Annotated in this window: 50 protein-coding genes, 5 tRNA genes and 2 pseudogenes (1 of these 57 only partly in view); 31 read left to right on the top strand and 26 right to left on the bottom strand. The window is 60.0% G+C overall.

Features of this window, described 5'->3' with window-relative positions; all coding sequences use genetic code 11:
• Positions 1-153: 153 nt before the first annotated feature.
• From gluQRS to thpR, 4 genes and pseudogenes are all read right to left on the bottom strand, one after another.
• Complete coding sequence (gene gluQRS / locus ACTG2W_RS16890) at positions 154-1,062, bottom strand: tRNA glutamyl-Q(34) synthetase GluQRS (RefSeq protein ID WP_069529861.1); 909 nt, start codon at positions 1,060-1,062, stop codon at positions 154-156.
• A 111-nt stretch (positions 1,063-1,173) separates the two neighbouring features.
• A complete protein-coding gene (gene dksA / locus ACTG2W_RS16885) occupies positions 1,174-1,623 on the bottom strand; it encodes an RNA polymerase-binding protein DksA (RefSeq protein WP_005335644.1) in 450 nt (149 codons plus the stop codon).
• Between the two features lie 119 nt (positions 1,624-1,742).
• Positions 1,743-2,484, bottom strand: a pseudogene (sfsA, locus tag ACTG2W_RS16880) (DNA/RNA nuclease SfsA).
• Entirely contained in the window at positions 2,481-3,023 is a 543-nt protein-coding gene (thpR, locus tag ACTG2W_RS16875; protein WP_245148392.1) for an RNA 2',3'-cyclic phosphodiesterase, read from the bottom strand. Before thpR ends, sfsA begins: the two are co-directional and overlap by 4 nt.
• Before the next feature lie 178 nt (positions 3,024-3,201).
• Between thpR and hrpB the strand changes: the two genes are divergently transcribed.
• The 3 genes from hrpB to gloA2 all read left to right on the top strand — a co-directional run bounded on the left by hrpB (position 3,202) and on the right by gloA2 (position 8,501).
• On the top strand, positions 3,202-5,649 hold the full coding sequence (hrpB, locus tag ACTG2W_RS16870; protein WP_128834118.1) for an ATP-dependent helicase HrpB: 2,448 nt from the start codon (positions 3,202-3,204) through the stop codon (positions 5,647-5,649).
• A gap of 73 nt (positions 5,650-5,722) precedes the next feature.
• A complete protein-coding gene (gene mrcB / locus ACTG2W_RS16865; protein WP_042052390.1) occupies positions 5,723-8,041 on the top strand; it encodes a penicillin-binding protein 1B in 2,319 nt (772 codons plus the stop codon).
• 58 nt (positions 8,042-8,099) lie between these two features.
• Positions 8,100-8,501 (top strand): SMU1112c/YaeR family gloxylase I-like metalloprotein, encoded by a 402-nt coding sequence (gloA2, locus tag ACTG2W_RS16860; protein ID WP_106844388.1) that lies wholly within the window; start codon positions 8,100-8,102, stop codon positions 8,499-8,501.
• 78 nt (positions 8,502-8,579) lie between these two features.
• On the opposite strand, the gene ACTG2W_RS16855 is transcribed toward gloA2, so the two are convergent.
• On the bottom strand, positions 8,580-8,900 hold the full coding sequence (locus ACTG2W_RS16855) for an SMR family transporter (RefSeq protein WP_005335659.1): 321 nt from the start codon (positions 8,898-8,900) through the stop codon (positions 8,580-8,582).
• On the bottom strand, positions 8,897-9,283 hold the full coding sequence (locus ACTG2W_RS16850; protein WP_005335660.1) for a DMT family transporter: 387 nt from the start codon (positions 9,281-9,283) through the stop codon (positions 8,897-8,899). The genes ACTG2W_RS16855 and ACTG2W_RS16850 overlap by 4 nt, the downstream gene beginning before the upstream one ends.
• Before the next feature lie 158 nt (positions 9,284-9,441).
• Between ACTG2W_RS16850 and ACTG2W_RS16845 the strand changes: the two genes are divergently transcribed.
• The 3 genes from ACTG2W_RS16845 (at position 9,442) to ppa (ending at position 12,760) form a co-directional block, all read left to right on the top strand.
• Positions 9,442-10,323: a LysR family transcriptional regulator gene (locus ACTG2W_RS16845; RefSeq protein WP_106844389.1), complete on the top strand. Its 882-nt coding sequence runs from the start codon at positions 9,442-9,444 to the stop codon at positions 10,321-10,323.
• 109 nt (positions 10,324-10,432) lie between these two features.
• Positions 10,433-12,013, top strand: coding sequence for a DUF3369 domain-containing protein (locus ACTG2W_RS16840; protein WP_101529634.1), 1,581 nt, complete (start codon positions 10,433-10,435; stop codon positions 12,011-12,013).
• A gap of 216 nt (positions 12,014-12,229) precedes the next feature.
• On the top strand, positions 12,230-12,760 hold the full coding sequence (gene ppa / locus ACTG2W_RS16835) for an inorganic diphosphatase (protein ID WP_005335667.1): 531 nt from the start codon (positions 12,230-12,232) through the stop codon (positions 12,758-12,760).
• A gap of 28 nt (positions 12,761-12,788) precedes the next feature.
• On the opposite strand, the gene ACTG2W_RS16830 is transcribed toward ppa, so the two are convergent.
• On the bottom strand, positions 12,789-13,136 hold the full coding sequence (locus tag ACTG2W_RS16830) for a hypothetical protein (protein WP_106844390.1): 348 nt from the start codon (positions 13,134-13,136) through the stop codon (positions 12,789-12,791).
• A 139-nt stretch (positions 13,137-13,275) separates the two neighbouring features.
• On the opposite strand from ACTG2W_RS16830, the gene ACTG2W_RS16825 reads away from it, so the two are divergent.
• The 11 genes and pseudogenes from ACTG2W_RS16825 (at position 13,276) to ACTG2W_RS16775 (ending at position 23,206) form a co-directional block, all read left to right on the top strand.
• Positions 13,276-14,166, top strand: coding sequence for a hypothetical protein (locus tag ACTG2W_RS16825; RefSeq protein WP_043821720.1), 891 nt, complete (start codon positions 13,276-13,278; stop codon positions 14,164-14,166).
• 220 nt (positions 14,167-14,386) lie between these two features.
• Positions 14,387-14,929: a YtfJ family protein gene (locus ACTG2W_RS16820; RefSeq protein ID WP_005335681.1), complete on the top strand. Its 543-nt coding sequence runs from the start codon at positions 14,387-14,389 to the stop codon at positions 14,927-14,929.
• Positions 14,930-14,973: 44 nt separating this feature from the next.
• Positions 14,974-15,273, top strand: a complete 300-nt coding sequence (locus ACTG2W_RS16815; RefSeq protein ID WP_106844391.1) for a DUF2607 family protein — start codon at positions 14,974-14,976, stop codon at positions 15,271-15,273.
• A gap of 31 nt (positions 15,274-15,304) precedes the next feature.
• Positions 15,305-15,895, top strand: a complete 591-nt coding sequence (locus tag ACTG2W_RS16810) for a DUF2796 domain-containing protein (protein WP_106844392.1) — start codon at positions 15,305-15,307, stop codon at positions 15,893-15,895.
• Positions 15,896-15,899: 4 nt separating this feature from the next.
• Entirely contained in the window at positions 15,900-16,589 is a 690-nt protein-coding gene (locus ACTG2W_RS16805; protein ID WP_106844393.1) for an ABC transporter ATP-binding protein, read from the top strand.
• A complete protein-coding gene (locus ACTG2W_RS16800; protein WP_042052401.1) occupies positions 16,583-17,830 on the top strand; it encodes an ABC transporter permease in 1,248 nt (415 codons plus the stop codon). Before ACTG2W_RS16805 ends, ACTG2W_RS16800 begins: the two co-directional genes overlap by 7 nt.
• 31 nt (positions 17,831-17,861) lie before the next feature.
• Positions 17,862-18,335 carry a DUF3299 domain-containing protein gene (locus ACTG2W_RS16795; RefSeq protein WP_026034852.1) on the top strand — a complete coding sequence of 158 codons (474 nt, stop codon included), beginning with the start codon at positions 17,862-17,864 and terminating at the stop codon, positions 18,333-18,335.
• A gap of 104 nt (positions 18,336-18,439) precedes the next feature.
• Positions 18,440-19,301 (top strand): annotated as a pseudogene (locus ACTG2W_RS16790) (TIGR03899 family protein).
• A gap of 276 nt (positions 19,302-19,577) precedes the next feature.
• Positions 19,578-21,215: a methyl-accepting chemotaxis protein gene (locus ACTG2W_RS16785; RefSeq protein WP_106844394.1), complete on the top strand. Its 1,638-nt coding sequence runs from the start codon at positions 19,578-19,580 to the stop codon at positions 21,213-21,215.
• A 579-nt stretch (positions 21,216-21,794) separates the two neighbouring features.
• Positions 21,795-22,484, top strand: coding sequence for a hypothetical protein (locus tag ACTG2W_RS16780; RefSeq protein ID WP_100645128.1), 690 nt, complete (start codon positions 21,795-21,797; stop codon positions 22,482-22,484).
• An 86-nt stretch (positions 22,485-22,570) separates the two neighbouring features.
• Positions 22,571-23,206 carry a hypothetical protein gene (locus tag ACTG2W_RS16775; protein ID WP_106844395.1) on the top strand — a complete coding sequence of 212 codons (636 nt, stop codon included), beginning with the start codon at positions 22,571-22,573 and terminating at the stop codon, positions 23,204-23,206.
• 144 nt (positions 23,207-23,350) lie between these two features.
• Here ACTG2W_RS16775 and cysC read toward each other — a convergent pair whose 3' ends face one another.
• From cysC to cysG, 5 genes are all read right to left on the bottom strand, one after another.
• Complete coding sequence (gene cysC / locus ACTG2W_RS16770; protein WP_106844396.1) at positions 23,351-23,941, bottom strand: adenylyl-sulfate kinase; 591 nt, start codon at positions 23,939-23,941, stop codon at positions 23,351-23,353.
• A 248-nt stretch (positions 23,942-24,189) separates the two neighbouring features.
• A complete protein-coding gene (locus tag ACTG2W_RS16765) occupies positions 24,190-25,914 on the bottom strand; it encodes an SLC13 family permease (protein WP_439985337.1) in 1,725 nt (574 codons plus the stop codon).
• 4 nt (positions 25,915-25,918) lie between these two features.
• A complete protein-coding gene (gene cysN, locus ACTG2W_RS16760; RefSeq protein WP_440016420.1) occupies positions 25,919-27,346 on the bottom strand; it encodes a sulfate adenylyltransferase subunit CysN in 1,428 nt (475 codons plus the stop codon).
• A gap of 12 nt (positions 27,347-27,358) precedes the next feature.
• Positions 27,359-28,291 carry a sulfate adenylyltransferase subunit CysD gene (cysD, locus tag ACTG2W_RS16755; RefSeq protein ID WP_407704812.1) on the bottom strand — a complete coding sequence of 311 codons (933 nt, stop codon included), beginning with the start codon at positions 28,289-28,291 and terminating at the stop codon, positions 27,359-27,361.
• 72 nt (positions 28,292-28,363) lie between these two features.
• Positions 28,364-29,800 (bottom strand): siroheme synthase CysG, encoded by a 1,437-nt coding sequence (gene cysG, locus ACTG2W_RS16750; protein ID WP_106844400.1) that lies wholly within the window; start codon positions 29,798-29,800, stop codon positions 28,364-28,366.
• A gap of 197 nt (positions 29,801-29,997) precedes the next feature.
• Between cysG and ACTG2W_RS16745 the strand changes: the two genes are divergently transcribed.
• Positions 29,998-30,921, top strand: a complete 924-nt coding sequence (locus ACTG2W_RS16745; protein ID WP_005335703.1) for an SPFH domain-containing protein — start codon at positions 29,998-30,000, stop codon at positions 30,919-30,921.
• Positions 30,918-31,373, top strand: coding sequence for an NfeD family protein (locus ACTG2W_RS16740; protein ID WP_005335704.1), 456 nt, complete (start codon positions 30,918-30,920; stop codon positions 31,371-31,373). Before ACTG2W_RS16745 ends, ACTG2W_RS16740 begins: the two co-directional genes overlap by 4 nt.
• Positions 31,374-31,442: 69 nt before the next feature.
• Here ACTG2W_RS16740 and ACTG2W_RS16735 read toward each other — a convergent pair whose 3' ends face one another.
• Positions 31,443-33,548, bottom strand: coding sequence for a methyl-accepting chemotaxis protein (locus tag ACTG2W_RS16735; protein ID WP_106844401.1), 2,106 nt, complete (start codon positions 33,546-33,548; stop codon positions 31,443-31,445).
• A 140-nt stretch (positions 33,549-33,688) separates the two neighbouring features.
• Between ACTG2W_RS16735 and nadA the strand changes: the two genes are divergently transcribed.
• Positions 33,689-34,762, top strand: a complete 1,074-nt coding sequence (nadA, locus tag ACTG2W_RS16730) for a quinolinate synthase NadA (protein WP_005335706.1) — start codon at positions 33,689-33,691, stop codon at positions 34,760-34,762.
• Between the two features lie 70 nt (positions 34,763-34,832).
• Here the strand turns inward: nadA and ACTG2W_RS16725 are convergent, their stop codons facing one another.
• Positions 34,833-35,699, bottom strand: coding sequence for a D-hexose-6-phosphate mutarotase (locus ACTG2W_RS16725; RefSeq protein WP_106844402.1), 867 nt, complete (start codon positions 35,697-35,699; stop codon positions 34,833-34,835).
• An 86-nt stretch (positions 35,700-35,785) separates the two neighbouring features.
• Positions 35,786-36,781, bottom strand: a complete 996-nt coding sequence (gene gap, locus ACTG2W_RS16720) for a type I glyceraldehyde-3-phosphate dehydrogenase (RefSeq protein WP_005335708.1) — start codon at positions 36,779-36,781, stop codon at positions 35,786-35,788.
• A 347-nt stretch (positions 36,782-37,128) separates the two neighbouring features.
• Here gap and malQ point away from each other — a divergent pair, with 347 nt between their 5' ends.
• The 4 genes from malQ to msrB all read left to right on the top strand — a co-directional run bounded on the left by malQ (position 37,129) and on the right by msrB (position 44,189).
• Positions 37,129-39,318, top strand: a complete 2,190-nt coding sequence (gene malQ, locus ACTG2W_RS16715; RefSeq protein ID WP_162506292.1) for a 4-alpha-glucanotransferase — start codon at positions 37,129-37,131, stop codon at positions 39,316-39,318.
• Between the two features lie 82 nt (positions 39,319-39,400).
• Positions 39,401-41,578: a 1,4-alpha-glucan branching protein GlgB gene (glgB, locus tag ACTG2W_RS16710; protein ID WP_106844404.1), complete on the top strand. Its 2,178-nt coding sequence runs from the start codon at positions 39,401-39,403 to the stop codon at positions 41,576-41,578.
• A complete protein-coding gene (glgX, locus tag ACTG2W_RS16705) occupies positions 41,578-43,734 on the top strand; it encodes a glycogen debranching protein GlgX (RefSeq protein ID WP_106844405.1) in 2,157 nt (718 codons plus the stop codon). Before glgB ends, glgX begins: the two co-directional genes overlap by 1 nt.
• Positions 43,735-43,802: 68 nt before the next feature.
• Positions 43,803-44,189 (top strand): peptide-methionine (R)-S-oxide reductase MsrB, encoded by a 387-nt coding sequence (gene msrB / locus ACTG2W_RS16700; RefSeq protein ID WP_106844406.1) that lies wholly within the window; start codon positions 43,803-43,805, stop codon positions 44,187-44,189.
• 69 nt (positions 44,190-44,258) lie between these two features.
• Here msrB and chrA read toward each other — a convergent pair whose 3' ends face one another.
• Positions 44,259-45,410 carry a chromate efflux transporter gene (gene chrA / locus ACTG2W_RS16695; protein ID WP_106844416.1) on the bottom strand — a complete coding sequence of 384 codons (1,152 nt, stop codon included), beginning with the start codon at positions 45,408-45,410 and terminating at the stop codon, positions 44,259-44,261.
• 73 nt (positions 45,411-45,483) lie between these two features.
• Positions 45,484-45,939, bottom strand: a complete 456-nt coding sequence (locus tag ACTG2W_RS16690) for a nucleotide triphosphate diphosphatase NUDT15 (RefSeq protein ID WP_106844407.1) — start codon at positions 45,937-45,939, stop codon at positions 45,484-45,486.
• Between the two features lie 206 nt (positions 45,940-46,145).
• Between ACTG2W_RS16690 and ACTG2W_RS16685 the strand changes: the two genes are divergently transcribed.
• Both ACTG2W_RS16685 and ACTG2W_RS16680 read left to right on the top strand, forming a co-directional pair.
• Positions 46,146-46,373, top strand: a complete 228-nt coding sequence (locus ACTG2W_RS16685; RefSeq protein WP_005354741.1) for a hypothetical protein — start codon at positions 46,146-46,148, stop codon at positions 46,371-46,373.
• 145 nt (positions 46,374-46,518) lie between these two features.
• A complete protein-coding gene (locus ACTG2W_RS16680; protein WP_005343224.1) occupies positions 46,519-46,836 on the top strand; it encodes a hypothetical protein in 318 nt (105 codons plus the stop codon).
• Positions 46,837-46,966: 130 nt separating this feature from the next.
• On the opposite strand, the gene ACTG2W_RS16675 is transcribed toward ACTG2W_RS16680, so the two are convergent.
• Both ACTG2W_RS16675 and ACTG2W_RS16670 read right to left on the bottom strand, forming a co-directional pair.
• Entirely contained in the window at positions 46,967-47,443 is a 477-nt protein-coding gene (locus tag ACTG2W_RS16675) for an Lrp/AsnC family transcriptional regulator (RefSeq protein WP_005304871.1), read from the bottom strand.
• A gap of 311 nt (positions 47,444-47,754) precedes the next feature.
• On the bottom strand, positions 47,755-48,378 hold the full coding sequence (locus ACTG2W_RS16670) for a helix-turn-helix transcriptional regulator (protein WP_106844408.1): 624 nt from the start codon (positions 48,376-48,378) through the stop codon (positions 47,755-47,757).
• 106 nt (positions 48,379-48,484) lie between these two features.
• Here ACTG2W_RS16670 and ACTG2W_RS16665 point away from each other — a divergent pair, with 106 nt between their 5' ends.
• Both ACTG2W_RS16665 and ACTG2W_RS16660 read left to right on the top strand, forming a co-directional pair.
• On the top strand, positions 48,485-49,714 hold the full coding sequence (locus tag ACTG2W_RS16665) for an MFS transporter (RefSeq protein ID WP_106844409.1): 1,230 nt from the start codon (positions 48,485-48,487) through the stop codon (positions 49,712-49,714).
• Between the two features lie 110 nt (positions 49,715-49,824).
• Positions 49,825-50,643, top strand: a complete 819-nt coding sequence (locus tag ACTG2W_RS16660; RefSeq protein ID WP_106844410.1) for a Cof-type HAD-IIB family hydrolase — start codon at positions 49,825-49,827, stop codon at positions 50,641-50,643.
• 51 nt (positions 50,644-50,694) lie between these two features.
• Here ACTG2W_RS16660 and ACTG2W_RS16655 read toward each other — a convergent pair whose 3' ends face one another.
• Positions 50,695-51,258: a DUF2799 domain-containing protein gene (locus ACTG2W_RS16655; RefSeq protein WP_440016419.1), complete on the bottom strand. Its 564-nt coding sequence runs from the start codon at positions 51,256-51,258 to the stop codon at positions 50,695-50,697.
• A gap of 206 nt (positions 51,259-51,464) precedes the next feature.
• Between ACTG2W_RS16655 and ACTG2W_RS16650 the strand changes: the two genes are divergently transcribed.
• Complete coding sequence (locus tag ACTG2W_RS16650) at positions 51,465-52,304, top strand: isopenicillin N synthase family dioxygenase (RefSeq protein WP_106844411.1); 840 nt, start codon at positions 51,465-51,467, stop codon at positions 52,302-52,304.
• A 211-nt stretch (positions 52,305-52,515) separates the two neighbouring features.
• Positions 52,516-53,829, top strand: a complete 1,314-nt coding sequence (locus tag ACTG2W_RS16645; protein ID WP_005335722.1) for a sodium-dependent transporter — start codon at positions 52,516-52,518, stop codon at positions 53,827-53,829.
• 3 nt (positions 53,830-53,832) lie between these two features.
• Here ACTG2W_RS16645 and ACTG2W_RS16640 read toward each other — a convergent pair whose 3' ends face one another.
• Positions 53,833-54,552, bottom strand: coding sequence for a substrate-binding periplasmic protein (locus ACTG2W_RS16640; RefSeq protein WP_106844412.1), 720 nt, complete (start codon positions 54,550-54,552; stop codon positions 53,833-53,835).
• Positions 54,553-54,984: 432 nt separating this feature from the next.
• Between ACTG2W_RS16640 and ACTG2W_RS16635 the strand changes: the two genes are divergently transcribed.
• A complete protein-coding gene (locus ACTG2W_RS16635) occupies positions 54,985-56,298 on the top strand; it encodes a sodium-dependent transporter (protein WP_440016418.1) in 1,314 nt (437 codons plus the stop codon).
• Between the two features lie 308 nt (positions 56,299-56,606).
• On the opposite strand, the gene ACTG2W_RS16630 is transcribed toward ACTG2W_RS16635, so the two are convergent.
• The 5 genes from ACTG2W_RS16630 to ACTG2W_RS16610 form a co-directional block, all read right to left on the bottom strand.
• Positions 56,607-56,682 (bottom strand) — tRNA-Val (locus tag ACTG2W_RS16630).
• A gap of 17 nt (positions 56,683-56,699) precedes the next feature.
• Positions 56,700-56,775, bottom strand: a tRNA-Lys gene (locus tag ACTG2W_RS16625).
• 23 nt (positions 56,776-56,798) lie between these two features.
• Positions 56,799-56,874: transfer RNA gene (locus tag ACTG2W_RS16620), tRNA-Val, on the bottom strand.
• A 17-nt stretch (positions 56,875-56,891) separates the two neighbouring features.
• Positions 56,892-56,967, bottom strand: a tRNA-Lys gene (locus ACTG2W_RS16615).
• A 24-nt stretch (positions 56,968-56,991) separates the two neighbouring features.
• Positions 56,992-57,049, bottom strand: a tRNA-Val gene (locus tag ACTG2W_RS16610) (it continues 18 nt past the right edge of the window).

Here is a 57,049-nt window from a genome sequence, read left to right as displayed (position 1 = left end):
GCCAGCGAAAATAGCGGTCAATCTGCACATAGCTCACGCCTGACCAAATGAAAAACCGTGCTGACAATTGATCCCGCATGAAACCGTCTGCCAACGAAAATAGCGGTCTATCAGCGCCCAGCTCACGCCTTATTACACGAAAACCGGCTCTTTTTACTCAAGGTCCAGCGGGATTTTCTCGCTGGCGGGCACCCGTTCTAGCTGCCAGTTGGCGATGCCCCAGCCGATGATCTCGTCGATCCGGCTTGCCATCAGCTCGGGCGGCGGGCACTGGCCGAGGAAGTGCAGCGCCTGCCACAGTGCCGGGCGCACCTCATCAAGCGCCAGCGCAGGCGCATGGTTCTGCTTGGAGAGCTTGTTGCCATCTGCCAGCACCGCCAGCGGCAGGTGCACCCAGTCGGGCACCGGTGCCCCCAGGGTCTGGTAGAGGGCAATCTGGCGCACCGTGGGCTCCAGCAGATCGGCGCCGCGCACTATCTCGGTGATGCCGCTGTCCATATCATCCACCACCACCGCCAGGTTGTAGGCGTAGAGCCCGTCGCGGCGGCGGATAATAAAATCCTCCTCGGCGAGCGCCGTAGGGACCGCGATATGGCCCTGCAAGCGATCGTCGAAGTGGTAGACCGGATGGTGCTGGCGCAGCCGGGCAGCGCAACCTTCGGCCGCAAGCCCGAGGGTGCGGCAGTGGCCGCTGTAGAGACCGCCCGCGGCCATGATTTCGCGCCGGGTGCAACGGCACCAGTAGAGATCCCCCGCACGATAGAGCTGGTCGATGATCTCGTCATAGCGGCCGTGGCGCGCGCTCTGGAACATCACCTCCCCATCCCACTCGAGGCCATATGCCTCAAGGGTCTTGAGGATCAGGGCCGCTGCCCCCGCCATCTCCCGCGGCGGATCGATATCCTCGATGCGCACCAGCCAGCGTCCCTGCTGCGCTCTGGCCTGCAAAAAGCTGCCGAGGGCGGCGATCAGCGAACCGAAATGAAGCGGGCCTGAGGGTGAGGGGGCAAAGCGGCCGACATAGGGACGTGCAAAGGGTGAGGACGGGGGATTCACTGGCATGACTGTTCGGGTAAGCGATTCATTGAGGCTGCATTCTGGGGCGCGACCGCCAAAAGCTCAATAAAAAAGGGAGCCCGCGAGCTCCCTTTTTCATATACCAGAGGGTCGGGATCAACCGGCCATCTGTTTTTCCTTGATCTCGGCCAGCGTCTTGCAATCGACACAGAGGTCGGCAGTCGGACGGGCTTCCAGACGACGGATACCGATCTCGATACCGCAGTGTTCGCAGTAACCGAAATCATCGTCTTCAAGCAGCTGCAAGGTCTTCTCGATCTTCTTGATCAGCTTGCGTTCACGGTCGCGGGTACGCAGTTCAAGAGCGAACTCTTCTTCTTGCGCGGCACGATCCACGGGATCCGGGAAGTTGGCAGCCTCGTCTTTCATATGGTCGACGGTACGATCAACTTCCTGCATCAGTTGGTTGCGCCAGGCACCCAGGATCTTGCGAAAATGCGCCTTTTGTTGGTCATTCATGTACTCCTCACCCGGCTTTTCCTGGTAAGGCGCGACACCCGCAATGGCCAGGGGGCCCAGAGATTTCCTGTTTTCGCCTGTTGGCATGCCCTGTCTCCTAATTCAGCACGCTACCCGTGCCATCCATAAATTGAGGGCGACATCTATAGCAGAAGGGTAACGGGTAAGCAAACGAGCCGTACCAATAATGTTACCCACTCCAATATTTATGCACTCCCCTCGGGTAACAGGTGACCAGATTCAAACGGGATAAACCCTTGAGCCACCATGCCTTGCACCCCAACATGGGGCCGATAGCATAAAATTTCAACCCCCGCTGCGATTGCCTGCTCAATTAGCACTATAGTGCGGATCTATATGTGTTGCAGGGCGCATCCGGCTTATTCCGGAGTGCAACACCATAAAGAGCAGCACGGCCCTGTGGCCCGCCGCTTTCATCGCCATCAACTCGCGCAAATGCTTGGCACCACGGGCGGTGACCGCATCGGGGAAATAGCCCATACCCGGATCTTCACGTTCGTCGAGCAGGGTGACCGATTTTACCTCGATGTAACAATTGCCCTTCTCGTCATCTTCCAGCAACAGATCGATGCGACTGTTCTCTTCGCCATACTTCACCTCGGTGCGCAACCGGCTGTACCCCGCCAACGGAGCAATGGCCTCCTGCTCGATCAACTCCCGGGCGATCTGGTTGGCACGCGCCGTGTTGACGCAGATAAAGTGGCCTGCCGGGCTCTCGGCGATCTCCCAGCTGTTGGGCAGCTTGCGCTTGGGGTTATCGGAGGTGGAGTACCAGACCAGGGTGCCCGGATCGGCACAACCGGTCATGGCACCGGTGTTGGCGCAGTGGATAGTGATGACCTCGCCGTTATCGAGTTGCACATCGGTCAGAAAGCGCTTGTAGCGGGCCACCAGCTGGCCCGATTGCAGAGGGGGATCAAAGATCACGGGTTAGTCCTCCGCGCGTCTTCTTTTACCCGGGCGCGCAGCGGCCAGCAGGCAAGCGGCTCGTAGCGCACCCCGTCCGGGGTCGAGATGGATTGATAGAGGCAGAACTCATCGGCCTGCAGCAGAAAATTTGGGGCAGGCAGGATGGCAGGAGCCTCGCCCGCCTTGCGCGACAGGGTGACGTGGGGGCGATAACCCTGCTCGCCATTGCCAAGACGCAACTTCTCACCGTGGCGTCGCAGCGCCTTTGCCAGCACGGTCAGCTCGTTGGGCCACTCCTTCGGGCCAATCCAAGCAGCCTTGGCCCGGCTGAACCAGCCGGTCTCATCCAGCCTGATGGAGAGCGGCGGACAGTGCTGACGCTCCACGGCGGCGATCAGGCGGCGGGTGGTCAACTCGTCCGCCTCACCCAGAAATGCCAGGGTCAGGTGGAGGTTGGCTTGCGGCACCGGCTGACCGGGCCAGGGCAGCTGATCGCGCCAGGCGATGAGCTCGGGAGCTAGCTCCTTGACGGGCAGGGCAAAGAAGAGTTTGGCCATGTGGTGATAATGCCTTTTTCACGCTCATTGGATGGGCCCATTCTATGGCAGCTATCCGGCCATGTCTCGCCAGCCTCCCGCCCGAGTGGCCATATCCGCACATCCACTCACGGTGGCGCGGGCGGCTGTGGCAGAATAGGCGCCGTTTTACCGGTTGCCATAGAAGGTGCTCATCGCTTTGTCCCAACTCCCCATCGTTTCGGTATTGCCCGAACTCTTTGCCACCCTCGACAGCCACACCAGCGTGATCCTGCAGGCGCCACCCGGCGCGGGCAAATCGACCCTGCTGCCACTGGAGCTGGTGCGTCAGAACCGGCTGCCCGGCCGCATCATCATGCTGGAACCAAGGCGCCTTGCGGCGCGCAATATCGCCACTTTTCTGGCGCGCCAACTGGGGGAGAAGGTGGGCGAGCGCATCGGCCTGCGGGTGCGTGGCGAGAGCCGCACCAGCTCAACGACCCGGCTCGAGATCGTCACCGAAGGGGTGCTGACCCGGATGTTGCAGCAAGACCCGGAGCTGACTGGCGTCTCGCTGGTCATCTTCGATGAGTTCCACGAACGCAGTCTGCACGCCGATACCGCGCTGGCCTTCGCGATCGAGAGCCAGCAGGGATTGCGCGATGATCTCAAGCTCCTGGTGATGTCAGCTACCCTGGATGGCATGGCACTCGAGACCTTGCTGCCGGATGCCCCTGTGGTTCGCTCCGAAGGGCGCGGTTTCCCCATCGACTACCACTACCGCCCCGCCAACCGCCAGCAGTGGCTGGAGCCGCAAGTCGGCGCCGTGGTGCTCGAAGCGCTGGCCGATCAAGATGGCAGCCTGCTGGTCTTTCTGCCGGGACAGGGTGAGATCGAGCGACTGGCGCAATGGTTGGCAGACAAACTGTCGGACGACGTGACCCTCTCTCCCCTCTACGGCCGCCTCGACATGGCGGCGCAGCAGGCAGCCATCGAACCGGCGCCTGCCGGCCGCCGTAAGCTGGTGCTCACCACCAATGTGGCGGAGACCTCCCTCACTATTGAGGGGATTTCGGTGGTGATCGATAGCGGGCTGGAACGACGGGCTTCCTTTGATCTGAAAAGCGGCGTCACCCGACTGGAGACCCGCCAGATAGCCAAATCCTCCGCCACCCAGCGGGCAGGCCGCGCCGGTCGTCTCGGCCCCGGCGTCTGCTACCGGCTCTGGAGCAGCGAGGTGCAGGAGCGGCTCGCCGAGCAGAGCCCGCCAGATATCCTCACTCAGGAGCTGACCGGCCTGCTGCTGGACGCCGCCCAGTGGGGGGCAAAGGTGGAAGATCTGCCGCTTCTCGATATGCCTCCCACCGCCGCGGTGGCCAGCGCCCAGCGGCTACTGGTGGCTCTTGGCGCCATGAAGCCGGAGGGTGAGCAACAACTCACTCCCGCTGGCCGCGCCATGGCCGCTTTCGGTACTCACCCTCGCCTCGCTCGCATGCTGCTACGCGCCCGCGAGCTGGAGTCCGAGGGTCTGACAGGGATTGTCGCCGATGCTGCTTATCTGGTGGCGTTGCAGGAAGAAGATCTGCGAGGATCGGAGCGCCTCTCTGTGCTGTTCCACCGCCGTCAAAACGCCCTGCGCCAGAGCGCGGCCCGCTGGTTTGAACGGCTTGGCGCCCGCCCTGCCAGTGCGCAGGGTCAGTGGCTGGGGCTGCTCTGCGCCCTCGCCTGGCCGGATCGCATCGGCAAACTGCGTAGCGGCAGTCGCTATCAACTCAGTGGTGGGGTGAGCTGCGATCTGGTAGAAGGTCATCCCTGTCAGGGACAAGGGGCGCTGATCGCCATCGAGATGGGGCAGAACGATCGCGGCAGCCGCATCTTTATCGCCGAACCGGTCGATCTGGACGAGCTGGTACGCCTGCTGCCGGAGCTGGTGAGCGAACGGCAGTGGTTCGACTGGGATGAGCGGGAAGAGCGGGTGCGCGCCGAGCGCCAGCAGGTGATCGGCGAACTGGTGCTGAGCCAGCGACCGCTGACCGAACTCTCTGACGAGCAGAAAGGGCGCTGCCTGCTGCAAGGCATTCGCCGCAAGGGGCTGCATGTGCTGCCTTGGGACGAGAGCAGCGAAGGACTGCTGGCCCGTCTGCGCTGCGCCCGCGACTGGCTGCCCGATGAGGGGTGGCCCGCGATGGATGACGAGAGCCTGCTGGCCACACTGGAGCAGTGGCTGCTGCCAGCGGTGAGCGGTATGACCCGGCTGGAGCAGCTGAAGAGGCTCAATATGAGCGACATCCTGCGCCAATCCCTGCCCTGGCCGTTGCCCAAACGGCTGGACGAGGCGCTGCCGAGCCACTTTGCGGCGCCCACCGGCAGCCGGGTGCGGATCCGCTATCAGCCGGGGCAGGCACCGGTGATCCCGGTGCGCATTCAGGAGATGTTCGGTCAAGGTTCGACCCCCTGCGTGGCCGATGGCCGGGTGCCGCTGGTAGTGGAGCTGCTCTCCCCCGCCCAGCGACCGCTGCAGATCACTGCCGATCTGGCCGCTTTCTGGGCAGGATCCTACGAACAGGTGAAGAAAGAGATGAAGGGGCGCTATCCCCGCCACTACTGGCCGGATAATCCGCTGGAAGCGATGCCGACCAAGGTCACCAAAAAGAAGATGGGCATCTAGGTTCGGCGGGTTAATCCCGCTCGAACGTTCGCGAATGCGACATAACAAGTAGAAAGGAAAGCAAAGAGGATTTATGGCAACCCAACGACGCAAGCGTGCCCCCAAGAAGGCAGCGCCCAAACGCACCATCTGGCGCAAGCTGTTCTGGCTTGGCTTCAAGCTCTCCCTGGTGGTGGCGGCCTTTATGGTGGTGTTTGGCATCTACCTCGATACCAAGGTGCGCGAGCGCTTCGATGGCGAGAAGTGGCAGCTGCCGGTGATGGTCTACAGCCGCCCGCTGGAGCTCTATCCCAGCCAGCGCCTGTCGCGGGACCAGATGCTGCGCGAGCTCAACATGCTGAGCTACAAGCAGGTGCGCCAGCCTCACACGCCGGGTGAATACACCATCAACGGCAACCGCATCGAGCTGATTCGCCGTCCGTTCGAGTTCTATGACGGCGCCGACGGAGCCCGCGGCCTGCGCCTCACCTTCAACGGCCCGCGCCTTGAGGGGATCCAGTCGCTGGAGAACCAGCGCCAGCTCGGTTACGCCCAGATGGACCCTGTGCTGCTCGATCGCCTCAATACCGAAGATCGGGAAGATCGCCTGCTGGTGCGTATCGCCGAAGTGCCCGACAGCCTGCTGGTGACCCTGCTCACCACCGAAGATCGCGACTTCTACCAGCATGGCGGCGTCTCGCCAGTGGCCATCATGCGCGCCATGTTCGCCAACCTGATCGCGGGTCGCACCGTGCAGGGGGGCAGTACCCTGACCCAGCAGCTGGCCAAAAACTTCTTCCTGACCCGTGAACGCAGCCTGTGGCGAAAACTGCAGGAAGCCTATATGGCGGTGCTGATCGACTATCGCTACAGTAAGGACGAGATCCTGGAGTCTTACCTCAACGAGGTCTATCTGGGGCAGAACTTCTCGCAAGGGGTCTATGGTTTCGGGCTTGCCTCCTACTTCTACTTCGGCATTCCGGTCAACGAGCTGGATATCGATCAGGTCGCCCTGCTGGTCGGTCTGGTGAAAGGCCCCTCCTATTACGACCCATGGCGCTTCCCGGAGCGGGCCAAGACCCGCCGTGATCTGGTGCTGAAGCTGCTGATGGATCACGGCAGCCTGACCCAGGCCGAGTATGAGCTGGCCAGCCGCCAGCCCCTCGGCATCATCGCCCGCGGCCAGATGAGTTATGGCCGTACCCCGGCCTTTATGGGACTGCTCAAGCGGGAGATCCAGAGCCGCTTCGGCGCCGATCTGCTCAAGCAGTCTGGCCTCAAGATCTTCACCAGCCTCGACCCCATCGCCCAGCACGCGGCCGAGCGGGCGGTCGAATCGGGCCTCGCCGATATCGAGAAACTGCGCGGCAAGAAGAAGCTGGAGGCGGCCATGGTGGTCTCCGACTGGCACAAGGGCGAAGTGGTGGCACTGGTGGGTGGCCGCGATCCCCGTTACGCCGGGTTCAACCGGGCGCTGGATGCCCGCCGCCAGATCGGCTCGCTGGTGAAACCGGCGGTCTACCTGACCGGTCTCTCCAACGGCCTGACCCTGGCGACCCCGCTCAAAGATCAGCCGATCCGTATTCGCGGTCAGGATGGTCAGGTCTGGACGCCGCAAAACTACGATCGCAAGTTCCGCCAGAGCGTGCCGCTGATGGATGCGCTGGCCAGCTCCCTCAACGTGCCGACCGTCAATCTGGGTCTGCAAGTCGGGCTGGAGAAGGTAGTCGATACCCTGCACAAGCTGGGAGTCCAGCAGGAGATCCAGCCCTATCCGTCGCTGGTGCTGGGGGCGGTGGCCCTCTCCCCGCTGGAGGTGAACCAGATGTATCTGCCCATCGCCAATCAGGGGCTGACCCAGCCGCTGTCGGCCATTCGCGCCGTGGTGAACGGGGATGGCAGCCTGCTCTATCAGCATGATCAGACCGCCAAGCGGGTCACCGACCAGCAAGCAAGCTGGCTGACCCTGTTCGCCATGACCAAGACGGTGAGTCAGGGCACGGCCCGCGCCCTCAGTGCCAAGTTCCCGGGCGCCACCATGGCGGCCAAGACTGGCACCACCAACGAGCTGCGCGACTCCTGGTTTGCCGGGATGGACAACAACGAACTGGTCAGTATCTGGGTCGGTCGCGACGACAACACCCCGGCGGGCTTGACCGGTGCCAGCGGTGCCCTGCAGCTCTTTAGCGGCTACATGAGCCAGCGCGGCGTCAACAGTCTGGGGCTGAAGATGCCGGAAGGGGTCACCTGGGCCAACTTCTCCCGCGCCAGCGGCACCCGCGTCACCAGCGACTGCCCGGGCAGCCTGCAGGTACCGGCCAAAGCCTCCACCATGGGCTCCCCGGCCGGTTGCGCAAGCAGTGCGACGCCACGCAGTGCGCTGGATGACTGGTTCGGCGGTTTCTTCAACTAGATCAACAACACGGGCAGCGCAGGCTGCCCGTTCACTATGCTGCTGACAAGGAAACACCATGACCTTTCCGCTGTTTGACACCATTCACCATGTGGCCATCATCGCCAGCGATTACCCACGTTCGCGCCACTTCTACCACGAGGTGCTGGGGCTACCCATTATCGCCGAGACCCTGCGCGAGGCGCGCCAGTCGTGGAAACTGGATCTGGCCCTGCCGGACGGCAGCCAGCTGGAGCTGTTCAGCTTCCCCTCGCCTCCCGAGCGCCCCTCCCGCCCCGAGGCGTGCGGCCTGCGCCATCTCGCCTTTCGGGTCAGCGACCTTGACCGGGTCATCGCCCACCTGCTGGCCCATCGGGTCGAGGTAGAGCCGGTACGGGTGGACGAGCTGACCGGCAAGCGCTTTACCTTCTTTGCCGACCCCGACGGCCTGCCGCTGGAGCTCTACGAAGCACCGCGCTGAGCCTGAGGCGGTCAAAAAGTCGGCCAAACAAAAAGCCGCCCGGCGAAACCGGGCGGCTTTTGTTATTGCTTCAGATTCTCAGGCGGTAGTCAGCATAACGACAGCCAGCGCCATCACCATCATGCCAGCCCAGCCGATGGGCTTGAGGCGCTCACCGAAGAAGAGCAAACCGCCCAGCGCCGTACCGACGATGCCGATAGCCCCCCAGGTGGCGTAGGCAACAGCTAGGTCAATCTGGCCGCCACTTACCGCTTCCGAGAGCAGGGTAAAGGCGCCGAGTACCAGCATGATCCCCAGGAATCCCCACCCCTTGTAACGAAAACCCTTGGAGCGGTTGATGGCCATGTTGGCGCCGATATCGATCAGTGCGGCACCCAATACAATCACAAACGGACTCATGCTGTGGCCTCCGCTTCTACTGACTTGTCTGCGGGCTCATCATGGGTCTCCCCCATGGTCACCATAACAATCCCCACTATCGCGAGAGCCAAGCCAATCAGCTCCTGAACGGTCACATCGTAACCAAGGAACATGACCGACACTATGGTGATCAAGGTGATCCCGAGCCCCTCCCAGAGCGCAAACGCAATACCAATGGAGATTGTTTTGGCGGCTTTCGCCAGCAACCAGTACGAGAAGCCGATCAACAGCCACATCGGGATGTAATTCATCCAGCCAGCTCCCTGCTCGGGGATCATGGCCATGCTGGAGGTACCGGCGACCTCGGTCACGATGGCGCCGGTCAAAAACAGCCGGGCCAGAAACATACGACTTAATAACATATAAGATGCCTTTGTTGCTTCGACGGGAGAGATGGTAAACGGGGAGAAGCAACTCGCGACAATCGCTCAGCGTCGATTATTCCGACGCCACAGGTTTGCCTTGCCTTGGTTCGACACGCTAAGGTGATAGTGAAAAACTCCGCCATAGCCTGTAAAACATGAAGCTATATCAGATAGAACTCTTTGTAGAGTCCGCCAATAGTGGCTCTATTGCCAACACTGCCCGTCGCCTCGGCAAAAGCCGCAGCGCCGTCAGCACCGCCATCGCGGCGCTGGAAGTTGAGCTTGGCGTCGAACTTTTTGAACGAGGTGCCAATCAGAGTCGTCTGACCGAGATCGGCGAGCTGGTGCTGGATGATTGCACTCGCCTGCTGCAGGCAGCCAACAGCTTGCAGCAGAAGTGCAAACATTACGCCTCGGGGGCCGAAGTGGCGCTGCGGGTTGCCCGCGATGACGCCATTCCCGAGCCGGTGTGGCGCGAGATGCTGGCCAGCCTGCACAATCAGTTTCCCGGCACCAGTATCTCGCTGGTGCTCGCCTCTCCGCCCGAACTGCCAGCGCTGGTGGAAGAGGGGTTCGTCGATGCCGCTTTTGGCCTTATCACCGAGGATCAGGAGCGCAGCGGCCTCAATATCGACGTGCTCAACCCGATCCGCACCCTGATGGTGGTGGCACCCAGCCATCCGCTGGCCGGACTGAAGCGGGTCAAACAGCAGGATCTGACCGATCACACCCAGGTCACCCTCTCGTATGTAGATGAATTTTCGGTAAAAAGCCTGCTACCTGTGGGAGGCCAGCATATCGGCCTCTCCAGCTTCGAGTTGATGCGCAATGCGGTACTGGACGGGCTGGGTTGGGCAGTGCTCCCCTCGCCTCTGATCCAGAGCCAGCTGCGACAAGGCACCCTGCTGACCCTGAAACACAAGTTCAGCCTGCAGTGGCGGGATTACGGGGTCTATCTGGCGGAAAACGCCTATCACGGCAAGGTGTTGGCCTGGTTGAAGAAGTCGATCCAGGGGTATCTGGAACCTTTCGAGTAGCGATAAAGAGGCGGAGCCAGCTCACGATATCTGCTTATCCTGATGATCCGAGCGGATGTGATCGTGCATACTGTTCACATACTCATTGAGCGCCGGAGGCGTAACCGATATGAGCAGTGCCCAAGACAAGGACGATATCTTGCTGGACGACGACATCATCGAACTCGATGATGAGGAGGTCGTGGTCCCCAAGGCACTCAACCCATGGCAAGTGCTGATCGTGGATGATGAGCCGGATATCCATCATGCCACCCGCCTGGCCCTCTCCAACATTCATTACAAATCCCGTCCGCTGGAGCTGCTCAATGCCTACAGCGGCGCCGAAGCTGGCCGCATGCTGGAGGCCAATCCCAGGATTGCGCTGATCCTGCTCGATGTGGTGATGGAGACCGAAGATGCAGGTCTGCGGCTGGTGCACCGGATCCGCAACGAAATGCACAACTCGCTGGTACGGATCGTGCTGCGTACCGGCCAACCCGGCCAAGCCCCCGAGCAGCGGGTGATCCTCGATTACGACATCAATGACTACAAGACCAAGACCGAACTGACGGTACAAAAGCTCTACACCACCGTCATCGCATCCCTGCGCTCATACGAAACCCTCAGTGCCATCGACAAGAGCCGTCAGGGGCTCGGCAAAATTCTGGAAGGGGCGGGCGATCTCTACCATCTTCATTCACTCAAGGAGTTTGCCTCCGGCGTGCTGAAACAGATCAGCGCCATTCTTGATGTGGGCACCGAAGGGGCTATCTGTGCCGAGCGCCGTCCTGGCGAACAGGGGCTGGAGATCCTCGCCGCCACCGGCGACTACGAGACTCTGCTGGATGATGGCAAGATCACCGACTTCCCCACCCTCAATGACTCGGTCATGAAGGCACTGGCGGCGCGCTGCAACCGCTTTGAACACCCGCAGGACTCCCTCTATATCGCCGCCCAGAATGGTCGCGAGTTCGTGTTGAGTTTTACCCCGACCCAGCCTCTCGATCCCCTCGAGTGCGATCTGCTGGATGTCTTCTGTCAGCGCATCTCGGCAGCCTACGACAACCTCTATCTCTACAACCAGTTGCTGCGCGCGCAGGAGGCCACCGTGGTGGCGCTGGCGGCGCTGGCGGAGTTTCGCGACTCCGATACCGGCGAGCATGTCTTGCGGGTGCAGAAACTCTCGGATGCCATCGTGGCCGAATTGAAGCAGATGGCGGCCTATCCCGAGCAGCTGACCCCGGAGTTTGTCGAAATGATCGGCATGGCCTCCATCCTGCACGATGTGGGCAAGGTGGGCACCCCGGACCATATCCTGCACAAGCCCGGACGTTTCGACCCGGAAGAGCGGGCCATCATGGAGCAGCACGCCGGTATCGGCGCCAATATCCTGCACAAGGCGGGTGAAATGGTGGAGGGAACCAGCTACCTCTCTCTCGGCGCCGAAATCGCTCGGGGCCACCATGAACACTTCGATGGCAAGGGCTACCCGCAGCAGCTGGCTGGTCAGCAGATCCCGCTGTCGGCGCGGATTGTGGCGGTAGTCGATGTATTCGATGCCCTGCTCAGCAAGCGTCCCTACAAGGAGCCCTGGACGCTGGCGCAGACCATGGAGTATATCCAGTCCCGCTCCGGCACCCAGTTTGACCCTCATGTAGTGACAGCCCTGTCGCGACTGGTCAACGAGTCGAGACTCCCCTACTCGCTCTGACCACCTTTGCTCGCAACTCCACATGCCCTGCCGGTGACCAAGGTCAGCGGCAGGGCATCAAAACAGCCGTTTTGTTGCATCCCGCACACATCAAAGTGCCGCAAAGCGGAAACATCCCCCTTCTTTGTTAGCGATAGCCGCTGAAATATGGTCATTTAACATCACATCGCTATAATATCGGCCTGCAAACCTGATACTAACAACGAAGGAATTATCATGAGCCTGAACCTGGTACCGGCCGGCAAGAGCCTGCCCGACGATATCTATGTCATCATCGAAATCCCGCAGAATGCCGACCCGATCAAATACGAAGTCGACAAGGACAGCGGTGCTATTTTCGTCGATCGCTTCATGTCTACCCCGATGTTCTATCCGTGCAACTACGGCTACGTGAACGCGACTCTCTCTCTGGATGGTGACCCCGTCGACGTACTGGTTCCGACCCCCTACCCGCTGCTGGCCGGTTCCGTCATTCGCTGCCGTCCGGTTGGCGTGCTGAAGATGACCGACGAATCTGGCGAAGATGCCAAGATCGTTGCCGTACCGCACTCCAAGCTGACCAAGCAGTACGACCACATCCAGGATGTGAACGATCTGCCGGAACTACTGAAAGCCCAGATCCAGCACTTCTTCGAGCGCTACAAAGAGCTGGAAGCGGGCAAATGGGTCAAGGTGGAAGGTTGGGGCGACAAGGCCGCTGCCGAAGCCGAGATCAAAACCTCTGCCGAGCGTTACGCTGCCAAGTAAGCGTCACTTCGCTTGTAAAAAAGGCGCCTTATGGCGCCTTTTTTGTCGGTGTGTGCGGCAGCTGACCGGCCGCATCTTCGGCAGGATTGCCCTGAATGTATATTTCACGACCATCTTTCTGGTAGGGACGATAGTAATCACCGCCACAGCGATAGCCACCGCCCGGCTGGCTCATCAGCTCGCAGTTGACCGGCAACACCTCCAGCCACTTGATGGCCTGCTGGTAGCGCAACCACTCCTGCCATTCGTGTTCGCGCGCCAGCTGGTCACGCAGGGCAAAGGTATCAGCAACGGACATCCCCTTGTTGACGATCACCTGACCCGCCATGGCTGGCAGGCTGAGCAGCCCAAACAGCACTATGATCCAAGGCTTCATAACCCCTCCAGAGTGACTTAATTTCACAATTAAATTAAAAGTCACATCAATCTGTTATCCAGATCACAAAACGAAACATCACCAAAGTGGTGCCGGCTCACCTAGTTGTTAATTATCGTCCACGGCAGGAAGCACCACCATGAAGCTGACCCCCGCGCTGTTGCTCAGCCTCACTCTCTGCACCACTCTTGGTGCTACAAGCAACGCCAGCGAAATCAACATGAGCTGGCAGTGGCAATCCACCGATGGCCAGCGCAAGCACTTCCAGCTGACCACCGACGATCAGGTGATGGCCGCCAGTCGCCACGAGATGAGCCTGCTAAAGGCTTCCCTCACCAATCCGCTGGAGACCCTTTACGCCTACATCAGCCCGCGGCTCTACAACAGCATCAACCTGATCAATCAGAGCAGCCCGGAGACAGCTACCAAATTTCGCAATCTGGAGCAGGCCTTCACCCTGCGGGACGACAGCATGGAGTCGATGCTGTTCTGGCAAGCCTACCAGCAGTATCAGGAAGATGCCTTCTACCAGATGAGGGTGATCCCCTGCGTCCATCCGGCCAATCGCAAACTGCCTTGCGTGCGACCCGATTACTCCCAGCTCTTCTACCACTTCAAGGGGCATCTCAAACCGCTGGCGCAGCAGTTTGCCGCCAAGGATCTCGCCACCAGCGTCAGCCTGCTGCAGGAGTGGCTGAACGCCATCCCCACCCAGCCGGAACAGCTGGATCACTTCGCGCCACCGCTGCAGGCACTGCAGGATAACAAGGCCGATAGCGACGAGAAGGCGCTGCTGATGGCCAGTCTGCTTGCGGAGCTGGCGCCGCAATATGTGCTCAGCATCATCTATCCGGATATCAGCATCGGCAGCGTCTCCCCTGCCTGGCTGGCCATTACGGCAGACAGTGGCGTACCCGGTGATGTGGTGGTGATCAACAATCAGCGCCATGTGCTGCTGACCGGCTCGTCCCTGCTGGCCCAGCAGATGACCATGGCCAAGATCCCCCTCATCAGCGAGTCGCTCTACTGACGCAGACAGCTCAGACCAGCTGCCAATTCATTGATTTTTATCGATGTCATGCCATCCTAGCCGCCCTTGCCAGCCAACCACCTGACTGGCGGGGCGCCGACGCTTCTGAATTGCGATCTTATTTAACACTTTTTAAACAGATCCGATCAGTTTAGGATGAAGCTCGCCCATTCCCTCAATCCGAAACTCGTTATAACATAACAAATGGAGTGTCATCAGGATGAAACATCTCGTACTTACTTTGGCGCTGCTGCCATCTCTGGTCTTTGCTCACAACTTCAAGGATGGCAACCCGGTGCCGCTGGTCAATGTCAGCGACAAGGGTGAGCTGGTACTGAATGGCAAGGAGATCGGCTACCAGCCGTGGCAGAGCACCTCGCTCACCGGCAAGGTATTTCTGATCCAGCATATTGCCGGCCGCTCCAGTGCCAAGGAGCTGAACGCCCCGATGATCGAGGCGATCAAGGCCGCCAAACTGCCGCAAGACAAGTACCAGACCGTTACCGTCATCAACAGCAATGACGCCATCTGGGGCACCTCCGGCTTCGTGAAGAGCAGTGCCGAGGACAGCAAGAAAGAGTTCCCCTGGTCCGCCATGGTGCTGGATGCCAAGGGCATGGCGCGCAACGCCTGGGATCTGACGCCGGAAAGCTCGGCGATCATCCTGCTGGATAAAGAGGGCAAGGTGCTGTTTGCCAAAGATGGCCAGCTCGATGCCAACAACATTGCTACCGTGATGGGGCTCATCAAGTCCCATCTCTAAGTCAGAGAGAAAGGGCGCTGATGGCGCCCTTTCCATAAGGGTCTATGGGTCGTATCAAGCTGAAAATCTGGATCTTGCTGCTGGGCTGGTTATGGCTGCAGCCTGCCCTTGCCCGGCACCAGTTTGAATCCGCCCTGCCCGGCCACGACGACCATCACTGTCTGGTCTGCGCCCTCCATCTGGATGGCAAGCAGGTCATCACCGCTACCCCCTATTGTTTCCCCAGTTCGACCTCTGTTTTGCCCGCTGTTGCAATCATGCAACGCTCGGCAAATACCGCCACGCTTCACAGCTATGCCATCCGTGCGCCGCCCGCCTCTGATTTTCTCTATCCCTTTGTTTAATTTCGCTATTTGTTTTGAAAAAGGATTAAAGATGAAAGCAGTTACTCTGTTGCTGGCCGCAGCGGCCTTTGGCGCACACGCAAATCACGACGAACACGAGAGCCACAGCCACGGCGCCCACGAGCATGGCCATGGCCACCTCAATCTGGTGGTCGATGGCGACCAGTTGATGATCGAACTGCAGGCCCCCGCAGCCGATCTGGTGGGCTTCGAGCACGCCGCCAAGAGCGATGAAGAGAAGGCGCAGTATGCCAAAGCGGTCGCCCGCCTCCAGCAGCCTGATGCCCTGTTCCGCTTCGACCCGGCCGCTGGCTGCAAACTGACCCAGCAGGAGTTGCAAGCAGCCAAAGAAGATCACGGCCATGACCATGACCATGACCATGACCATGACAAGGCTGCCAGCGACAAACATGAAGACCACCATGATCATGACGAAGCGGGTCACGCCGATATGGGCGCCATGTACACCTACACCTGCGCCACGCCAGCCAAACTCACCGGCCTTGAAGCGACCCTGTTCAGCGTCTATCCGAGCCTTGAGAAGCTGAGCGTGCAGGGCATTCTGCCTACCGGCCAGACCGCTGGCGAGCTGACCCCGTCCGCCAACAAGCTGAGCTGGTAACGCCATGAAAAAAGCCGTGGTTGAGATCCGCGATCTGGCCTTTGCCTGGCCAGGTGGCGACGCTGTAGTCGATCTGCCCGCCCTCACCATCCGCGAGGGTGAGCGGGTCTTTATCAAGGGCCCGTCGGGCTCCGGCAAGTCGACCCTGCTCGGGTTGCTGGCCGGGATCCAGACCGCCAACCACGGCACCCTGGAGGTGCTGGGCCAACCATTGGCCCGGCTCTCTGGCCGTGCCCGTGACCACTTCCGGGCGGCCAATCTGGGTTATATCTTCCAGCAGTTCAATCTGCTGCCCTTTCTCTCGGTGCAGGACAACGTGACCGCTGCCCTCACCTTCTCTCCCGCCAAACGGGCCCGCCTGCAAGGGAGTCCGGAGCAGGAGGCGCGCCGTCTGCTGGCGGAGCTGCAACTGCCGGACGACGTACTGCATCGCCCCGTGCATGCCCTCAGCATTGGCCAGCAACAGCGGGTTGCCGCCGCGCGGGCGCTGATCGGTTCGCCGCCATTGGTGATCGCCGACGAACCCACCTCGGCCCTCGACACCGACAACCGGGCCGCCTTTATCAAGCTGTTGTTCGAGGAGTGCGACAAGCAGGGCTCGACCCTGATCTTCGTCAGTCACGACCCTTATCTCGAACCCCTGTTCCCGCGGGTCGAAAATCTGCAACAGCTCAACCGGAGGGCATCATGCTAAAACTCGCCCTGCAAAGTCTCTGGGCCCGCCGCCTCACCGCCGGGCTCACCCTGCTGGCCGTCGCCATCAGCGTCACCCTGCTGCTCGGGGTGGAACGGGTGCGCACCCAGGCCCGCGAAAGTTTCTCCAACACCGTCTCGGGGACCGATCTCATCGTCGGCGCCCGCTCCGGCCAGGTGAACCTGCTGCTCTACTCGGTGTTTCGCATCGGCAACCCCACCAACAACGTGGGGTGGGACTCCTATCAGGCCATCAAGCAGAAACCGGGCGTTGCCTGGACCATCCCGCTTTCGCTTGGTGACTCCCACAAGGGATTTCGGGTGCTCGGCACCAATGGCGACTACTTCACCCACCTGAAGTACGGTCAGCAACAGTCGCTGCAATTGCGGGAAGGGCGGCCATTCGACACGCCGTTTGAAGCGGTGCTCGGCGCCCAGGTGGCCGAGAAGCTCGGCTATCACCTCGACCAATCCATCGTCATCGCCCACGGCGCTGGCAACACCTCGTTCAGCCAGCACGACAACCTGCCATTCAAGGTGGTGGGTATTCTGGCGCCGACCGGCACGCCCATCGATCGCACCATCCATGTGCCGCTGGCGGGGATAGAGGCGATCCATCTCGGTTGGGACACCGGCCGCCACAGCAAGAACGTGACGCCGGAGCAGGCGCTGGCGCAGGATCTCACCCCGAAAACCATCACCGCCTTTATGGTGGGGCTGAGCAACCGCATTCTGGCGTTCCAGCTGCAACGCAGCGTCAACACCTATCCCAAAGAGCCGCTGATGGCGATCCTGCCGGGGGCCGCCCTGCAGGAGCTGTGGAGCCTGATGAGCGTGGCGGAAACCGCTCTCTCGGTCATCGCCGGTTTCGTGGTGGTAGCGGGCCTGATCGGCATGCTGACTACCCTGCTGGCGGGGCTTAACGAGCGGCGCCGGGAGCTCGCCATTTTGCGATCCCTCGGTGCCGGCCCCGCCCACCTGTTCCTGCTGCTGGCGCTGGAGGCCATGGCGCTGACCACGGTCGGTATCGCCCTCGGGGTCGCCGTGCTCTATCTGGGACAGGGGCTTGCCTCGCCCTGGCTGCTCAGCCACTATGGCCTGCAACTGAGTCTGGGGCTGCCGAGCGCCTATGAGTGGCAGTTGCTGGGGGTAGTCTGGCTGGCAGGCATGGTGATCGGCCTGCTCCCTGCCGCCCGCGCTTACCGCTACAGCCTGAGCGATGGCATGAGCATTCGCGTCTAGCGAGACGCCCAAAATAGAAACAGAAGGACAGATGATGAAGTGGAAAATTGTGGCGCTGCTCGCCAGCCTGCTGGTGCTGCCCGCCCTGGCCGCCGATTACAAGACCATCGACTGGGATGTGCTCATCCCGGAAGGGGAAAAACTGCTGCCACCGCCCCAGGTCAATCACGAAGATCCCATGTCGGTGCCGCAACCGGTGGGCGGGGTAAACAAGAAGCTGGACAACCAGGATGTGCGCATTCCGGGCTTCGTGGTGCCGCTGGAGGGGGATGCCAAGAAGATCACCGCCTTCCTGCTGGTACCCTACTTCGGCGCCTGCATCCATGTGCCGCCGCCCCCCACCAATCAGGTGATCTATGTGAGCTACCCCAAGGGTGCACCGGTGGATGATCTGTGGGATGCCATCTGGGTGAAGGGCAAGATGCGCACTGTCAGCTCCAGTCACGAGATGGCCACCGCCTCCTATTCGATGGAAGCGGTCGAGGTGAGTGTCTACGAGGAGTAATCCTTCCGTTGCAAAAAAAGCGGCCTCCACGGAGGCCGCTTTGTTATCTTGGCATCCCGGTTGGAGTAACATTCAGCTCCAGAACCTGTGCGAATGGAGTCAGCATGGCAGACCTCCCCCCCCCCGAAAAAAGAGAGTTCGATCCTGAGCAGCCAGGAGCAGACCCTGCGTCTGGCCCGCAGTCGCGGTATCGACGGCATGCTCACCCGCAACACCGACAGCACCTTCGAACAGCGCGCCACCTTTCGCCATCTGGCGGATCAGGCCGCCCGCCAGCGCAATCTGGAAGCCATCATGGTGATGGCCTCCCGCCACTGCGAAGAGACCGCGGCCGGCGGCGAGATGGACAGCGACTGGCTGACCCGCTTCCTGCAACTGGCGGAAGATATCAGCATGGTGCCGATGCAGCAGCTGTGGGGGCGGATCTTCGCGCTGGAAGTCGCCACGCCGGGCCGCTTCTCCATTCGGGCGCTCGCCACCCTCAAAGAGATGACCCAGCGCGAGGCCCAGCTGTTTCAGCGCATCTGTTCACTGACTTGCCACTACACAGGCAGCGACGAGCAGCGACTGCTGCTGGGGCTGCACAAGGGGGCCACCCTGCTGAGTCGCGCCAAAGCAACGCGGCTTGGCCTTGGCAAATACCGACTGCCCTACAATGCCCTGCTGCAACTGTTCGAGCTGGGGCTACTGCATCGCGCCGAGCTGGAGTCCGGCCCGCTGCCCGCCGATGGGGTCGAGCTGGAGTTCGGCAACCAGCGCTGGCGGCTGCAGTGCAAGCAGAACAACATCACCCTGCTCTACTACCGCCTCACCCCGGTGGGCAACGAGCTCGCCCAGCTGCTGCAAGAGTCGCCGCTGGAGGAGTATCTGCAGGATCTGAAAACCGTGCTGGTGCAGGGTATCCAGATTGAAGTGATGCAGCTCGTCAGCCCCCCCTCCGCACCAGCTCCCGACCCTCTCCCCTGATCTCTGGCGGGGCAGCGGATGCCCCGTCGGTTCATGGATCCTTCGCATCCAGCTGCTGGCTCCAAGCTTATGGACTTGTCCAGAATAGGTTGCAAATTGCAGATGCCGCAGAGGCATACCCCGTCAGCTCCGTTGCATATTGCAAACAACCGCGCGTTTTTCCTCTCCAAACCTCGCTAATAACACATCAATCATTAGTTTTTGCCAGCTGGCCCGTCCTTTGCACATGTCTTGATGCAGAACAAAATTTAACCACCACAGCTCGGGAGCAAGGCCATGAGAATCAATCAACCGGTTACCCAAAGAGAACGTCTCTATCCAGACCACCAGAGCCTGATCTCCACCACGGATCTGGAGAGCCGCATCACCTACGCCAACGATGAGTTCTGCGATATTGCAGGCTTCTCGCTCGACGAGCTGAAGGGGGAACACCACAATCTGGTGCGCCACCCAGATATGCCGAAACAGGCCTTTGCCGATCTGTGGAACCATATCCGCGAAGGCAAGAGCTGGATGGGGCCGGTGAAAAATCGCTGCAAGAGTGGCGATCACTACTGGGTCAGCGCCTTTGTCACCCCCATCAAGGATGCCAGTGGCCGGGTGGTGGAGTATCAGTCTGTGCGCACCGCCCCGAGCGAGGAGATCAAACAGCGGGCCGAGAAGGTCTATGCCGACCTTCGCAACAACAAGCTGCCGCTGGCGCTCAAGTTGCCCACCTTCTCCCATACCCTGACCATCAACCTCTGTCTGCTGCTGAGCCTGCTCGCCATGTTTGCCCTGGGCTACAACCACGACATGAACTGGCAACTGGCGCTGGTCGCCCTGCCGCTGGCGATAGCGGCCATCACCCTGAATGCCCTCTCCCGCCGCCTCGGCAAGCTCAACAAGATGGCCCGCAGCCGCTTTGACAACCCGCTGATGCAGCTGCTCTACACCAACAAGGTGGACAACATCGCCGCCATCGAACTCTCGATGGTGATGAATCAGGCCGAGTTCAACGCCGTGCTGGCCCGCACCCAACAGACCTGCAGCAAGATCCTGCAGGCCGCCGAGGGGGATCTGCGCAACGCCGAGTCCATCACCGACAACCTGCAACAGCAGCAGGCCGAAACCAATCAGGTAGCGACCGCCGTGACCGAAATGTCGGAATCCATTCGCGAGGTGTCACAAAGTTCGACTGACTCCTCCAGCCTGCTGGATGAAACGGCCGTGCTGTTCAAGAGCGGCAACAGCAGCGTGGCCGAGACCGTGGCTGCCGTGGCGGGTATGAACAGCGAACTTATCACCTCCAAGAGCGTGATCAGTGCGCTGGTCGGCCACTGCCGCGATATCGACGGCATCCTCGATGTGATCAACAACATCGCCAACCAGACCAACCTGCTGGCCCTCAACGCCGCCATCGAAGCGGCCCGGGCTGGCGAAGCGGGTCGCGGCTTCTCGGTAGTGGCCGACGAGATCCGCACCCTCGCCATCAAGACCCAATCCTCGACCAGCGAGATCCAGAAGATGATCACCGAGCTGCAAAACAGCTCTGGTGAGGCTGAGCAAGCGATGGAGAAGGGCTGCCAGCTTGCCGACAGTTGCCAGCAGAAGGCCACCGCGACCGGCCACATACTCCAGCAAATCAACAACATGTTGCAGCAGGTCGCCTCCGGCAGCAGCCAGATTGCCCAGGCGGTGCAGGAGCAGTCCCACGTCACCGCCGAGATCAACCGCAACGTGCTCAGCATCAAGACCCTGGCCGATGACTCCAGCGTCGGCAGCCAGCATGCCGTGCACGGCATCACCCAGCTGGTCAACCAGTTGAGCGATCTCGACCGGCTGGTACGCCAGTTCCAGAAAGGGGCTCCGGCAAGCCAAAGCCGCTACGAAGTGGCCACCACCCGCGCCGTGCCGGTTCGCCAAGCCAGATAGCCACTACCCAAACAATCACCGCAGAAAAACCCTATGGACCTTTGGGCCCATAGGTTTTTTTAATGCCCGCCAACAAGATAGCGGCACTCTCGCTTCACTGTCCGATTTTCCCCTGCGCTGATGGGCCCAAGCGGTTGAGCGACCACATTCAAACCCATTACTGACTAATTTGTTGATCTTGCTCAGAAAATCGCCCGCTTGTGCTTTTCACCCCAGCTCCGTTCGGTAACATAGCAGCTTGGCAATCTCTCGTCGGAGTCAGCCATGAACCAAGCCAGAGCCAAAACGCAGGTAAAAAGCAGCAAACTGGAGGCTGAAATTCAGGGGCGGTAGCGTGGTTTTTGTCGGTTGGTGCAGAGCGCACCGAAGCCCAACAGACGAGATGCTTTTTCATACAGTAGTAACAGTGGCATAAAAAGAGGAAGTCAAGCGAATACGCCCAGCACGAGAAAGAAGCGGATAACATCATGATTTAATGATTATATTTACTTGGCGACAGTGAAAATGTTACGGAGTTATATGAAATGCTCTGCTAACGGATTAGTGCCGCCTTCCATCTAATCACTGTTAGATTTTTCTATGCACATACCATCTAGCCACGTATTTGAAGCTCTTTCAGAGAAAGGCGTTGACCAATTGCACCATGCGAACAGTGTTGCGACCGCATGCCAGTTCTTAAGGTCACGTGCGCTCCTATCCAGAGGCACGGTAGAGCGTCTTGGTATAACCCAAACGCCTCAGGAATCAGATGACATCGATCGCCGATACAGTATTTGGTTTGATGTATTTATCGACTCCGTTGATATTCATCATCGTGCGCGCCGTGCAAACGTATACGGCCCAGTGCTTTTCGTTTTCGATATTGGTCTAATAGATAGAACCGGCACCGGCCGACTATGGGTAACAAAACTAAATCCTACCAAATGGGCTGGTAAATCAGAAAAACAGCGCTGGTTCCAAGACAAGGACGATCTAGAAGAAAATTTTGTACTGGGACAATTCGATCAAATGGTTCTAGCCCGCCATAGTGGCGGAGAGCTTCCATTCAAGGGGCACTTGAGAAAAATAATACTTGATGACCCACGCCATGAAGACGACGAGGGAATAGATACATACAGTATGGCTGTAGGTGCTCTTCGGCTTGCAATGCAAGATGCGGGGCTTAATATTCCGATTGAGCGACGAGCTTGCAGGCAAGGTTGCATGTGCAGGCGATACTGGACGGAAGACGATGATCGAACCCTTAAGATGTTTAGCCCAAAAATCTAACCAGTGGTTCAAATCATTCACTACGCTCACTGGGTCGGGCTAAAGCCCGCCCCTTAACCAAACGTTATGTTTATTAAGAGGTAAGAATGAGGTTCTTAAATAAAAATAATATTATGTGGGTTTGCTTATTGGTACTAGTTTATTTGCTAAGCCATGGAATTGTTAACAGCGATATTGTTATTGATTATTATAAAGGAAGTCTTATCCCAGAGTTTACGGGGATGTTTTTAGAGTTGCTGATAATATTGGCTATATTTAATAAATGGCAAGAGAGAATTGATAACCAAAATAAAATAGATAAAGAGCGTGTCTTGCGGAAATATATAATATTTACAATCAATAAATTAAGGGCTTTTGACTCCATTCCAACTTCTTTCAGTTTTTATGGAGAAAATCATAATGAAAATCATGCTATTTTAAATAGCCTGAGAGATGAAGTTAGAGCTTTGTCTGGAAATGATGTGTATGAAAAGGTTGGTAATGATTTCAAAAAACATTGCAAAATTGATGTTGATGCTATCACGGCTCTATTGCCCGTGGCGGCGGATTTATCTAAAGAGCATTTTAAATCTTGGTCTAGATTAGTCTTTTTTGTGAAAAAGCTATCATTTGATGATGTGAATGAAGAAGATGTAAAAGAGTATATTATTAATTTAATAGAGTACATTCGGGATTTTGATGATGCATCATTTAAAAATAAAATCTATGACGGCGCAAAATAAACATAACAAACGCCTCAAGAGGGACTGTCAACGCGTGGCGTTTCCAGCCCGTAGGTTCAAATAGCGTAGCGTATTCGGACAATCGCGAATAACCGCGCCGAAATAACAATCCAGCTCCCTTTATCAAATGGCGCAACTCAACAACTACAAATAATTCCCCTGCCGCAGAGCGGCCAGCAACTCCTCCACCAACACCTCGACCGGCTTGCCGGCGTTCAGCAGATGGATTTCCGGCTGCTCCGGTGCCTCGTAGGCGGAGTCGATGCCGGTAAAGTTACGGATCTCCCCTGCCCGCGCCTTTTTATAGAGCCCCTTGGGATCGCGCTCTTCACAGATGGCGAGCGGCGCATCGACAAACACCTCGACAAACTCCCCTTCGCCCAAGAGATTTCGTACCAGCGCCCGCTCGGCACGGAACGGCGAGATAAAGGCGGTGAGCACGATAAGGCCCGCATCCACCATCAGTTTTGCCACCTCGCCAACCCGGCGGATATTCTCCTGCCGCGCGGCATCATCGAAACCAAGATCGCCACAGAGGCCGTGGCGCACATTGTCCCCATCCAGCAGATAGGTGTGCTTGCCTTGTGCCGCCAGCGCCTGTTCCAGCGCCCCCGCCAGGGTCGATTTGCCCGCCCCCGACAGCCCGGTAAACCAGATCACCAGCGGTTTTTGCCCTTTAAGCTCGGCCCGGCTCTGTTTGTCGACGGCATGCTTGTGCCACACGATATTACTCATCCCACACTCCTTGATTGGCGCTCACGCCTCAAAACTTAAACGGTCCGGCACCACGGGGAGCCGCCTCGGACTATCGGCCGACAACGTGCTGGTGCCATGGCATTGCTCATCCAACACTCCTTGCTTGGCGCTCACGCCTCAAAACTTAAACTGTCCGGCACCACGGGGAGCCGCTTCGGACTATCAGCCGCCAACGTGCTGATGCCATGGTATTGCTCACCCAACACGCCTTGATTGGCGCTCACGCCTTAAAACGGAAACAGCAGGGGCACCATCACAATCACCCCGAGGCTATAGGCCAGCGAGACCGGCAGGGCCAGCTTGAGGTAGTCCGGCATCTTGTAGTTGCCCGCGGCATAGACCATCAGGTTGGTCTGGTAGCCGTAGGGCAGGATAAAGCTGGAGCTCGCCCCGAACAGCACCGCCAGAATAAACGGCATGGTCGAGACATCCATGCTGAGCGCCAGCTGGTAACCCATGGGGAAGGCCAGCGCGGCGGCCGCGTTGTTGCTCATCAGCTCGGTCAGCACCAGCGTAAACACATAAATACCGATAAAGGCGATGATGGGGCTGGCACCGTTGAACTCCCCCATCAGCCAGTCGGCGATAAGCTTGGCCAGCCCGCTCTTTTCCAGCTGATCGGCGATGGCGAGCGCCCCGCCCACCACCAGCCAGATATCCAGCGGAAAGCGGCGGCGGATCTCGTCCAGAGTCAGAATGCGGGTAAGCAGCAGCGCCACCAGCATCAGCAGCAAGCCCTTGAACAGCGGCACCAGATCGAATACCGAGAGCGCCAACACCCCGAGAAACCCCAACACCACGGCAGCGCTGCGCTTGCCATCGAGACGGGTGGAGGCTTCCAGCCCGCTCACCACCACAAACTCCCGCCCCAGCGACTTGTTACGGGCAAACTGGGGGCCGGGGGCCAGCAGCAGGGTATCACCGGCGTGCAGTTCAATCTGGCCGAGGCCGCCGGTAAGCTGGGTTTCGCCGCGACGCACCGCCAGCACCACCGCATCGAAGTGGGTGCGAAATTCGGCATCCTTGATGGTCTGACCCACCAGCCGCGAGCTGTGGCTGACGATCACCTCCACCAGATGCTGGCCATTAAGGCGGTGCTGGCCGTAGAGATCCAGCCCCTTCATCTCCTGCAACACGCCGACGCTCTCCACATCGCCGCAAAACAGCAGAACGTCCCCTTCGTGCAGCTCGTGTTCCGGCTGCACCGGGCAGATCACCTGCTCGCCGCGAATGATTTCCGCCAGATAGAGGCTTTTCAGGCTGCGCAGGCCGTTCTCCTTGACGCTGCACCCCGCCAGCGGCGAACCGGCGCCCACCTTGGCTTCGAGAAAGTAGCCGGATTCGCGGCTCATCTCGGTATCCTGCTCCGGCAGGTGACGGGCAAACAGCAGCACGGCCACCAGACCGGTCAGCAGGGTGCCCGCTCCCACCATAAAGAAGTCGAACATGCCGAGCGGCGGCGCCCCCATCTTGATGAGGAAGCTGTTGACGATCAGGTTGGTGGAGGTGCCGATGAGGGTCAGCACCCCGCCAAAGGTGGCCGCGAAGCACATGGGCAGCAGCAGTCGCGACGGCGCATGGTTGGGGTTGCGTTTGACCGCTCCCAGCATGGAGGCCACCACGGCGGTGTTGTTGACGAAGGCAGACAGGAAGGCGGTGGAGAACCACACCTTCACCAGCACCTTGTTGAATGAACCCGTGCCCACCAGATTGGCGAACCAGCTCATGATGCGGGTCTTCTCCACCGCCAGCGACACCAGCAGCAACAGCACCAGCGTCAACAGAGCACTGTTGGTGTAGCCCGCCACCACGGCGTTGATATCCGCCAACCCGCTCAGGTAGGTGATGAGCACGGCGCCCGAGAAGAGCAGCGCCGGGCGGAGTTTGCCCTGGATCAGCAGGGCCACGAGAGCAGCCAGCAGACCCAGCACCAGGAATTGTTGCCAGGTCATGGGCTTACTCCTTGCTTGTGTCGTTACCGATGGCAAGGACTTGCCAGTGCGGGAAGTGCTTGCGCACCAGCGCGTTGAGCTCGATTTCGAACTCGCTGTAGTGCCCTTTTACCGCTTTGGCGGCCAAGCCTTCCACTATCATGCCGGCGCCGACGGTGACGTTGGTCAGCCGGTCGATCAGGATAAAGCTGCCGGTATCACGGATCTCCTGATACGGGTCGAACGCCACCGGGTCGGTGAGGCTCAGCTCGCACAGGCCGATCTCGTTGAGCTTGAGCTCGCTTGCAGGCAACTCGTCCAGCTTGTTGATCTCGATGCGGTGGCGGATGGCCTCCACCTGACCGCGACTCTTCTTGGTGGCCAGCTTGACGTCGTAGACCCGACCCGGTTGCAGGGACTCCTCCCCCATCCAGACGATATGGGCCAGCACATTCTGGGTCACTTGCGGCCGCTTGGCGGCATCCACCAGCAAGTCGCCGCGGCTGATGTCGATCTCATCGGCAAAGGTGACCGTGATGGCCTGACCCGGCAGGGCGTACTCCAGATCCCCGTCGAAGGTGACGATGCGGGTCACTGTGCTCTCTTTGCCCGACGGCAGCACCGCCAGCTTGTCGCCCACCCGCAGGATGCCGGAGGCGAGCGTGCCCGCGAAGCCGCGAAAATCGAGGTTGGGGCGGTTCACATACTGCACCGGCAGGCGCACCGGATGGCGCTCCAGCTCGCGCTCAACCTCGGCGGTTTCAAGCAGGGAGAGCAGGGTTTCGCCCTGATACCAGGCCAGCTTGTCGCTCTGGTTGACCACGTTGTCGCCGTCCAGCGCCGAGACCGGCACGATATGGATTGTGTCGACGCTGAGCTTCTTGGCGAACTCGCGGTAATCGGCACTGATGCGCTCGAACACCTCCTGACTGAACTCCACCAGATCCATCTTGTTGACCGCCACCACGAACTGCTTGATGCCGAGCAGGCTCGCGATAAAGCTGTGGCGGCGGGTCTGATCCAGCACCCCCTTGCGGGCGTCGATCAGGATGATGGCCAGATCGCAGGTGGAAGCGCCGGTGGCCATGTTGCGGGTGTACTGCTCATGGCCCGGGGTATCCGAGATGATAAATTTGCGCTTGGCGGTGGAGAAATAGCGGTAGGCTACGTCGATGGTGATGCCCTGCTCGCGTTCCGCTTGCAGGCCGTCTACCAGCAGTGCCAAGTCCAGCTTCTCGCCGGTGGTGCCGAGCTTCTGGCTGTCGGACTCCAGTGCTTTGAGCTGATCTTCATAAATCTGCTGGGAGTCGTGCAGCAGGCGACCAATAAGGGTGCTCTTGCCGTCATCCACGCTGCCGCAGGTGAGAAAACGCAGCAGGCTCTTGTGCTGCTGGGCGTGCAGATAGGCTTCAATGCCCTGTTCGGTGATGGCGGTCTGAATATGGCTGTTCATGCTGACGACTCCTTAGAAATATCCCTGACGCTTCTTCTGCTCCATGGAGCCGGCCTGATCGTGGTCAATCAGCCGCCCTTGCCGCTCGCTCGAGGTGGTGAGCAGCATCTCTTCAATAATTTCCGGCAATGTGGTGGCATCGGATTCGATGGCCCCGGTCAGCGGGTAGCAGCCGAGGGTGCGGAAGCGCACCAGCTCCTGCTTCACCTCATCCTCGGCGGTCAGCGGCATGCGATCGTCATCCACCATGATCTTGATGCCGTTGCGCTCCACCACCGGACGGTAAGCGGCGAAGTAGAGCGGCACTATGTCGATCTTTTCCAGATAGATGTATTGCCAGATATCCAGCTCGGTCCAGTTGGAGAGCGGGAACACCCGGATGCTCTCCCCCTTGTTGACCTGGCTGTTGTAAACGCGCCACAGCTCCGGGCGCTGGTTCTTCGGATCCCAGCGGTGGGACTTGTCACGGAAGGAGTAGACCCGCTCCTTGGCGCGGGACTTCTCTTCATCGCGACGGGCGCCACCGAAGGCTGCGTCGAAGCCGTATTTGTTGAGCGCCTGCTTGAGCCCCTCGGTCTTCATGATGTCGGTGTGCTTGCCGCTGCCGTGCACAAAGGGGTTGATGCCCATGGCGAGGCCATCCGGGTTCTTGTGGACGATGAGATCCAACCCGTACTTTTTGGCGGTCTCGTCGCGGAACTTGATCATCTCCTTGAACTTCCAGTCGGTGTCGACGTGGAGCAAGGGGAACGGGATCTTGCCCGGATAGAAGGCCTTGCGGGCCAGGTGCAGCATGACGGAGGAGTCCTTGCCGATGGAGTACATCATCACCGGGTTTTCAAATTCGGCAGCCACCTCGCGGATGATATGGATGCTCTCGGCTTCCAGCTGCTGCAAGTGCGTCAATCTTTCACGGTCCATGTTGGTCCTCGGGTCATTGCTTATGCGCCTGCTCGGGGCGCTGGGTGGTTCAGTGCGCGGCCGCGCTGGCAGCCGCATCAAATATCTCTTTCCGGGTCAGGCCAGCTGCACCAGCTTGAGGTCGCAGCCATCGAGATCCGGGTTAGCGCGCAGCTGCTCGCCGCCCTGCTCTCCAAACCAGGCCAGCCGATCGCGCAGGGCGACCACTTCGCCGATGACGATAAGCGACGGGCTCACCGCCTGTTTGGCCAGCTCGGCCAGATCAGCCAAGGTGCCGGTCAGCACCCGCTGGCGGGATGTGGTGCCGCGCTCGATGATGGCGATGGGGGTGGCTTGGCTTCGGCCGTGATCCACCAACTGCTGCTGGATATGCTCGGAGCGCATCAGCCCCATGTAGATGACCAGGGTCTGACTGGTGGCGGCGAGCTGCTGCCAGTCGGGCTCCTTGCCCTCTTTTTGGCAGTGGCCGGTAATAAAGACGGCGCTCTGGGCGTAATCACGGTGAGTGAGCGGAATGCCGGCATAGGCGGTGGCACCGGCGGCGGCCGTGATGCCGGGTACCACCGAGAAGGGGACGCCTTCATCGGCCAGCACTTCCAGCTCCTCGCCACCCCGGCCAAACATAAAGGGATCGCCCCCCTTGAGCCGCACTACACGATTACCCGCCTTGGCGTACTCAACCAGCAGGCGATTGGTCTCCTCCTGCGGCACGCTGTGGGCTCCCGCCTTCTTGCCGACCGACACCAGAGTGGCATCGCGGCGCACCAGATCGAGGATCTCGGCGGAGACCAGCTGGTCGTAGAGCACCACTTCAGCCTGTTGAATCTGTTGCAGCGCCTTGAGGGTCAGCAGGCCAGGATCACCGGGACCCGCACCGACCAGCACCACCTCGCCCACTTCGCTTTTCGCCTGATCGAGGCCATCGCTCAGCCACTGCTCGGCCCCTTGCCAATCCTCTTTTTCAATCAGGCTGGCGAGGGTGTTGGAGGCAAAGGCGCGCTCCCAGAAACGGCGACGGTCGGAAATCGAGGAGAGCACCCGTTTGGCCTTGTCACGAACCCGGCCGGAGAGCTCGGTCAGCCCGCCGAGATGGCGCGGCAGCAGGCTCTCCAGCCGCTCACGCAATAGGCGCACCAGCACCGGCGCCTTGCCACCGCTGGAGACCGCCACCATCAGCGGCGAGCGATCGATGATCGAGGGGAAGATAAAGCTGGAGCGTTTGGGGTCATCCACCACGTTGACGAACAGACCCAGCTGGTTGGCACTCTGATAAACCAGCGCATTGACTTCGAGATTGTCTGTAGCGGCAACGACCAGGATCTGGCCTGCCAGATGGGCCGGGGTGAAACGCTCCGCCAGATGGGTGAAACGACCGGTGAATTCCGCAAATTCCGGTTCAAGTTCCGGGGAGACCAGGGTCAGCCGGGCAGCGGCCGCCAGCAGCAGGCGCGCCTTGCGCAGGGCAACCTCGCCCCCGCCCACCAGCAGTACCGGGCGGCCTTCCAACTTGGCAAACATAGGTAAATAATCCATTTCGGCCCATCCCTCGGAACACGACTAATATGGGGCGACTATAGGCAGGACAGCTTATCCCTCAAAATAATAAAAAATGCTTTTTAATGCGTTTTGGTAATTAGCAAAGCCCATTCATGACAAAGGCGTACAAAGTCACTTGTGGTACCTGACGCCAGACCATAGGCTAGGGACTGTGTTTCATAAGGAGCTAAATGATGAATGAATCATTGATTGTGCTAGGGATTTTCGTGTTCCTGGTGCTCGCCACCCTGAGCGCGGGCATCAAGATAGTGCCCCAGGGCTACAACTGGACGGTGGAGCGCTTCGGCCGCTACACCCGCACCCTGACCCCGGGCCTCAACCTGCTGATCCCCTACGTGGATCGGGTCGGCCACAAGATCATCATGATGGAGCAGGTGCTGGATATCCCGGCACAAGAGGTGATCTCCCGCGACAACGCCAACGTCACCATCGACGCCATCAGCTTTGTGCAGGTGGTGGATGCCCGCAAAGCGGGTTACGAGGTCAACGATCTCACCAGCGCCATCCGCAATCTCACCATGACCAACATGCGCACCGTGCTCGGCGCCATGGAGCTGGACGAGATGCTCTCCCAGCGCGACACCATCAACGAGAAACTGCTGCGCACCATGGATGCCGCCACCGCCCCCTGGGGTATCAAAGTGACCCGCATCGAGATTAAAGATGTGCGCCCGCCGCTGGCACTGGTCGAGGCGATGAACGCCCAGATGAAGGCCGAGCGCCAGAAACGGGCCGAGGTACTGGAAGCCGAAGGGGTGCGCCAGTCCAAGATCCTGAAAGCGGAAGGCGAGAAGCAGTCCCAGATCCTCAAAGCCGAAGGTGAACGTCAGGCTGCCTTCCTCGCAGCCGAAGCGCGAGAGAGGGCTGCCGAGGCGGAAGCCAAGGCGACTCATATGGTCTCCCAGGCAATTGCGGAAGGAGACCTGCAGGCCATCAACTACTTCGTGGCTCAGAAATATACCGAGGCACTGGCCCGCATCGGTGAAGGCCCCAACAGCAAGATCATCATGATGCCGCTGGAAGCAGGCAGCCTGATTGGCTCTGTGGCTGGTATGGCCGAGCTGTTCAACAAAGATGGCAAGGGCAGCAAGTCATGACAGCCCTGTTAGAGGGGCTGACCCACTGGCACTGGCTGGGACTCGGCTTCATTCTGCTGGCCATCGAGGTGCTCGGCTCGGTGGGCTTTTTGCTCTGGACCGGCATCGCCGCGCTGGAAGTGGGGCTACTGCTGCTGATCTGGCCCTTTGGCTGGCAGGCGCAGTTGCTGCTGTTTGCGGTGCAATCCCTGCTCACCACCTGGGCCTGGTGGCGCTGGCAGCACCAGCGTGACAACTCGGGTCAGGATGCCGCCAGCACCATCAACGAGCGGATGCAGAGCTATATGGGCCGCGAGCTGACCCTGCTGGATGATGTGACTCAGGGCACCAGTCGGGTGCATCTGGACGACACAGTCTGGACGGTGCGCTGCGACGAGTCGCTGCCAGCTGGCAGCAAGGTCAGGGTGGTGGGGGCCGACTCCCACATCCTGCTGGTTGAACCCCGCAACTGACGCAACTCTGCCATCGAGTCATAAAAAAGCCCGCGATCGCTCGCGGGCTTTTGTCTCTCTGGCAACGACTCAGGTACGCAGCCGATCGAGCTGACTGGCGAGCGCCGTGGCCGCTTGCTCCAGCGCTTCGCTCAGCTGATGGCTGGAGCTGGCCTCCTGCCCGATCACGTTGGCGGTATCACCAATCCGCATCAAATTCTTGTTGATATCATCACTGACGGCGCTCTGCTGCTCTGCGGCGGTAGCCACCTGACTGATGTGGTCGTGGATCTGCTGGATCTGGGCCACCACCCGATTGAGTGCCTCGAACGCCTGCTCGGTACCCTGCACCGTGGTGGTGGAGCGCTCGATGCCGGTATTCATCAGACGCTGGCTGCTGCTCACCTCGGTCTGCAAACTGCCAATCAGCTGGCCAATCTCATCGGTCGATTCACGAGTCTTGTTGGCCAGCGCCCGCACCTCATCCGCCACCACTGCAAAGCCGCGGCCCATGTCCCCTGCCCGCGCCGCTTCGATGGCGGCGTTGAGGGCCAGCAGGTTGGTCTGCTCGGCAATGGCGCGGATCACATCGAGGATCCGGCTGATATTGGTGCTGCGCTGGGCCACCAGCGCCACCGCTTTATCCGCCTCATGCATATCGCCAACCAGAGTATGGATCTCGTTGCGGGCATTGCTGAGGGTCTGCTGGGCGGTATTGATGTGGTGGGTCGCCGCTTCCGACTCCTGCGCTGCCTGCTCGGCATAACCCGCCACGCTGACTGCCGTGGTGCTCATCTGATGCATGGCGCTCACTACGCTCTCCAGCTCCAGATTCTGCTCGTCCAGACTGCTGCGCATGGTGTCGGCGGTATGTTTCATCTCCCGCGCCTGCTGGTAGACCTGCTGACCAATCCCCTTGCTCATTTGCACCATGCCCCGCAGCTTGCCGAGGAAGGCATTGAGCTGGGAACCCAGATCGATCAGCTCCTGATGGGTGTCGATCTCCATCTGCTGGGTCAGGTCCCCCTCGTTGCTGGAGAGATGGCCCACATGGCGGCTGATAAGGGAAAGCGGCGCTGTGATGGTCTGGATAAACCAGACCAGCAGCCCCAGCACCAACAGGGTGATACCGCCCATGGCGATGATCTGCTGCCGCTGGCCATCCACCAGCAGGGCACCCAGCTCACTGCTGATGGCGTGCGCCTTGCCGAGCGCCAGCGCCTTGGGCACCTTGATCATCAACCACCACTGGGTATTGGCTGCCTCAACCCGGATGGGCTGATGAAGAATAAAGTCACTGTCGCTGCTGACCGGCTGACCGTCAGGCAGGGTCAGGCCCACCTCCTTGAGTGGACGGCCCAGCTTGTCGGCATAGCGGTTGCTGCCCACAATCAGCCCCATCTTGCTGACCAGGGTCACATCCGCCTTGTTGTCATAGAGGCTCTTGCCAAGGTTTTCAGCCAGTTGCTGGAAGATGGGCAGGTTCATATCCACCCCGGCCAGCCCGACAAACTTGCCGTCACGCAGCACGGGCACAGTCAGACTGGTCATCAGCATCTTGTTGCCCGGGTTGATTTCGTAGAGATAAGGCTCCATCAGGCAGGGCTGGCGGGTATCGCGACCACAGAGATACCACTCGCTGTTGCGAATGCCAAACTCGTTGAGGGAGGTATCAAACTTGGCCTCGCTGGCAGCAGCGTCCACCGCTTGCTGAGCGACGGCCCCTCCCTGATCCTTGGTGAAATAGACCTCCAGACTCCCCTTTCCTGCCACCGAGTGGCTGGCCCCGCCCAGCCAGTTGCCATCTTCGCCATCATAGCCATCCGGTTCAAACTGGGCATAAATGGAGCTGATCCCGCTCGCCTGCTGCAGGCTGCTGCCGAGCAGAGACTCCACTTGGGGTCGCGACAACCGCAGTTCCGGTTTGGCCATCCCGGCTTCAATCTGGGCGGTCACGGTCAGGGGGATCTGATAGGAGTTCTGCATCAGCGAGGCAATCTGGATGGCATAGCGCTCTGCCTGATACTGCAGGCTGCGGGAGACCTCCTCTTCCAGTGCATCGCTGGTCTGGGTCATCACCATGCTGCGAAGGGAACTGAACGAGGCCGATTGCAACAGGGTCATGGCCAGCCCGGTCAGCAGAAACAGTCCCATGGTAAGGCACAACAGCTTGAACTTGAGGGAACGTTGCTTCATGCGACAACTCCTTATGGCAGAATAACAACGATTTACTTGAGTATATTCGCCCACTTGCGCTTCACCCGATTTGTTGATGGGTTTGTGGCAGGCTTCTGGTTATAATTTTTGCCTTCCCGAGCGTTGATGGAACAGTCGCAATGAGCAATGCACTGAGCAGTGTCCCGCCGGTAGTCGCGATGGACTACCCCTTTCCGGCCAAACCTCTTCCCCTGAGTGCCGAGCAGAGAACGACCTTGACCACAGAAATCAAGGCGCTGCTCAAGGAGCGCAAGGCGGTACTGGTTGCCCACTACTACACGGATCCCGAGATCCAGGCGCTGGCCGAAGCCACCGGCGGTTTCGTCGGAGACTCACTGGAGATGGCCCGCTTTGGCCGCGATCATGAGGCACAAACCCTGATCGTCGCCGGGGTACGTTTCATGGGCGAGACCTCCAAGATCCTGAGCCCCCACAAGCGGGTGCTGATGCCGACCCTGGAGGCCGAATGCTCCCTCGATCTGGGCTGTCCCATCGAGCAGTTCTCAGCGTTTTGCGATGCCAACCCGGATCATACCGTGGTGGTCTACGCCAATACCTCGGCCGCCGTCAAAGCGCGGGCTGACTGGGTGGTGACCTCCAGCATTGCGCTAGAGATCGTCGAACACCTAGACAGTCTGGGTCACAAGATCATCTGGGGCCCGGATCGCCATCTGGGCGCCTATATCGAGAAGAAGACCGGGGCGCAGATGCTGCGCTGGCAGGGCCACTGCATCGTCCACGACGAGTTCAAGGCCCGTGCCCTGCGCGAGCTGAAAGAGCAGAATCCGGATGCCGCCGTGCTGGTTCATCCGGAATCCCCCGCCTCGGTGATCGAGCTGGCCGATGCGGTGGGCTCCACCAGTCAGCTGATCAAGGCAGCCAAGGAGCTGCCCCAGCAGAAGCTGATCGTGGCGACCGATCGGGGCATCTTCTACAAGATGCAGCAGGCCTGTCCGGAGAAAGAGATGGTGGAAGCACCGACCGGTGGCGATGGCGCCACCTGCCGCAGCTGCGCCCACTGCCCCTGGATGGCGATGAACGGTCTGGTGGCGATCAAGGAGGCGCTCACCGACGGTGCCGAGCGCCACGAGATCCATGTCGATGAAGATCTGCGGGTCAAAGCCTTGATCCCCCTCGATCGCATGCTCAATTTCGCCGCCGAACTCAAGCTCAAGACCCAGGGCAACGCCTGATTGCCGCCGTCACGAGATGCAAAGAGGGCTCCCGCGGGAGCCCTCTTTATTTATCTGAACCTCATCCTGATCAGATGATCACGGTAGAGAGACTGTGCTCATCATCCGGCGCAACGGTCACACCCGCCTCACCGGCGATGGCCGCTTCGACGCAGAGCATGGTGCGATAGCCATAGTCACTCATGTCGGCCATGGCGATGGCCCCTTCCAGCCAGGGGGTCCAGACCACCACGCTGTCGTGGTTGCCGCTCACAACCCGGGTCTCGCGCTCACCATCCTGCACGCTCACCAGCGCCTCTGGCTGCCAGTAGACCCGATCCAGCGGCCCGCTCAGGGTCAATGCACCCTGCTGCTTGGCATCCTGTCCGGTCAGCTTGTCGGCATAGGACTCGCCCAGACCGCTCACGCTCACCGCCTCTGGTGCGCTGATCTGCAAATAGGTGTGCAGCGCACCGCTATAGGTCAGCGGCTGGCTACCGGTGTTGCGAGTGGTCAGCACCAGCGAGAGCTCTTTGCCAACCAGCACATCCAGCTCCAGCTCGAAGGCGTGATCCCACAGGGCGCGGGTTGCGTCGCTGTCGCGCAGGGAGAGATGAACGAGCGTGCCATCGGCGTGATCGGAGACCCCGTCCAGCATCCAGAGGGTGGTACGGGCAAAACCGTGGGAGGGCTTGCCGCTACCGACGCGGGCGGGCGCCGGGCCAAACCAGGGCCAGCAGATCGGGATACCACCGCGAACAGGCTTGCTGCCATCCAGCACCGCCTTGTCACTCAGCCAGATGGAGGCCGGCTCGCCATGACGCTGATAGCTCAGCACATGGGCGCCAAACAGGCTGATCTCGGCCTTGGCATAGTCGTTATTAATGGTGAGAACCGGCAGACCGGCCGCATTGTTGGCAAGCTTGCAATTGGCTGTCAGGGGACGAATGGATTGCATGTGGACTCCTGTCATCAGGGGAAACCGAAAAACAAAAAGGCGGCCAATGGCCGCCTTTTTCAAGCTACGCGATTGCGCATCCCAAATTACTTGGAGATGTGAGCGATCAGGTCCAGAACTTTGCTGGAGTAGCCCATTTCGTTGTCGTACCAGGATACAACTTTAACGAATTTGTCGTTCAGCTGGATACCAGCCTTAGCGTCGAATACGGAGGTCTGACGCTCACCCAGGAAGTCGGTAGATACAACTTCGTCTTCGGTGTAGCCCAGAACGCCTTTCATAGCGCCTTCGGAAGCAGCTTTCATCGCTTCGCAGATTTCTGCGTAGGTGGCAGCTTTCTTCAGGTTAACGGTCAGGTCAACAACAGACACGTCCGGAGTCGGAACACGGAAAGCCATACCGGTCAGCAGGCCTTTCAGTTCCGGGATAACTACGCCAACAGCTTTGGCAGCACCGGTAGAGGACGGGATGATGTTCTGAGCCGCACCGCGGCCACCGCGCCAGTCTTTGGCAGACGGACCATCAACGGTCTTCTGGGTAGCAGTGGTAGCGTGAACGGTGGTCATCAGGCCAGACTCGATACCGAAGGTATCGTTCAGAACCTTGGCGATCGGTGCCAGGCAGTTGGTGGTGCAGGAAGCGTTGGAAACGATGTCCTGGCCAGCGTAGGTAGAGTCGTTAACACCCATTACGAACATCGGGGTAGCGTCTTTGGACGGGCCAGTCAGAACAACTTTCTTGGCACCAGCAGCGATGTGCTTACGAGCAGTCTCGTCGGTCAGGAACAGACCGGTAGCTTCAGCAACAACGTCAACACCGATTTCGCCCCACTTCAGGTTGGCCGGGTCACGCTCAGCGGTAACACGTACGGTTTTGCCGTTTACAACCAGGTTGCCGTCTTTAACTTCAACGGTACCGTTGAAACGACCGTGAGTTGAATCGTACTTCAGCATGTAAGCCATGTAGTCAACATCGATCAGGTCGTTGATACCAACAACTTCGATGTCTGCACGCTCGCAAGCCAGACGGAATACGAAACGACCGATACGGCCAAAACCGTTAATACCTACTTTGATAGTCATATTTAGTTACCTAACTGTTCAGTAGTCAAAGAAAATTCCGCTTGTAAATTTACTAGAACTCTCCGGTGAGTCAACCAACATTCTGTCTGAAATTGCGCTATATCATGAAAAACTGTGAAATTAATTTTCTGTTTATGTAACTGATTACCACGTTTTGACGAAAAAAGTGCCAGATCGTGGCATCGCGCAGATATCAACAATAGTGCCTACTCGGTCACACAACCATTCACAGAGATATGTAAAAATGTGCGCGGTTTAGCATGGCCAAAGAGCCACTGTTCAAGTACCACCCCATAAAAATCAAACAAAATAGTATAGATAGAATCCACAGCGGGAATTCTCAAACTATGACCACCCTGATTGAACAGCTGGCTGCCGCAAAAGGTATCGCCAGCGAGTATGTCGATGCCTGGGGCCACCCGGCCCAGGTATCCGAAGAGAGCAAGGCCGCCATGCTGGGCGCCATGGGCTACCGCGTCGATGACGAGGCCGCACTGGTGCAGCAGCTGGAAGAGGAGCATCGCCAGCACTGGCTGCGGGCGCTGGATCCTGTGATGGTGGTTCGCACCGGCGACGCCGTTACCCTTGAGGTTCGCCTCCCCATCGAATTCGTCAACGACGCCCTCACCTGGCAGCTCCAGCAGGAGCAGGGTGCAGTGCTGTCCGGTCAATTCACCCCCATCGAGGGTGAGCTGGTCGGCGTGGCCGAATTTGAAGAGATGGAGTGCCAGGCCTATCGTGTCACTCTGGATATGGCCCCGGAGCTGGGTTATCACCAGCTGGTGTTGCTGGAAGAGGGCAATGACGAACCGCTGGCCACCATGCGCCTCATTGTCGCCCCCAAGGCCTGCTACAAACAGGCGCCGATTGCCGATGGCCGCAAGGTATGGGGCCCGAGCGTGCAGCTCTACTGCCTGCGCAGCCGCCACAACTGGGGTATCGGTGATTTCAGCGATCTGGGCCAGCTGGTCGAGAAAGCGGCCGCCTGGGGTGCCCACTTCGTCGGTCTCAACCCTATCCACGCCCTCTATCCGGCCAATCCGGAGAGCGCCAGTCCCTACAGCCCCTCTTCCCGTCGCTGGCTCAACGTGGCCTATATCAATGTGGAAGCGGTGCCCGAATTCCAGCAGAGCGATCGCCTGAAGGCGGAAGTGGCGAGCCCTGCCTTCCAGCAACATCTGGCCGATCTGCGCGCCAAAGAGAACGTCGATTACACCGGCGTGATCCAGACCAAACTCGGCATGCTGCGTCAGGTGTTCGACGAAGCCAGCCTTGGCGCCGAGCGTCAGGCCGCCTTTGATGCCTTCGTGGCCGCCGGTGGCGACAGCCTGCAACAGCAAGCAGCATTTGATGCCCTGCAGGCCCACTTCTATGCCAAAGGCGAAAATGCCTGGGGCTGGCCGGTATGGCCGCAGGAACTGCGCGATTACCACAATCCTGCCGTTGCCGCCTGGATGGCCGCGCACCCGCAAGATGTCAACTTCTACCTCTATCTGCAGTTCCTGGCCGACGAGCAGCTGGCGCAAGCCGATGCCCGTGCCAAGGCTGCCGGCATGGTGATGGGGATCTACCGGGATCTGGCGGTGGGCGTCTCCGAAGGCTCCACCGAGATCTGGGCCAACCAGGATCTCTACTGCCCGAAAGCCTCGGTCGGTGCGCCGCCCGATATCCTCGGCCCGCTTGGTCAGAACTGGGGCCTGCCCCCGATGAACCCGAACAAGCTGTTTGAAGCGGCCTACCAGCCGATGGTGGACTTGTTCCGTGCCAACATGCGCTCCTGCGGCGCACTGCGTATCGACCACGTGATGGCCTTGCTGCGCCTGTGGTGGGTACCGCCCGGAGCGTCCGCCGCCAAGGGCGCCTACATCTACTATCCGGTCAACGATCTGCTGGGCATTCTGGCCCTCGAATCCCACCGTAATCAGTGCCTGCTGATCGGCGAGGATCTGGGCACCGTGCCGGAGGGGATCGACGTGACCCTGAAAGAGAACGGCGTTCACTCCTACAAGGTGTTCTTCTTCGAGCGCTCCAAGGAAGATGGCGGCTTTATCTCCCCGGCGCACTACACCGAGCAGGCGATGTCGGCCCTGACCACTCACGACATGCCAACCCTCAAGGGCTTCTGGCATTGCGACGATTTGGCGCTCGGCCGTCAACTGGGTCTGTATCCGGATGAAGATGTTTTGAAGACTCTGTATGCTGATCGTCACCAGGCCAAACAGCGGATCCTCGACAGCTTGCATGCCCACAAGGTCATCTCTGACAACATCAGTCATGACGTGAACTGGGTAGGCATGAACACCGAACTCAACCACGGTCTGCAGATCCACATGTCCCGCGGCAGCTGCGCCCTGTTCAGTACCCAGCTGGAAGATTGGCTGGAGATGGACAAGCCGGTCAACGTACCGGGCACCAGTTACGAATACCCCAACTGGCGCCGCAAGCTTTCCGCTGATCTGGAAGATATTTTTGCCAATGAGGCACTCAAGGCACTGGCTGGCAAGATGAGCCAAGCCCGTGATGAGGCCAGTCGTTGAGACGCTGTCTCCCACAGCGCTCTCACCTAAATCCACTCCGGCTTCGGCCGGAGTGGATGCTCTGTCATGAAAGGAAATCTCGATGCTCGTTGAACGTTTGGTTGCTGCCCGCTGTTCCGATCCCTTCTCTCACTTAGGCCTGCAGGCCAATCCGGATGGGCCCGGCCTCAAACTGACCGCCTGGTTGCCTGATGCCCTCGAAGTTCGCGTCAAGGATCTCAAGTCGGGCAAAGTCGTTGCCACCCTGGCGCCCACCGATGAATCGGGTCTTTTTGAAACTGTTTTCACCCGCCGCAAAAACTCCTTCCCCTATCAGCTGATCGCCAGCTACCAAGATGCCACCACCGAGGTCATCGACCCCTATCAGTTTCAGGATGCCGCCTGGGCAGGCCTGGCCAAACTGACCGCCCAGCCGGAAAACCTCTATCACACCCTTGGCGCCCAGCTGCGCACCGTGGAGCATCTTGGCCAGCAGGTGGAGGGGGTGCGTTTTGCGGTCTATGCGCCGAGCGCCACCGCCGTGAGCCTCATCGGCGATTTCAACTTCTGGGATGGCCGCCGCCACCCGATGCAGCGTAGCCTGTGCGGTCACTGGGTGCTGTTTGTGCCGGGCCTCAAGGCCGGGGATCGCTACAAGTTCGAGCTCAAGGACCCCATGGGCAACCGGCTGCCCCACAAGAGCGATCCGGTCGGCTTTTACTGCGAGCAGTATCCGTCGTTCGCCTCCGTGGTCTATGACCACGCCCAGTACCAGTGGCAGGATGCCGAGTGGATTGCCAGCCAGCACAACGACAAACGCGAGCAGCCGCTCTCCATCTATGAGCTCCATGTCGGCTCCTGGAAACGCCACCCCAATGGCGACAGCCTGAGCTGGCGCGAGCTGGCGGTGGAGCTGGTCGCCTACGTCAAGGAGATGGAGTACACCCACATCGAGCTGCTGCCGGTCTCCGAGCACCCCTTCAGCGGCTCCTGGGGCTACCAGCCGGTGGGCATGTTCTCCCCCACCAGCCGCTACGGCACCGCTGATGATTTCAAATACTTCGTCGACCAGTGCCACCAGGCCGGCATCGGCATCATTCTGGACTGGGTGCCCGCCCACTTCCCGTCCGATGCCCACGGCCTGGCCCGTTTCGATGGCACCCCGCTCTACGAATATGAAGATCCGCGCCGTGGCTGGCACCCGGACTGGAACTCCTACATCTACGACTTTGGCCGCGACACAGTGCGCCAGTTCTTGGTGGCGAGCGCCCTGTTCTGGCTCGACAAGTTCCACATCGACGGCCTGCGGGTGGATGCGGTCGCCTCCATGCTCTATCTGGACTACTCCCGCAACGCCGGTGAGTGGGTACCGAACGTCGATGGCGGCAACCACAACTACGAGGCGATCAGTCTGCTCAAGTGGACCAACGAGGAGGTCTACGGCAAGTACCCCCACGCCATGACCATCGCCGAAGAGTCCACCGCCTTTGCCGGTGTCTCCCGCCCCACCTTCCTCGGCGGCCTCGGCTTTGGCTTCAAGTGGAATATGGGCTGGATGCACGACACCCTCACCTACATGCAGAAAGAGCCGATCCACCGTCGCTACCACCACAACGACATGACCTTCTCCATGGTTTACCACTATGACGAGAACTTCATCCTGTCGCTCTCCCACGACGAGGTGGTGCACGGCAAGCACTCCATGCTCTACAAGATGCCGGGCGACGAGTGGCAGCAAGCCGCCAACCTGCGGGCCTACATGGGCTTCATGTATGCCCACCCGGGCAAGAAGCTCAATTTCATGGGAACCGAGATCGCTCAGAGCAACGAGTGGAACCACGACGCCCAACTGCCGTGGCATCTGCTGCAATATCCCAAGCACGCCGGTCAGCAGCGGCTGATCCACGATCTCAACCACCTCTACCGTCATGAGCCTGCCTTGTATCAGGCCGATTATGAGCAGACCGGCTTCCGCTGGCTGGATCACAACGATGCCGACAACAGCATCTTTGCCTGGCTGCGGGCGGATAAAGAGGGCAAGCAGACTATTGTGGTGGCTTGCAACTTCACCCCGGTGCCCCGTCTCGAATATCGGATCGGCGTCCCAGCTGGGGGCCACTATCGGGTGGTGCTCAACACCGACAGCGAGTATTACTGGGGCAGTAACTATGATGTAGGTCTGGTGTTCGCTGCCGAGCCGACCCCCTGGCAAGGGATGGCACACAGCATAGTGCTGGATCTGCCGCCGCTGGCGACCTTGTTTATCAAACAGGAGTCTTGATGCTTGTAATGGAAAAAGGGGTGGGCCACCCGCTGGGGGCCTGCCTTGACGAGAACGGTTGCCACTTCTGCGTCTGGGCCCCCCAGTCGGACAAGGTGGAGATCTGCCTGTACGACGAGCAGGAGCAGGAGCTGATGCGGCTGGAGTTGCCCGGCCGCCGTGGCCAGTATCGCTTTGGCTACGTGCGCGGCGTAAAGGCCGGTCAGCGCTACGGCTATCGGGTCTATGGCACCCCGCAGGAGGGGATGCTGTTCGATCCGCAAAAACTGCTGATTGACCCCTACGCCAAGGCGCTCAGTCGTCCCACCTACTGGGATGAAGCCCTCTATCAGGGGGACAGTGCCGGGATGATTGCCAAGTCGGTGGTAGTGGATGACAGTTTTGACTGGCAAGGGGTTGGCAAACCCGGGATCAGCCCGGCCCGCACCATTATCTACGAGACCCACGTCAAGGGCTTTACCAAGCAGCACCCGGGGATCCCCAAAGCGCTGCAGGGCACCTACCTTGGCATCTGTCACCCGCTGGTTATCGAGCATATGAAGAGCCTCGGCATCACCTCGGTGCAGCTGATGCCGGTGGCCGCCTTCATGTCGGAACCTCGACTGGAGCAGTTGGGACTGACCAACTACTGGGGCTACAACCCCATCGCCTTCTTCGCCCCGGAGCCACGCTACAGCACCCGAGCGGACGAGGCGGTGACCGAGTTCAAGACCATGGTGCGCGAGCTGCACCGGGCCGGGCTCGAGGTGATCCTGGATGTGGTCTACAACCACACTGCCGCCTCTGGCTTCGACGGTCCCACCCTCTCGTTCAAGGGCTTTGACAACGCTGGTTACTACGCCTTCGAAGCGGGCCCCCACGGCCCGGACTACACCCGTCACGCCAACGTGACCGGTTGTGGCAACAGCGTCAATCTGGATCACCCCAACACCCTGCGGCTGGTGCTCGATGCTCTGCGTTACTGGGTCACCGAGATGCAGGTGGATGGCTTCCGTTTCGATCTGGCGGTGACGCTGGCGCGGGAAGCGGGGGAGTTCGAGCCCATGGGCGCCTTCTTCAAGGCCGTGATGGCCGACCCTGTGCTGTCACAGGTCAAGCTCATCGCCGAACCCTGGGATATCGGCCCCTTCGGCTACCGGCTGGGTCAATTCCCGAGCCAGTGGCAGGAGATCAACGACCGCTACCGCGACACGGTGCGCGCCTTCTGGCGCGGTGATGCGGGCAAGATGGGGGACTTCGCCACCCGTCTGGTGGGTTCGCGGGATATTTTCCCGAAGAACTGGCGCTCCCCCCACACCAGCGTCAACTACCTCTGCTATCACGACGGTTTCACCCTGGAGGATCTGGTCTCCTACAACCAGCGCCACAATCAGGCCAACGGTGAAGACAATCGGGATGGTCACGGCAACAACCTCTCCTATAACCACGGGGTAGAGGGGCCGACCCTGGATCCGCGGGTCAACAGCCTGCGCCAGCAGCAGAAGCGCAATCTGATTGCCACTCTGCTGCTCTCCCAAGGCACTCCCCACTTCCTCGCCGGCGACGAGATGGGCCGCAGCCAGCTTGGCAACAACAACGCCTACTGTCAGGACAACCAGATCAGCTGGGTCAACTGGCAGTGGCGGCCGGAGGATGAGCGGCTGTTCGCCTTCACCCAGCAGATGATGGCGCTGCGGGCGGAGTCCTGCGTCTTCTCCAACCTGCAGCTGAGCGACGACAGTTGGAATGGCACCCCGTCCAGCTGCCATCAGGTCAACTGGTATCACCCGGACGGCCACCAGCTTACCGATCAGGATTGGCACGCCCCCATGGGGCAGGCGTTCGCCATGGATATCGGCATGATCAACTGTGTCGGCGAGCGCTGGTACGTGCTGTTCAACGCCAGCGACTACGATATCCAGTTCCGCCTGCCACCGCCGGGGGAAGGGCTGGAGTGGATCCAGACCATCGACACCGCCACCAACGATGGGCTGCCCTTCCTGCCCGATGACATCAAACGGCAGGTGGCAGTCGGCCGGGCCCACTCCCTCAAACTGCTGGAGCGGGTGGCGCTGGCCAGCACGGCGGAGGATGCCCAGCCACCGCAGCAGGAAATTCTCCCTGAATCCGGTGAGGAGATGGTTGCCACCTCGATCACAGATACAGGCAAAGCATAAGAGGCATGCTGGAGTCAGCTTTACGGAGCCGTTATGCTGGGCTCCGGTATGGATGGCAAGGAGTCGGTATGAGCAGTAACAATCCGGAACAGTGGCGCAGCAAACTGACCCCCGAGCAGTTTCACGTCTGCTGGGAGAAGGGCACCGAGCGCCCCTACAGCGGCGCCCTGCTCCACAATCGCAAGAGCGGCGACTACCTCTGTGTCTGCTGCAAGAGCGTGCTGTTTCACTCAGGAGCCAAGTTTGATTCCGGCTGCGGCTGGCCCTCGTTCGACAAGGCCATCGAGGGGACGGTGGAGTACACCGAGGACAACAGCCACGGCATGAAGCGAGTGGAGATCACCTGCCGCCAGTGCGGCTCTCACCTCGGTCACGTCTTCCCCGACGGACCGACCGAGACAGGCCAGCGCTACTGCGTCAACAGCCTGAGTCTGGATTTCGAACCCGACGCTTAAGCGGCTTACCCAATAAAAACGGCGCCTCCACTATGGAGGCGCCGTTTTTTTATCGGGATTTAACCGCATTCACGCCAGCAGGATAGCAGCCATCACCAACAGGGCCGCAATGGCCGGCACCGGCAACTTCAACACCCGCAGCAGATAAAAGCCGATGGCCGCCAGCGCCAGATCGGTCGGCGCCAGCACCGAGCTCTGCCACACCGGCTGATAGAGGGCCGCCAGCAACAAGCCCACTACGGCAGCATTGATGCCGGTGACGGCCCCCGCCAGACGGGGCCGGGCCAGCCACTGTTGCCAGCAGGGGCCCACCGCCCAGAGCAGCAGAAAGCCGGGTGCAAAGAGCGCCAGGGTCGCCAACAGGGCCCCGCTCATCGGCATCTCGGGCTGCAACTGGGCGCCAAGATAGGTGGCAAGGGTAAACATGGGGCCCGGCACCAACTGGGCCAGGCTGTAACCGGTCAGAAACTGCTGCTCGTTGAGAGTGTGGCCCACGCTCTCTTGCAGCAGCGGCAGCACCACATGGCCACCACCAAACACCAGACTACCGGCGCGATAGAAGTCGGCAACCAGCTGGCCAAGCGGACTACCGAGCAGCGGCAGACCGATAAAAAGAATGCCAAACAGCAGCAGGGTCGGCCAATGGGGCTGACTGCTGGCAGCAGAAGGCAGCTCGGCGGAGGCTGGGCGACTCCCCGCCCCGCGCTGGCTGCGGGCGCAGATCAGCGCCGCTCCCGCCAGCATCAACAGTTGAGTCAGCAGACCGGGCTGCCACCAGAGTGCAGCAGCGGTCACCACCATGATCCCCTGGGTCATTCCCGTGGCACAAAACTGACGACTCATGGTGAGCACCGCATCGGCCACCACGATGAGCGCCAGCAGCTTGAGGCCGTGCAGCGCCGCATCGAGCCACAGATTGTTGCCCAGCTGGCCGATACCGATCGCGGCCGCCAGTAGCAGAAGAAATGAGGGCAGCGTGAAGCCAACAAAAGCAGAGAGCGCCCCGCCCAGACCGGCGCGATGACGACCGATGGCGAAACCCAGCTGGCTGGAGGCGGGCCCCGGCAGCAGTTGGCACAGCGCCAGCAGGCGGGCAAACTCGGCCTGTGTCAGCCAGCCGAGCCGCTGGACGAAGGTGCGCTGGAAATAGCCGATATGAGCGGCCGGACCACCAAAGCTGATGCATCCCAGCCATAAAAACTGAATAAATACCTGTCCCACGCTCTTCTCCCTCATCCCTCTTCTCCCGATGGAGAGGGGATATTATGACAGCGCGATGATCGTTTTATGACAATCAGGCTGATTCGGCCGACACCATGGGCATATCACCCGGCAGATAGCAGCACCCCGCCAGCCAGCAAGCGATGGACTGACGGCTGGCGTCGAAATGAGGCTCGGGCAACTCGCGCGGATCGCCCCAAACCCAACCTTCGCACTTCTCCGGCTCCAGCAGCTTCGGCTCGCCATCGGCCTTGGCATGCAGCGTCACCGAGATATAGTGCAGCCCGCTCTCGCGCCATGTCTCCAGATTGTTGGTCACCGCCACCACCTCGGGCCCGTGGATCTCAAGTCCGGTCTCCTCGGCCACCTCGCGGATCGCCGCCGACTCGAAGCTCTCCCCCAACTCCAGATGACCACCCGGGATCGACCAGTAGGGGGCATGGCTCCCTTTGCGTTTGCCAAGCAGCACCTGGCCTTGGGCGTTGGTCAGAATGACGCCGACCCCGACGCGGGGATAGAGAGTGGACATGAAAACGCTCCTTCAATGAGGCAGTAAAACGGCCCCACCTTAGGCCCAAGGTGGGCACAGGGCAAGCCCCGGCTGCACGGCACCTGCGCCTGTCGGTGGCTCCTCCCCTTGCCCCTGAACCGGTTATCACTGATGCTGGGGAGTGAAGCCCGGATGGAGAGGCCATTCCCATCCTCTCAGTCCCCCATTACCCCGAGGAGTCCGCCATGAAAAAATTGCTCCCCCTGTGCGCCCTGCTGCTCACGGCTTGCCAAACCACGCAGCCCCCCAACTCGCTCGCCATCGATGATGCTGACGCCTGGCAGGCCATTTGCAAAGATGGCACCCGGGTTCGCGCCGTGGTAGCAGAGGGGATCTGTGGGGATCATCGCGGGGTAGCCATGTGGACGAATAAGCCAAGAGCTGAACGGATGGCAGAAGAAGCCGCCAAATAGTGTGATCCAGACACCATAAAATGACACTGCCGGCCAATTGGCCGGATTTTTTCGCGATCTCGCCAGCACTTTGCCACCTTGTTCATGGTGCGCTCAGTTTTCTGTTCCCATACTGGCCCTACAGTTCCAAAAGAGGAGAGACAAGATGCAAACATCCATCGTCGGGCTCTCCATTCTGTGGGGGCTAGCCAGTTTTGGTGTTCAGGGGGATTTCATCGAGAGCCGTGATTCCGTTGCGCCATCCTGGCAAGCCGAGTCCAGAGTGGAGATGGAAGGTTATCTGATTGAATCGCTTGGCGAAGATCGCTGGCTGTTCGACAACGGCAGCGAGAGCCTGCTGGTCTCCCTGCCCGAGGGGCAGTGGGTGCCGACCGGCGAGCGACTGCGAGTCAGCGGCGAACCGCAGCAGGAGCAGAGCGGCTGGCTGCTGCAGGTGGAAGACATCAGCCAGGTCAGCGTCTGACCACGGCAGTCACCCCGTCACCGCGACAGCTAATCCAGACCGATAACCACTACCGAATAACCAAGAGCGAATAGCAAAAGAGGAGGCCACTGGCCTCCTCTTTCTGTTTATATGAGCGGCTTGCGCGGGCTCAACCCAGATGGTTGAGCGGCAGCGCCGTCTTGTGCTTGATGCGGCGCAGCACGAAGCTGGAGCGCACACCGGTCACCCCCGGAATATGGGTCAGCTTGTCCAGCAGGAAGTGCTGGTAGTGCTCCATGTCGCGCACCACCACCTTGAGCTGGTAGTCGGCATCGTTGCCGGTGATGAGGTCACACTCCAGCACTTCGGGCAACTCGCTGATGGCGCGATCGAAGTTTTCGAACCGCTCGGGCGTGTGTCTGTCCATGGATATATGAATGTAGGCGGTGAGGGTGAGGCCAAGCTGGCGGGCGTTGAGCAGAGTAACGTGGGTGTCGATGAGACCGGCATCCTCCAGCGCCTTGACCCGGCGGGAGCAGGGGGACGGCGAGAGCCCGACCAGCTCGGCCAGTTCCAGATTGCTGATGCGGCCATTCTCCTGCATCAGCTCGAGAATATGTCTGTCTATGCGATCAAGTTTCAGCATTTACCCTTCCTCGTTGCAATGACTAATCCACTTTTCCTAGATTAAGGGTGAACTATTGCAAAAACAACCGAAATAAGTGGTTACTTTGCAACCACTCACCGGCACGGGAGGGATACTATGGTTACATCTTCCGGTGGCAAAGCAGATACCTGACCGGGTCTCTGCGGTGAAGGACCTTACCGGGTCAAGAGCCCCATCAGCCGTCTTACCTTATCGGGAAATGACGGGCTGGAACGAGAGAACCCCCTCCCCGAAGGCAACAAAGCAGGCATCCCGGCGCCTGCTTTGTTGTTTTTGGGCGTTTGGCGCAATCAGAGCGCGGGCGGCGTGATGCGATAGAGGCAGCGATGCTCCCCCTCCAGCAGATATTGCTCCCGCTCCACCGTCGCCGGCGCCAGCAGCTGGCGAAACAGCGCCAGCTCGCTGCGACAGAAACCGCGGCAGGCGCGCGCCGCCGCACAAATGGGGCAGTGGCTCTCCCACAGCAGCCAGCTGCCATCCTCTTCGCGGCGGATCTCCGCCATGTAGCCCTCGCGAGTGCGCAGCTCCTTGAGCGCCGCCAGCCGGCCAGAGAGGCCATGGGACCCCAGCGCCTCCTGATAGCGAGCAAGCATCTGCTGCTCCCGCTGCTGGATCAGCCGCTCCATCCCCTCCTCGCCAAACAGCTCGCGCACATTGTCGATCAGTTGCACGGTCAGGTCGCTATGGCTATCGGGGAAGCGCTGCCAGGCCTGCTCGGTGAGCTGCCACAGCCGCACGGGACGACCGCGCCCGCGCGCCTCGTCGCTGAATGTGACCCACCCCTCCTGCTCGAGCGTGAGCAGGTGCTGGCGGGCGCCCATGGAGGTCATCTGCAACTGCTCCCCCAGCGCGGCGGCGCTCTGCGGGCCATGGCTCTTGAGCAGAAACAGGATCTTGTCGGTGCTTGCGTTCATGGTCTCATTATGGGGATCGCCCTTTATTAAATCAATAATTCACTTTACTTAATCCCATCTATGAATCAGCATAAATAAACCAATAACTTTATTTAATGGATGCAACATGGAGAAACACGGGCACAAAAATCCCCTCTGGGTGCTGGTCATGACGGTCACGCTGGCAGTTGCAGGCTTCAGTCTCCCCTCCCCGGTGTTGGCACCCTTGCTGCTGGATCCGGCCCACGGCATGCTGACGCCGGATGCCTCCGACTGGAGCCGCAAGGTGTGGCTGGGGGTCATCATGGGGCTCTACCCGCTGTTCCAGCTGGTGGGCAGTCCCTGGCTCGGTCGCCTCTCCGACCACTATGGCCGCAAGCCACTGCTGTTGCTCTCGCTGGCGGGGGTGCTGGCAGGCTATGCCCTGATGGCACTCGGTATCGCCTGGCGCTCCCTCCCCCTGCTGCTGCTCAGCCGGATTGTGGAGGGGCTATGTAACGGCAACATCGCCATCGTGCAGGCGATGGCAGCGGATCTCGCCGGCAAGGAGCACAAGGCCCGCAGCTTCGCCTGGATCAACATCGGCATGAATCTGGGCTGGGTCGTGGGGCCGATGATCGGGGGCTACGCCGCGGTGATCTCGGGGGATTACAGTCTGGCCGCCTGGCTGGCGGTAGGAATGACCCTGCTCAACCTGCTGCTGGTCTACTGGCTGATCCCCTATAGTCCGCCGGTGGCGGTCGCCCGGGAGGCTGCGACCCTCTCCAGCCGCCAGTTGCTGCTGCAACCGGCCCTGCTGCCCTACTTCGCACTCACCCTGATCAGCTATGGCGCCGTGCAGCTCTATTTCACCTACTTCAATATCTGGCTGGTGGAGAGGCTGGCCTGGGATCCGGCCCAGCTGGCGCAGGCGGCGGTGCTGGTGAGCCTGCCCATGATGGCGGGCTCCTGGCTCGGCTCTCGCATCGCCCGCCACTGGCGCGGCAGCTCCCTCGGGATTGTCGGCCATCTGGTGATGGCGAGCGGCATGCTGCTCTTTATCCTGCCCGTGCACTGGTGGGGACTGGCGCTTACCTTCGTTCCCGCTGGCATCGGCATGAGTCTGGGGGAGCTGGCCACTTCGGTGGCGATCTCCAACCGCAGTCACCCGGAGCAGCAGGGGCAGGCGATGGGGCTCTACCGCGCCCTCGCCGTGGGCAGCGAGATCCTGGCGGTGCTGCTCGGCAGTCTGGTGCTGCTGGCCGGTACCGAGTGGCCCTTCTATCTCGCCACCCTCTGCTCCCTTGCCAGTGCCGCCGGTTTCTATCTGCTGCGCCGCCGTGCCGACCGTCGTCAACAGCTGGCCAGCTGCACCTGAGCCACGAAGGGATCACAGTTCGGCGCTTCGGCCGCGGGCAAGACTTGCATCGGGGCGCCGGGTCTGGGACGGTAAAGCTCTTTGCGGATTTGTTCGATGTTGGAGGAGCTATGAGTGAGTACAAGGCCATCGCGCTCGATATGGATGGCACCCTGCTGACCCGGGATCACAAGATCTCGTCGGCCACCCGGGCAGCCCTGGCGCAGGCCCGCGCCCACGGCATCAAGGTGCTGCTGGTCACGGGGCGCCACTACATGACGGCGCGCCCCTTCCACCACGAGCTGGCCCTCGATACGCCCCTCATCTGCAGCAACGGCGCCTATCTCTATGATCCGGTGCAGAACCGGATCCTAAGTGGCGACCCGCTGGCGGCCGCCCCGCTTACCGAGCTGCTGGCCGCGGTCGAGGCACAACAGATGGGCGCCCTGTTCCACCTGAGCGAAGGGATCGGCTACATCGGCTGCGAAGAGCATGTCACCCGCATCCGCCACTGGTCGGCCAATCAGCCGGACCACCTCAAGATCGCTCTCCACCCGGTCGAGGAGCTGGCAGGCTGGCTCGACAATCCGGTCTGGAAGCTGGAGCTGTTCAATCAGGATCCGGCTCGCCTGCACACCTTTATGGGCGAGGTGGTCGAGCAGATGCCCTTTACCCGCGACTGGGCGGCCCCCTATGCGGTGGAGCTGGTACAGCCAGGTTGCAGCAAGGGCAACCGGCTTGCCCAGTGGGCAGCCAGCGAAGGGATTGCGATGGAGCAGGTGGTGGCGTTTGGGGACAACAACAACGACATCAGCATGTTCGAGCAGGTAGGGCTGGCGGTGGCCATGGGCAATGCGGCCCCGCAGATCCAGAGCCATGCCCACCGGATCACGGCTGACCACAACGAAGATGGTATCGCACTGGCACTGCAGCGCTGGGTGCTGCCCTGACCTGACAAGGTGCAACATGGCCAGCACGCGGGCTGGCCATGAAGAGAGGGATTAACCGCCTAAGGAGAACTGGATCACCCGATCCGGATAACGCAGACGGTTGTACTCCCGGCGCAGGGATTCGTAGTGGCGAATGGCCCGATCGCGCTTGGCTCGGTAGTAGTCGCGCTGTTCCGTGTTGGTTTCGTTGCGGATACTGCGCTCCAGCGTATCGATATCACGCTCGGTACGCTCCAGCTCGTCGCTGATCTCCCGCAGGCGGGCAGCCAGTTTGTACTCTTCGTAGCCACGCTGATACTGCTTGAGGAAGCTGGCATCATTGGGGCATACCCCCAGATAGGCCTGCCCCTCCTTGCCCTTGCTGTAAGCCAGCTCAGGAATGCAGTAGAGCTCCAGCCCCTTGTCGTAGCCCCGTTTCCACTCGGCTTCATCCACTTTGAGGCCATATTCGCTGCAAGACGAAACGTAATCGCGGGTCGCCTGACGGGTTTTGCCTTCCGATCCATCCTGATAACCCAGGTTGTACCAGCTCATGGTGCGGCACTCATCTTCTGACAGGGCACTGCATCCCGCCAGCAATACCGGCAGGGTCAGCAACAGGATTTTGGGGGACATGAACAGACTCCGGAAAAGATAGTGACCGGCATTCTAGAGAGGATAAAAGGCCATAACAAGGGATGCGCTCCCGTGCGGTCTGGCGCGGTTTATTTGATGTTTTTGTCACTATTAAACGCCGTGCCAGACGGGCGGCCAACCCGCTTTCCTTGTTATCAGGCGCAAGGTAAACTGCGCCATCTTTTAACTGGTGCGCAACAAAAACAATGAAAGTCCTGACCGTCGATTACCGCTCACCCGATGCGGCCCAACGCTTCACCGAATCCCTGCGAACCACCGGCTTTGGCGTGCTGACCAACCACCCCATTCCGAAAGAGCTGGTGCAGTCCATCTACGACAACTGGTATCGCTTCTTCATGAGCGAGCAGAAGCAGGATTTCCTGTTCAACCGCGAGACTCAAGATGGCTACTTCCCGCCCTCGGTCTCCGAGGTGGCCAAGGGCCATAGCCAGAAAGACATCAAGGAGTACTTCCACATCTACCCCTGGGGCCAGATGCCGGAAGAACTGAAGGAGCAGGCGATGGAGTACTATCGTCTCGCCAACGGTCTGGCCGCCGAGCTGCTGGGCTGGGTGGAGCAGTACACCCCGGCCGATATCGCCGCTCACTACAGCAGCTCCCTCTCCTCGATGATCGAAGAGAGCCAGAAGACCCTGCTGCGGGTGCTGCACTACCCGCCGTTCGATGGCACCGAGGAGCCGGGCGCCATCCGCGCCGCCGCCCACGAGGATATCAACCTGCTCACCATTCTGCCCGCCGCCAACGAGCCGGGGCTGCAGGTGAAGGGCTCCGATGGCGAATGGATGGATGTGCCGTGCGACTTTGGCACCCTCATCATCAACATCGGCGACATGCTGCAGGAGGCCTCTCGCGGCTACTACCCCTCCACCACCCACCGCGTCATCAACCCGACCGGTGGCAGTGCCGCCAAGTCGCGTATCTCCCTGCCGCTGTTCCTCCACCCGCGCCCGGATGTGGTGCTCTCCGAGCGTCATACCGCCCACAGCTACCTGATGGAGCGGCTGCGGGAGCTGGGGGTGATCTAGTCCACCGACGAGCCGTTGTCAGAGACCAAACCGGAGCAATCTCGCTCCGGTTTTTATTTGGTGGCAGGATTGGGCAAAAAACAGAATTAAATTAGCCAATCGTGCCAATAAATCGCATTTAAACCTGATAACCGTCGTAGTGATTGCGCCGTGACCTCCGTAACATGAGCGCCATTCTGCCCCTGCCAAGGGGCGCTCGATTGGAGTTCTTATGAAGCAGTCCCAATGGTCATCCCGACTCGGCTACATCCTCGCCGCAGCGGGTTCCGCGGTCGGTATCGGCGCAATCTGGAAATTCCCCTATGTCACAGCCGTCAACGGCGGCGGCGCCTTCCTGTTGGTCTTTCTGCTGTTCAGCTTCACCCTGGGGGTTGCGGTACTGATGGGGGAGACCCTGCTCGGCAGCATGAGTCGCCGCGGGGTAGTGGGTGCCTTCTCCGATCTGCTCGGCAAACAGTGGCGCTGGGTTGGGGTAATGGGGGTGATCTCTACCCTGCTCATCTACTGCTTCTACAGCGTGGTGGGCGGCTGGACCCTGGGGTATACCGGCATGGCCATCTCAGGCCAGCTCAACCATGGGGATGCGGCGGCCCTCACCGCCCGCTTCAATGACTATGTCAGCGGCGACGTCTGGCCAATCCTCACTCACCTGCTGTTTGCCGCCCTCACCTGGATGGTGGTGCAAGGGGGCATTCAGAAAGGGGTGGAGCGTACGTTGCGCTGGATGATGCCGGCCCTGTTCCTGATGATCCTGATGCTGGTCGCCTTTGGCCTCACCCTGCCCAATGCGATGGCGGGGGTGCGTCACTTCCTGATGCCCGACTTCAGCAAGCTGGGGATGTCCGGCGTGCTCGATGCCATGGGGCTGGCCTTCTTCTCCCTCTCCATCGGTCTTGGCATCCACACCACCTACGGCGCCTATCTGCCGACCAGCGAAGGGGTTGGTCGCTCCAGCCTCTGGGTGGTGCTGCTGGCCAGCATGGTGGCGGTACTGGCGGGGCTGATGATTTTCCCGGTGCTGGCCTCGACCGGTATCGACCCGGCATCCGGTCCCGGTCTCACCTTTATGACCATGCCGGCGGTGTTTCAGCTGCTGCCCTTCGGTCAGGTACTTGAGGTGATCTTCTTCGCCCTGCTGGTCTTTGCCGCGCTCTCCTCGGCCATCTCCCTGCTGGAGCATTTGCAGTGCTTCCTGTGCGAGACCTGGGGCTGGTCACGCCGCACGGCCTGCAGCGCCATCACTGGATTCGTCATGGTTAGCGGTGTTCCGGTCAGCCTGTCGTTTGGCCCACTGCAACACGCCACCCTGTTTGGCAAAACCATCTTCGAGTTGCTGGACTTTGTTACCTCCAACCTGATGATGCCGCTGTTCGGCCTGATGCTGACGCTGCTGCTGGGTTGGAAGCTGGGACGCAAAGCGCTGCCGCAGGGGATTGCCAGCCACTGGCATCACCTGCTGATGAACTGCTGGCGCTGGATTGCCCCCTTGCTGATCGGCGGGATCTTGATTCGCGGTCTGGTGTGACGGTTACTCTTCGCGGGTGGGCCCATCGGCCCGCCCCTGTGCGGCTCTGACGGCATCCAGGGCATGCTGCCAGCGGGTGATCTCGACATCATCCGTTCCCTTGGAGAAGACGATATAGAGACCGGCCTGATGGAGCAGCACTCCACTGCTGACGATGCTGCGCCGGGATAACCCCATCTTGTCGAGGGTGGCCTCCATCACCAGCTCCGCCATCGGCAAGGCATCGATCTTGCCCAGCATCAGCCGCTCTATCGCCTCCCCGACCGTCTTGTAGCGCACCAGATTGGTGTAGCCCTCATGGGTCAGCCGCACATCATCGGCATTGCCCAGCACGACCCCCACTCTGGGCAGATCTCGCAACTGTGCCAGCGAGGTCAGCGGGTGGCGGCTATCCGGCGCTTGATAGATAAAGACCCGATTGATAAAGAGCGGGCCAACCCATTTGAAATGAGACTCCCGCTCCGGGAGCCGCTGTACCACGAACAGTCCATAGCCGGGCTCGACCCGTGCCAGCGCCAGCGCCCGCTTGAGCGGGTAAATCCGCACCGGATAACGGGTGCCAAGCTCCTCCTGCACCTCATCGATCAGGCGAATGGCAAATCCGTCGAGCTTGCCGTCGCGGTATTCGGTAAAGGGGGGTAAGTCGTGACTCAGCAGGGTTAATGCGGGCTGCGCCGACACACTCAGGCTGATCAGTAACCAGGGCAGCACCATCCATCTCATATGACATCCTGTCTCATCGTTGTTCCCATCAGCGCCATGTAGCGGTCACTAGTTCCAGAAGAAGCTACGTCGATTATCGCCCAGTAAATAGCTACAAGGTAGAAAAGATACGGCCAGGTAACGCGCTCACCGATTGAGTTGTACGTACAGTCAGAGTGATGACAGCGGCACACATAAAAAATTTTTGATTTTATGTGTCAATTATTCTTTCCATGGTTTAGGCTGTTCCCTCATTCATTAGTCAGGTTGTCACCTCATGTCTGCCATCCTCGTGCTGTTTGGTCGATTTTTTAGCTCGCAAGAGAGGTGACCTTGCACGCACAGTTTTTCTGAATGTTCATTGCAAAGGTCGCCTCAGGCGGCCTTTTTTATGGTCTGTCGTTTATTGCTACAGAGGAGTATTGCTTCGATGTCGTGTTACCCGGAGGTTGTATGAGCCAGGTTCAGTGGTCTTCCCGTCTCGGTCATGTGCTGGCCGCAGCAGGCACAGCGATTGGCCTTGGTGCCATCTGGAAGTTTCCCTATGTGACAGCCACCAATGGCGGTGGTGCCTTTCTGCTGGTGTTTCTGCTGTTCAGCTTCACCCTGGGGGTAGCGGTACAGGTCGGCGAAACCCTGCTCGGCAGCCATAGCCAGCGCGGGGTGCTCGGCGCTTTTCGCAAACTGGTGGGGCCGAACTGGCGCTGGATGGGGTATATGGGGATCGCCTGCGGCTTCTTTATATACAGCTTCTACAGCGTGGTCGGTGGCTGGACCGTGGGTTACGCCGCGCTGGCGATGGCTGGCAAGCTCAACCTGAGCGAGGGGAGCGCCCTCACCGCCCTGTTCAACGGCTATGTCAGCAACCCCTGGTGGCCGGTGCTGACCCATCTGATCTTCGCGGGCCTGACCTGGTGGTTCGTGCAGGGGGGGATTCAGAAAGGGGTTGAGCGGGCACTGCGCTGGATGATGCCCGCGCTCTTCATCATGATGTTGCTGCTGGTAGGGGTTGGCCTCTCCATGCCTGGCTCCATGGCGGGTGTGCGCCAGCTGCTGCAGCCGGACTTCTCCATGCTGACCGGCCAGAGCGTGCTGGACGCGCTGGGGCTGGCCTTCTTCTCCCTCTCAATCGGGCTCGGGGTACACACTACCTATGGCGCCTACCTACCCAATAGCGAAGGGGTGCTGCGTTCCGGGGTCTGGGTGGTCACTCTGGCAAGCCTTATCTCGGTGCTGGCGGGCTTGATGATCTTCCCGGCGCTGGCCTCCACCGGCATCGATCCCACCGCAGGGCCAGGGCTCACCTTTATGACCATGCCAGCCGTGTTCAGCCATCTGCCGTTCGGTCAGGGGCTGGGGGTGATCTTCTTCCTGTTGCTGCTGGTCGCCGCACTCTCCTCCTCCATCTCCATGCTGGAGCATCTGGTGCGCTTCACTACCGAGGAGTGGGGTTGGTCGCGTCGTGGCGCCTGCAGGGTACTGACTCTGCTCATCATGGCCTCCGGCATTCCGGTGAGCCTGTCGTTCGGCCCCTGGAGTGATCTGACCCTGTTTGGCAAGACCATCTTCGAGCTGCTCGACTATCTGACCTCCAACCTGATGATGCCGCTGTTTGGTCTGGTACTGACCCTGCTGCTGGGCTGGCGATTGGGTGATGCCATATTGCCTGCGGGCCTGTCACCCGTCCTGCGTCTGGCGCTGCTCTGGTGCTGGCGCGTGGTGGCGCCGCTGCTGATCAGCGGGATCCTGATCCGCGGGATCATGTAACACCTTGCACACCCTTACGGGCAGGCCTTGGCCTGCCCTTTTTATTGCTCTGGCGTTTACTCATGACTGGCATTCATATGAGCAGTATCACGATAGATAGAAGTGCAATAGGCTGCCATCGGGTAATCTCGGAATAGCAGGATGAAGAAGGATCGGAGTGGCAGAGTGGCACAATAAGAGGTGGCGTTCGGCTCGCCACAACGGCAACAGAAGAAACTGGAGTACTGAATTGCGGGCAAAAAAAATCCCCATCTGAGTGGGGACTTTCTCTGCAACCGCAGCTGATATCTCAGCCTCGCTTGCGAATATGGTGGTCGTTACTGGGATCGAACCAGTGACCCCCTCCTTGTAAGGGAGGTGCTCTCCCAGCTGAGCTAAACGACCTGGGATTCTTGAAATTATGGTGGGTCGTGCTGGATTCGAACCAGCGACCAATTGATTAAAAGTCAACTGCTCTACCGACTGAGCTAACGACCCATCTAAATCATTTTTCTACAAACTGGTGGTCGTTACTGGGATCGAACCAGTGACCCCCTCCTTGTAAGGGAGGTGCTCTCCCAGCTGAGCTAAACGACCTGGGATTCTTGAAATGATGGTGGGTCGTGCTGGATTCGAACCAGCGACCAATTGATTAAAAGTCAACTGCTCTACCGACTGAGCTAACGACCCATCTAAATCATTTTTTCTACAAACTGGTGGTCGTTACTGGGATCGAACCAGTGACCCCCTCCTTGTAAGGGAGGTGCTCTCC

This window comes from Aeromonas sp. 96A (genome assembly GCF_051919165.1).
GTDB lineage: Bacteria > Pseudomonadota > Gammaproteobacteria > Enterobacterales > Aeromonadaceae > Aeromonas > Aeromonas veronii.
The sequence above is the reverse complement of the archived record's forward strand: the minus strand, read 5'-3'. Positions and strand labels throughout refer to the sequence as shown.

Coding starts and splice junctions, on each gene's coding strand:
- gluQRS (WP_069529861.1), bottom strand. CDS start 1,062: ATGCCAGTGAATCCCCCGTCCTCACCCTTTGCACGTCCCTATGTCGGC.
- dksA (WP_005335644.1), bottom strand. CDS start 1,623: ATGCCAACAGGCGAAAACAGGAAATCTCTGGGCCCCCTGGCCATTGCG.
- thpR (WP_245148392.1), bottom strand. CDS start 3,023: ATGGCCAAACTCTTCTTTGCCCTGCCCGTCAAGGAGCTAGCTCCCGAG.
- mrcB (WP_042052390.1), top strand. CDS start 5,723: ATGGCAACCCAACGACGCAAGCGTGCCCCCAAGAAGGCAGCGCCCAAA.
- gloA2 (WP_106844388.1), top strand. CDS start 8,100: ATGACCTTTCCGCTGTTTGACACCATTCACCATGTGGCCATCATCGCC.
- ACTG2W_RS16855 (WP_005335659.1), bottom strand. CDS start 8,900: ATGAGTCCGTTTGTGATTGTATTGGGTGCCGCACTGATCGATATCGGC.
- ACTG2W_RS16850 (WP_005335660.1), bottom strand. CDS start 9,283: ATGTTATTAAGTCGTATGTTTCTGGCCCGGCTGTTTTTGACCGGCGCC.
- ACTG2W_RS16845 (WP_106844389.1), top strand. CDS start 9,442: ATGAAGCTATATCAGATAGAACTCTTTGTAGAGTCCGCCAATAGTGGC.
- ACTG2W_RS16840 (WP_101529634.1), top strand. CDS start 10,433: ATGAGCAGTGCCCAAGACAAGGACGATATCTTGCTGGACGACGACATC.
- ppa (WP_005335667.1), top strand. CDS start 12,230: ATGAGCCTGAACCTGGTACCGGCCGGCAAGAGCCTGCCCGACGATATC.
- ACTG2W_RS16830 (WP_106844390.1), bottom strand. CDS start 13,136: ATGAAGCCTTGGATCATAGTGCTGTTTGGGCTGCTCAGCCTGCCAGCC.
- ACTG2W_RS16825 (WP_043821720.1), top strand. CDS start 13,276: ATGAAGCTGACCCCCGCGCTGTTGCTCAGCCTCACTCTCTGCACCACT.
- ACTG2W_RS16820 (WP_005335681.1), top strand. CDS start 14,387: ATGAAACATCTCGTACTTACTTTGGCGCTGCTGCCATCTCTGGTCTTT.
- ACTG2W_RS16815 (WP_106844391.1), top strand. CDS start 14,974: ATGGGTCGTATCAAGCTGAAAATCTGGATCTTGCTGCTGGGCTGGTTA.
- ACTG2W_RS16810 (WP_106844392.1), top strand. CDS start 15,305: ATGAAAGCAGTTACTCTGTTGCTGGCCGCAGCGGCCTTTGGCGCACAC.
- ACTG2W_RS16805 (WP_106844393.1), top strand. CDS start 15,900: ATGAAAAAAGCCGTGGTTGAGATCCGCGATCTGGCCTTTGCCTGGCCA.
- ACTG2W_RS16800 (WP_042052401.1), top strand. CDS start 16,583: ATGCTAAAACTCGCCCTGCAAAGTCTCTGGGCCCGCCGCCTCACCGCC.
- ACTG2W_RS16795 (WP_026034852.1), top strand. CDS start 17,862: ATGATGAAGTGGAAAATTGTGGCGCTGCTCGCCAGCCTGCTGGTGCTG.
- ACTG2W_RS16785 (WP_106844394.1), top strand. CDS start 19,578: ATGAGAATCAATCAACCGGTTACCCAAAGAGAACGTCTCTATCCAGAC.
- ACTG2W_RS16780 (WP_100645128.1), top strand. CDS start 21,795: ATGCACATACCATCTAGCCACGTATTTGAAGCTCTTTCAGAGAAAGGC.
- ACTG2W_RS16775 (WP_106844395.1), top strand. CDS start 22,571: ATGAGGTTCTTAAATAAAAATAATATTATGTGGGTTTGCTTATTGGTA.
- cysC (WP_106844396.1), bottom strand. CDS start 23,941: ATGAGTAATATCGTGTGGCACAAGCATGCCGTCGACAAACAGAGCCGG.
- ACTG2W_RS16765 (WP_439985337.1), bottom strand. CDS start 25,914: ATGACCTGGCAACAATTCCTGGTGCTGGGTCTGCTGGCTGCTCTCGTG.
- cysN (WP_440016420.1), bottom strand. CDS start 27,346: ATGAACAGCCATATTCAGACCGCCATCACCGAACAGGGCATTGAAGCC.
- cysG (WP_106844400.1), bottom strand. CDS start 29,800: ATGGATTATTTACCTATGTTTGCCAAGTTGGAAGGCCGCCCGGTACTG.
- ACTG2W_RS16745 (WP_005335703.1), top strand. CDS start 29,998: ATGAATGAATCATTGATTGTGCTAGGGATTTTCGTGTTCCTGGTGCTC.
- ACTG2W_RS16740 (WP_005335704.1), top strand. CDS start 30,918: ATGACAGCCCTGTTAGAGGGGCTGACCCACTGGCACTGGCTGGGACTC.
- ACTG2W_RS16735 (WP_106844401.1), bottom strand. CDS start 33,548: ATGAAGCAACGTTCCCTCAAGTTCAAGCTGTTGTGCCTTACCATGGGA.
- nadA (WP_005335706.1), top strand. CDS start 33,689: ATGAGCAATGCACTGAGCAGTGTCCCGCCGGTAGTCGCGATGGACTAC.
- ACTG2W_RS16725 (WP_106844402.1), bottom strand. CDS start 35,699: ATGCAATCCATTCGTCCCCTGACAGCCAATTGCAAGCTTGCCAACAAT.
- gap (WP_005335708.1), bottom strand. CDS start 36,781: ATGACTATCAAAGTAGGTATTAACGGTTTTGGCCGTATCGGTCGTTTC.
- malQ (WP_162506292.1), top strand. CDS start 37,129: ATGACCACCCTGATTGAACAGCTGGCTGCCGCAAAAGGTATCGCCAGC.
- glgB (WP_106844404.1), top strand. CDS start 39,401: ATGCTCGTTGAACGTTTGGTTGCTGCCCGCTGTTCCGATCCCTTCTCT.
- glgX (WP_106844405.1), top strand. CDS start 41,578: ATGCTTGTAATGGAAAAAGGGGTGGGCCACCCGCTGGGGGCCTGCCTT.
- msrB (WP_106844406.1), top strand. CDS start 43,803: ATGAGCAGTAACAATCCGGAACAGTGGCGCAGCAAACTGACCCCCGAG.
- ACTG2W_RS16690 (WP_106844407.1), bottom strand. CDS start 45,939: ATGTCCACTCTCTATCCCCGCGTCGGGGTCGGCGTCATTCTGACCAAC.
- ACTG2W_RS16685 (WP_005354741.1), top strand. CDS start 46,146: ATGAAAAAATTGCTCCCCCTGTGCGCCCTGCTGCTCACGGCTTGCCAA.
- ACTG2W_RS16680 (WP_005343224.1), top strand. CDS start 46,519: ATGCAAACATCCATCGTCGGGCTCTCCATTCTGTGGGGGCTAGCCAGT.
- ACTG2W_RS16675 (WP_005304871.1), bottom strand. CDS start 47,443: ATGCTGAAACTTGATCGCATAGACAGACATATTCTCGAGCTGATGCAG.
- ACTG2W_RS16670 (WP_106844408.1), bottom strand. CDS start 48,378: ATGAACGCAAGCACCGACAAGATCCTGTTTCTGCTCAAGAGCCATGGC.
- ACTG2W_RS16665 (WP_106844409.1), top strand. CDS start 48,485: ATGGAGAAACACGGGCACAAAAATCCCCTCTGGGTGCTGGTCATGACG.
- ACTG2W_RS16660 (WP_106844410.1), top strand. CDS start 49,825: ATGAGTGAGTACAAGGCCATCGCGCTCGATATGGATGGCACCCTGCTG.
- ACTG2W_RS16655 (WP_440016419.1), bottom strand. CDS start 51,258: ATGTCCCCCAAAATCCTGTTGCTGACCCTGCCGGTATTGCTGGCGGGA.
- ACTG2W_RS16650 (WP_106844411.1), top strand. CDS start 51,465: ATGAAAGTCCTGACCGTCGATTACCGCTCACCCGATGCGGCCCAACGC.
- ACTG2W_RS16645 (WP_005335722.1), top strand. CDS start 52,516: ATGAAGCAGTCCCAATGGTCATCCCGACTCGGCTACATCCTCGCCGCA.
- ACTG2W_RS16640 (WP_106844412.1), bottom strand. CDS start 54,552: ATGAGATGGATGGTGCTGCCCTGGTTACTGATCAGCCTGAGTGTGTCG.
- ACTG2W_RS16635 (WP_440016418.1), top strand. CDS start 54,985: ATGAGCCAGGTTCAGTGGTCTTCCCGTCTCGGTCATGTGCTGGCCGCA.